The organism is Saliphagus sp. GCM10025334, assembly GCF_042663485.1.
In the GTDB taxonomy this organism is placed as follows: domain Archaea; phylum Halobacteriota; class Halobacteria; order Halobacteriales; family Natrialbaceae; genus Natronosalvus.
Map to the genome: position 1 here is coordinate 1,190,102 of NZ_JBHTAF010000001.1, position 57,128 is coordinate 1,247,229.

Here is a 57,128-nt window from a genome sequence, read left to right on the forward strand (position 1 = left end):
GAAACGGAGGCAACGGTCGCGGGCGCACTGGCAATACGGTGGTCGATCCGATCAGCGTGGCCGATGTTCGTAACGGGGCGCTTTTCGAGGGGAACAGTGATACCCTCGCCTACGACAATCTCGTCGTCATCCACACGGACGGGAAGGGCGACGAAGCGTACGTGGACGCCTTGGATCGGTTCGTCGATGCGGGCGGAAACGTGGTGTTGACGGACACCGGCGTCGAGCTGCTTTCGTCAATGGACAACGACCTCGTCTCTGAGTTTTCTGCCGCGGCGATCACCGAACAGGAGGTGTACGTCGCACAACTCACGGAGAAGAATCTCGAGCACCCGCTGCTCTCCGGGACGCGCGAGATCCAGCGAGAACTGTGGAAGCCCTCACCGCTCGGGTATCCAGGTGACTTCTCGGGCGCCTCTCCGATGACTGTCATCGATCCGGAGGCGTTCGAAAGCGCCAGCGGGACCGTTGCAGGGTACTGTCACGAGAACGTGTTCGCCCCGGTCCCGGACGACCCGCCGGCCGTGGTCGGATCTATCACGAACGGCCGTGAAGTAGGTGCCGTCCACGTGATCGGGAGCCTCCTGCCGCCAGCTACCCAGACGCAGCTACACCCGTTCGGGATGGAGGACTACACCGCCTCCTTCTTCGGGCAAACGCTGTTGATGAACGCGCTCGGCCACCGGCAGCGCCGACTCGTGAACGGGGAGGAAGTGCCGACCAGCGACGACTAGGCGTCGTTCCTCCTTTTCTTCGTCGCCGTGGCCGAAAAGTGGCTACCACCGGAAATCGTACACTGACTGAAGAGCTGGGGTACCTCCTCACAGGACGGGCACATCGCGAGGACGGTTCCGAGATCCAGCGTTATCGAAACATTCCCCGCGCCTGCATCGGTTCTTCTTGCTGGTCCTGACCCTGGGGCTGCATCTGCTGGGCGAGTTGTTGTTTCTGGCGCTGAATCTCCTCGGCTTGCTCGCGAAGTTCGTCGGTGTCGACGTCGAACTCGACGAGCGGCTCGAGCGCGTTCTCGATGACGGACCGCGCCGCGGCCGGGTCGGGGACTCGCGGATCCGCACGGACGAGCAGAAGTGCTGCCGGCACGTCCGCCTGGTGACACCCGGAGACGAGTGCGCCGGTCACGCCGCCGACGGCCCCGGAGTCCGCCGCGAGTTCGACGCCCGCTTCCTCGAGTTCGTCCCGCAAGGATTCGGTCGTCGCGGCGCCGATGACCTCCCCCCGTTGCTCTTCGGACTGGGCGGGCGCCCCGGCGAGGAAGATCGCCCGGCTAAAGTCGTCGGCCAGTTCGTCCAGCACGCACCGGCTCAGGTCGGCGAACGCGTCTTCCGGGATCGGCACGTCGCTCTGGAGGGTGAGGACGTCGGGATCCGTCCCGCCGTATACGCGAACAGTGTCCTGGACGAGTCCGTCCGCGAACGAGGCGACGGGCGGAAACGAACCGGACCGGATCGCTCCGTACTGTTCGAGTCCTAGCTGGTCGGTGAGTTGATCGACCGCGATCGAAGCGACCAGCCCGTGTCCTGGCAGTCCCTCAATCAGGGTCGGTTGCGCCGCGTCGGGGTCGGACGACCGGTGGAATTCGACTCCGTCAGGGGTTGGCGTCATACCTGGTGGACTATACCAGCCCGTCACATATGCGTGGGGGGACGAGACAGGCCACTCGACGAGTCTCCAGAAGGTCGATCCAGCAGTGCCCCATAGGGTTCGAAAACGGCGAGAACGCGTTCGGCGCCTCACTTCCGTCCGTTTCGGTCGGCTAGGGCCAGCGCCCCGTACAGCCCGATGAAGTCCCCGAGGGGCGTCACCTCGAGCGCGGGTCGATCCACGAACAGATAGTCGTCGAGGTGAGTCTCGATGGTCTCGAGGAGGACGTCGGCATTGTTCAGCGCGACGCCGCCACCCACGGTCACCAGCCCCGGATCGTGGGCGTTACAGATCCCGCCCAGGCCCGCGGCGTTCAGCCGGCCGATTCGCTCGAGGAAGTCCTCGGCAACCTGGTCGCCGGCGTCGACGGCCTCGAACACCGCCTCGGCGGTCACGGTCTCGTGATCGAGCGTCGTCTCCCGGGACTCCTCCGCGAGCAGGGAGCGAACGTACTGTTCGATTCCTCGTCCGGAGCAGTAGGCCTCCCACGCCCCGCGCACGCCGCAGCTCTCGAGGTCCCCGTCTGCGACGATCGGTAGCAGGCCGACCTCGCCGGCGTGACCGTGTTCGCCCCGGAGCAGGTGCCCGCGCTCGACGACACCACCGCCGATTCCGGTTCCGAAGGTGACGTGGGCGACCGTGCGGTAGTCCCCGTCTGCGCCGGCGCCGAAGGCGTATTCCCCGAGTGCTGAGGCGGTACAGTCGTTCGCGACCGCCGTCGGAAGGCCGAACGACGCCTCGATTCGCTCGGCGAGTCGGACCTGCGGAACGGTCTCCCCGCCAGGCGTGTCGAACGAAAAGACCGTGCCCGCGTCGTCGACGAGGCCGGCCGTGGCGATGCCGACCGCGTCGAGGTCGCCGTCCACCTTTGCGGCCAGGCGCTCGAGTGCCTCGAGCGTCTGGGTCTCGAGTTCGTACGGTCGTGTCGGTTCGGTCGTGACTTCCTCCAGGAATCCTTCAGACGGCGATCCGAGAACGGAGCGAAAATTCGTACTGCCAATGCCAAAGACGGCTATCCGATCCATTGGACTCGAAAAATCGGTAAGGGGGTAAAGGTATGCTGATACTAAGCGGGTGTGAGCGTCGAGAACATCGTTCCCCAAACCACCGGCGTAGGCGTCGAATTGAGGAATTTCACGCCTAATTGACCTCATTAGTGACTCGTTAGTGAGACAGTTCCCGTCGGGACTCGAGTTTACGAGTCTCGAGGCGGTTCTGCCAGGTACCTCAGGTAGAAAGCACGAAAGCGACCGAAGCGCCAGAGTCAGCGAGAGAGATTTGTTCACTCGAGCCCGGATCGATTCCCTGCTCGATCGTTCTAACAGGCTATTACCCCGTTCGTTCCGCAAAACTAGCGAGAAGCTGTAGATCCTTCCGAACGCAGGAACGAACAGCGTAACCGACCATAGCGATCCGTAAACCACCGATGACTCCACGTTACGGCGCTCGTACTTACGGCCGACGGCCGCACAGTCACGTCTCGAGATGGCCCCCGCGATCGTTCACTTCCTCGTCGGTGCCTCGCTCGTCCTCCTCGTGGCAGCGCCACTGGCGGCCCGGTACGACATCGACGGACGGTGGCCACTGTGGCTGGTCGTGATCGGCGGCATCTGGGGTCTGGGTCCGGACATCTACCACGTTACGCCGGTGCACCAGGCTCAGCTCGAGGCCTTCCACAATACCGCGTGGGCCGACCTGTTCGCGTTTCACCACACCCTCGACCGGCCGTTCGTCCGCGCACGGTACGATGCCAGCGTATTCGGCGCCATCGCGCTCTTCCTGGGTGCGGTGAGTGTGTACACAATCGCGGACGTGCTGGATCCGTGGCGGGAGACGGGAACTGGCGAGCCAGCACGGCCGACGCTGGCGTCTCCGTCGTTGCTGTTTCTCAGCGCGGCGATCCTCGGTGGGCTCGTGAGCCTGCTCGTGTACGCGGCGTTCGCCTGATCGGTGGCCCCTCGCACAACAGTAACGCACGTCCGTTTCAGGCACTCAGGAGACGCCGATCCCCCGGTCACCTCGAGGGCGTGGTGCTCGAACGCGTCGTACGAGTCACGCCGGTCTGATTCGAGTGTGTCGAACGCGAAATACGAGATTAGGGAAGATAGTCGATTGGTTGCCCGTGGTTAGGGGGTCAAAGCTAAGACATCTTGTTCGAAACTACTACGATAGATATGGCAATAGATGACACGTTACGACCGAGTCGTCGGAAGGTGCTTACGTACACTGGAGCTGCAGGGGTGGCAGCTGTCGCCGGGTGCATCAGTACGACGGACGAGGAGGGCAATGGAAACGGGAACGGAAACGGCAATGGGAACGGCGACGACGATGGAAACGGCAACGGAAACGGCAACGGCAACGGGGACGCCAACGGAGACGTCTACGAGATCGGAATGGTCGACTCCCTGACCGGCTCGCTGGCCGACTTCGGCGAACGAAACCAGCGCGCGAAGGACCTGGCGCTCGAGCACGTCAACGAGGTGGGAGTCGGTGGCGGCGAACTCGAGATCATCGTCGAGGACTCAGAAAGCGAGAGTCAGGCCGGCGTCTCGGCCGCCCAGAAACTGGTCAACCAGGACAACGTGCCGTTTCTCATCGGCGCGGTCGGATCGGGCGTCTCGCTGTCGATTTACGAGAGCGTGATCCAGGACACGGAGGTCGTCCAGTTGAGCCAGAACTCGACGGGACTCGGACTGACGGATTTCCCCGGACTGCTCCGAATGTCCCCGAGCGGGCGAACACAATCGATCGCCCTCGCGGACATCATCGCGGAGGACGGCTACGACGAAGTCGCAGTCACGTACATCAACGACGAGTTCGGCGAAAGTCTCTACGACGCGTTCGAGGAGGCCTACGAGGGCGAGATCGCCTACGATAGCGCCCACAACGCCGAGGAAGCGTCGTACTCGAGTCTGGTTTCGGAGATGAACAGCTCCGAGGCCGAGGCGTGGCTCTGTATCACCTACCAGCAGGAGTTCGCGACGATGGTGACCGATATGTTCGAGAGCGGGTACGAACCACAGCTCTACGGTGCCGACTCGAACCGCGGGGACACCGTCATCGAAAACACGCCGGAAGGCAGCATGGACGGGATGAAACTCGTCGAGCCGGCAGCCCCGGAAGACCAGGACAACTACCAGGACTTCGCGGCGGCCTTCGAGGAGGAGTACGACGAGGCCCCCACGGCCTGGTCGGCCTTCGCCTACGATTGCGTGGTGACGGCCGCGCTCTCGATCGCGGCTGCCGACGACTTCTCCGGCGAGGCGCTCGGCGAGGTCGTCCGCGACGTCACGCGTCCCGAGGGCGAGGAGGTGTTCACCTACGAGGACGCTCACGCGATCCTGGCCGACGGCGGGTCGGCGTCTGACATCGACTATCAGGGGGTCAGCGGACCGATCGATTTTGACGAGAACGGCGACCCGCGGGGCAGTCTCGTCGTCTTCGAAGTCCAGGACCACGACTACGAGGCGATCGAGTTCCGGCAGTCGTAGTCCCATCCAATGTCTGTCATCGAATTTGCGGCCAACGGCGTCGTCTACAGCAGCATCATCGTTCTCGGGAGCATCGGCCTCGCGATCATCTACTCCATCGCCGGCTTCGCCAACTTCGCCCACGGCGATACCATGACGGTCGGCGGGTACGCGGCGTTCGTCGCCTTCGGCGCGATCGGTGGCCTCGGCGCAACCGTCCTCGCGCTGCCAGTCGGCTTTTTCGTCGCCTTGCTAGTCGGCATTGCAGTTGCCGCCGCCGTCGCTATTATCACCGAGAAAATCGTCTACGAGCCCCTGGACATCGGCTCCATCGGCCTCCTCATCACCTCGATCGGGGTTGCGTTCGTCTACCGGGCGCTGATCCAACTCGGCTTCGGTGCCGGTCGGAACCAGTTCGACATTCCCGCCCAGCGGCCGATCGAGGAGCTGATCGCCTACGGCGTCCGGGTCACCCCCCACGACCTCGCCATCGTCATTTCCGCGCTCGTTCTCGTCGTCGGCGTTCACGTCCTGCTCCAGTACACCGATCTCGGGCGCAAGATGCGGGCGATGGCCGACAACCCCGACCTCGCTCGAGCCAGCGGCATCCGAACCCACCGGATCAAGCTGTGGTCGTGGGTCCTCGGCGCGGGACTGGCGGGGGCGGGCGGCGCGTTCCTGGGGCTCTACAACGCCCTGACGCCGCGGGTGGGATTTAGCGTCCTGCTGGTTATCTTCGCCGCGGTGATCCTCGGCGGGATCGGCTCGGTGTACGGCGCGATGCTCGGGGGCTTTCTCATCGGCATGGTCGTCGAGATGACACCGCTGCTCTCTCGCGTAGGCATCCCGATTGGTGTCGACTACGGCCCCGCGGTCGCGTTCGTGATCATGGTCGTCGTCTTGCTCGTTCGTCCGACCGGCATCGCCGGCGACGGAACCGCGGGCGGGGAGGGGATCTGACGTGACCGATCGATTCGATTTCGGGGCTTACTGGTCGAATCTGACGAACGCGGAAAAGCGTCTCACTATGGCGCTGAGCGTCCTCGTCTTTGGGTTGGTGATCGCACTTCTCACCGGCGCTCTCGGCGCCTCGTACTTTCTGTTCCTGTTCGGACTGGGCGGGATGTATGCGTTGCTCTCGCTGGGACTCAACAGCCAGTGGGGGTTCACCGGTCTGATCAACTTCAGCGTCGCCGCCTTCTTCGGCATCGGCGCCTACGGCGCGGCGCTGATGACCGGGAGCAACTCGCCGATCGCCGGCGGGTTCAATCCGATTTTCGGGCTCGCTATCGGGCTAGTGCTGGCCGCGATTGTCGCCGTTGCCATCGGCATCCCGACGCTTCGTCTACGGGCCGATTACCTCGCTATCGCCACACTCGGACTGGCGGAAGTGCTCCGGCTGGTCTTGCAGAACGAACGCCAGTGGACCAACGGCAGTGCCGGGATTCGCGGCATTCCCAGTTTCTTCGACGGGTGGCCGCTCCTCGGCGAGTTCCCGCAGTGGATGCCCGGTCTCGAGATCGCCATCGTCCCGGGATCGCCTGTAATCCTCGGGACGCCGTTCTGGCGCCAGTTGCTCAACGTGACGCTGTTGCTGGGGTTTCTGGGCGCGGCGTTTTTGATCCTCCGGCGGGCCCAGCGCTCGCCGTGGGGGCGACTGCAGCGCACGATTCGGGCCGACGAGGACCTGGCGAAGGCACTCGGGAAGAACACGTACAGCTACAAGATGCAGGCGTTCGTGCTGGGCAGTCTCATCATGGCGCTTGCGGGCGTCTTCTACGCTCACCTCAACCTCTTCGTCAACCCGGGCGACCTCGATCCGATCACGACGTTCTACGTCTGGGTCGCGGTTATTCTCGGCGGCAGCGGCTCGAATCGCGGGGCCTTGCTCGGCGGGTTCGTCGTCGTCGCCATCCGGGAAGGGGCCCGGTTCGCGAACGACATTTCCTGGCTGCCCCTCGACGCGGCACCGTTGCGGCTGCTGATGATCGGCCTCTTGATCATCCTGATCATGCGATTCCGGCCACAGGGAATTCTCCCGCCGCAGCGAGAGTTGATCTGGCCGAGCGCAATCGGTCGCGAGGCACCGTCCCGACCCGATCGCGGCGTGCCACAGTCCAACGGCGGTGAAATCGATGAGTGAATCCACAGCCAACGCTCGAACGAACGCCCACATGGCGAAAAACGACGTTCTCCTCCGCGTCGAGGACCTCCAGAAGTCCTTCGGCGCGTTGCAGGTGACCGACCACGCGAGCTTCGCGGTCGAACGCGGCTCGATCACCGGCCTCATCGGGCCGAACGGGGCCGGCAAGTCGACCATCTTCAATCTCATCTCGGGCTTTTACGAGCCCGAGGGGGGGACGGTCACCGTCGACGGTACCGACGTCACTGGGTTAGAACCCTACGAGGTCGCCACCCACGGCCTCATCCGGACGTTCCAGACTCCCCGCAAGGTCGAGGGGATGACCGTCCGCGAGGCGATGCTCGTCGGGCCCCAGAACCAGCCCGGCGAGTCGTTCTTCGAGCTGTTCACCGCCCCCTCGAGGGTCGGCGAGGCTGAACGTGAGAACATCGAGCGCGTCGAGCGGATCCTCGAGGAGTTCGAGATCGATCATCTCGCGACCCAGCCCGCGACGGACCTCTCGGGCGGACAGATGAAACTGGTCGAACTGGCTCGGGCGATGCTCGCCGAGCCCGAAATATTGCTGCTCGACGAGCCGGTCGCCGGAGTGAACCCGACGCTGGCGAACAAGCTAGCCGTCCAGATCGAGCGGCTCAACGACCAGGGAATCACGTTCTTGATCATCGAACACGACATGGAGTTCATCATGAACCTCGCAGATCCGATCATCGTCCTGGATCAGGGGAGCGTCCTCACGGAAGGCCGACCCGACGAGATTCGCGCGAACGACCGCGTCATCGACGCCTATCTCGGTGGTGGCGCGTGAGCGCGACTCGAGACCTCGAGGATGGGACGATCGCGGCCGAAAACGCCGTCCTCAGCCTCGAGGGGGTCGACAGCGGCTACGGCGAAGTGCAGGTACTCGACGACTGCTCATTGCACCTCGATTCGGGCGAGATCGTCTGCCTGATCGGCCCGAACGGGGCCGGGAAATCGACCGTCCTCAAGACGGCCTTCGGGATGCTGACGCCGTGGACGGGCACCGTCCGCTATCACGGCGAGGACATCGGCGGCATGGCTCCAGAAGATATCGTCCGGGAGGGAATCGGCTACGTTCCCCAGACCGAGAACGTCTTCGGCTCGCTCACCATCGCCGAGAACCTCCGGATGGGGGGCGTCGCTCGAAACGACGACCTCGGGCCGGTACTCGGGGAGTTGTACGAGCGATTCCCGCTTCTGGAGGAAAAGCGCACGCAGAAAGCCCGGAACCTCTCGGGCGGCCAGCGCCAGATCCTCGCGCTCGCTCGAGCGCTGGTGATGGAGCCCGACGTTCTCCTCATCGACGAGCCCTCGGCCGGACTCGCGCCGAACACGGCCGACGACGTGTTCGCCGAGGTCCAGACCGTCAACGAGATGGACACGTCGATCCTGATGGTCGAACAGAACGCCAAGAAGGGACTGGGTATTTCCGACCGCGGCTACGTCCTCGACCAGGGTAGCGTCCGGTTCGAGGGCCGCGCCGACGCGCTGCTCGAGGACGACGAGGTCGGTAGGCTCTACCTGGGCGGCTAATCTCCTCGATTCCCCGCTACGCTGGGCGGCTGACCACATCGATTGGCCCCGCACCTACAATCGCAGGCGCTCACACTGCGTTTCTCACCCGTTAGATCAGCCGTAGCTCTCGAGTTCATCGAGACTGGTGATCTTCGATCCGAAACAGGAGACCTGGATGACGTAAGCCGGTACGTTGCTGTTCAGTCGTCGTCCATCGGCATCGTCATCGGTTCGACGCGCTCGCCGCGTGGGCCCTCAAGGTCCACGCCCGGAAGCAGGTCCCGGAGGTACAGCCCCGTGTAGGAGTTCTCGCTTCTGGCGACTGCCTCGGGGGTGCCGGTGGCGACGACCTCGCCGCCGTTCTCGCCGCCCTCGGGGCCGAGGTCGATGATGTGGTCGGCGTTCTTCACGAGGTCGAGTTCGTGCTCGATGACGACGACGGTGTTGTCGTTGTCAGTCAGGCGGTGGAGCACGTCGATGAGTTTGCGCTCGTCTTCCGAGTGCAGTCCCGTCGTGGGCTCGTCGAGCAGGTAGAGCGTGTTGCCCGTGTCCCGCTTGCCGAGTTCCTCGGCGAGCTTGATCCGCTGGGCCTCCCCGCCCGAAAGCGTGGTCGAGGGCTGGCCCAGTTTCATGTAATCGAGACCGACGTCTTTCAGGAGCTGGAGGCGACGGCGAAGCTGGCTCGAGGACTCGAAGAAGTCGTAGGCCTCCTCGACGGACATCTCGAGGACGTCCGCGATGGTCTTGTCCTTGTAGGTGACGTCGAGGGTGGCGTCGTTGTATCGGGCGCCGCCGCAAGCCTCGCAGGGGACGTAGACGTCCGAGAGGAAGTTCATCTCGATTTTGACGGTGCCCTGCCCGCCACACTCCGCACAGCGGCCCTCCTTGACGTTGAAGGAGAACCGGCCCTTCTCATAGCCGCGCTGTTTGGCGAGTTTGGTCTGGGCGAATAGCTCCCGGATGTAGTCGAAGACGCCGGTGTACGTCGCCGGGTTCGAACGCGGGGTGCGCCCGATGGGCGACTGGTCGATCAGTCGAACGGTCTCGACGTCCTCGATCCCCTCGATGGCATCGTGATCGCCCGGAATCACGGAAGTGTTGTCGTTCATCTCCCGTGCCAGCGCCTTGTATAGCACCTTGTGCATCAGGGTCGACTTGCCCGAACCCGAGACGCCCGTGATCGCCGTGAAACACCCCATTGGGATGTCCACGTCGACGTCGTCCAGGTTGTGCTGGCGGGCCCCGCGAATCGTCAGCGCGCCCTGTGGCTCGCGGCGCTCCTCGGGGACGGGAATGCCCTTCCGCCCGGAGAGATAGTCGCCCGTGATCGACTCCTCGCAGGCCTTCACTTCCTCGAGCGGTCCGTTGACGACGACTTCGCCGCCGCGTTTCCCGGGCCCAGGACCCATGTCGATGACCTGGTCGGCCCGACGCATCGTCTCCTCGTCGTGTTCGACGACGAGCAGCGTGTTGCCGATGTCTCGAAGCTCACAGAGGGTGTCGAGTAAGCGGTCGTTGTCGCGCTGGTGGAGCCCGATGGAGGGCTCGTCCAGCACGTAGAGGACGCCGACGAGGCCGGAGCCGACCTGGGTCGCCAGGCGAATGCGCTGGCTCTCGCCACCCGAAAGCGTCGAGGCCTCTCGGTCGAGCGTGAGGTACTCGAGGCCGACCTCGCACATGAAGCCCAGGCGGGCGCGAATTTCCTTGAGAATTTCCTCGGCGATGGTGAGGTCGCGACCCGATAACTCGGCCTCGAGCCCCTCGAAGTGCTCGAGGGCGTCGCCGATGGACAGGCGGTTGACCTCGTCGATCGAGGTCCCGCCGACGCGAACGTGGCGGGACTGCTCTTTTAGCCGAGACCCGTCGCAGGCCGGACACTCCGTGACGGCCATGTACTTCTCGATGTGATCGCGCGTGCCGTCGGAGTCGGTCTCGAGGTAGCGTCGGTCGAGGTTCGGGATGACGCCCTCGAAGCGCTTGGTCTTGCGGCGGATGCCGTTTTTGGTGCGGCGCTTGAAGACGACCTGGCGGTCGGTGCCGTAGAGGAATTGCTCTTGAATACTCGCATCGAGTTCTTCCCACGGCGTCTCGAGGCTCACGTCGAAGTGCTCGGCTACCGCATCGAGTCGCGTCTGGTAGTACGAGCGGTTGTAGCTCCAGGGTTCGAAGACGTGTTTGAGCGACTTCGAGGGGTCCTGGATCACCAGATCCTCGTCGACCTCCTTGGTCTTGCCCAGCCCCTCACACTCGGGACAGGCGCCGTGCGGGCTGTTGAACGAGAAGCTTCGGGTCTCGATTTCGCTGAACTGGAAGTCACTGTTCGGATTGCCCAGCGCCGTCGAGAACTCGACGGTCAGGCGGTCGTCGTCCTCACCAGCCAGGTCGCCCGTCGAGCGGGTGTTCGACCCCAGCTCGATCTCGTCACTTGGATCAGGGATGATGAGCTTGAGGACGCCGTCGGCCTCCTCGAGGGCCGTCTCGACGCTGTCGGTGATCCGGGGACGGGCCTCCTCGCTGATCTTCACGCGGTCGACGATTACGTCGATCGTGTGGTCGTAGTTCTTGTCGAGGTCGGGTTTCTCGGTCGCGAGGTCGACCTCCTCGCCGTCGACTTCGACTCGGGAGTACCCCTCGGTCAGGAGTTCCTCGAACAGGTCCTCGAAGGCCCCCTTCTGGTCGCGAACGATCGGGGCGGCAATCTTCGCGCGGGTGCCCTCGGGCAGGGCCATCACCTGCTTGACCATGTCCTGGGCGCTCTGGGTGCCGACCTCCTCGCCTGTGATCGGGTCGTACTGGGTACCGACGCGGGCGTAGAGCAAGCGGAGGTAGTCGTGCAACTCGGTGACGGTTCCGACGGTCGACCGGGGATTGTTCGCCGCGTTCTTCTGATCGATGGAGATGGCGGGCGAGAGCCCTTCGACGGTCTCGACCTGGGGTTTGTCCATCTGCCCCAGGAAATTGCGGGCGTACGCCGAGAGACTCTCGATGTAGCGGCGCTGGCCTTCGGCGTAGACTGTGTCGAACGCGAGGGAGGACTTTCCGGACCCGGAGAGCCCGGTAACGACGGTGAACGATTCGCGCGGAATCGAGACGTCGACGTCCTTGAGGTTGTGTTCCTGTGCCCCACGGACGTCGATCTGGTCCTTGCTCATCGCTGACCTCGTCTCGATCGTTCTCGCGGTCGTTCGGCGGCTCGATTCATGTACCATAGCCAGTAGCCGAAGCGACTTAACGAGACTGATAGCGGCTCATCGAGTGGTGTGATATCAGGGAACGCGGATCGCCGGAGCGGTCGACGATGCCGATTCGAGAGCGAACTCCGTAATCGGACGGTACGGTGAGCGTACACCCGCCTGGGAGGCAGATGCAAGCAACGCGTTCCTTTGAGTGAGTGTCGAACACCCTGTATGGTCGTTGCCACAGCCATCGTCTTCCTCGTCAGCCTGCTGCTCGGTGCGGTGGGCATCTACGTCGGGGCACGGATCATCGTCGGCGCGAAGAACTTCGATCACGCGATCGTCACCGCGTTGCTCGGCGCAATCGTCTGGACCGTCGCCGGGGCGCTCGTCGGGTGGATCCCGCTCGTGGGGCCGCTCGTCGCGCTCGTCGCCTACGTCGGCGTGATCAACTGGCGCTACTCGGCGGAGTGGACCGGCGCCGCGATGATCGCCCTCCTCGCGTGGCTCACCGTGTTTGCCGCGCTGTACGCACTCAGTCTGGCCGGCGTGACGGGGGTCGAGGCCACCGGCGTTCCCAACCTGTAACGTGTAGCGCCGGTATCGTCGGCCTCTCGCACGCCAATACGAAGCGCCCAGCGACAGAAAGTTCGAAACGCTTTCCCCAGTAGCTGTCTCGAGTCCGGTAGAGATGCTATGCCCCAGAGTTTCATCGCGGAGCTGGTCGTCTCCCACCCCGACCTCCCGTTGATGCCGACGCTGAACGATCGCCCGAACGTGACGGTCGAGTTGGAAGCGCAACCCCTGATCACCGTGGACGCAGACGAGGGGCCCGCCCTCTTTTTCTCCGTCGAAGGGACCGAGTTTCCGGCGTTCGAATCGGCGCTCGAGGCTGATCACACGGTCGTCGACTGGGAGGCCGTTACGGAATCCGCAGACCGTCGTCTCTACCAGATCACCCTCCGTTCGACCGCCAAATTCGTCACCCCCGAGACGGCCGCTCTGAGGGTTCACATTCTTTCCGTCCAAAGTGTCGACCAGGGGTGGCTGTTTCGCTTGCAGGCCGCCGATAAGGAGAGTCTCGGCGCCTACTGGCAGTATTGCCGTGACGAAGGGGTGCAGTTCGACCTCAAACGGATCTACAGCACCGATCCGCGGGCGCCACTCGGCGAGGGTCGGGGTCTCGAGGCCGACCTCACCGAACGACAACTGGAGGTCGCCCGAACTGCGGCGCGAATGGGGTATTACCGATCAGACGGAGCGAGTGCCGAAGCGGTCGCCGCGGAGTTGGGAATCTCTCGTTCGACGCTCTCCACGCACCTCCGGCGGATCATCGCCAAACTATTCGAACGGCAGTTCGGCGAATGACGCACGATACGGGTTAGCGTGCCTCTCGGGCACGTTTTCCGACACCATATAAAAGGGAGAACAATACGACGGCAGACTTGAGGCGCTGCGTCGGAAAACGATGGTAATGCCAGACGGAATCACGACAGTTGCCGACGAATTCTCCCCGACGAAACCGAGCCTCGCGATTGCCGCGCGGATCGCCGCCCGCGAGGGGACGAGTCCGGAATCCCTCTCCCCGCCGCTGTACTCCGTTATCGATCCGGAGGCGCTCGATTCGCTGTTCGACGCTTCGGCCAGCGGACGGCCGGACCCTCGAGGCCAAGTCACGTTCACGTACTGTGGGTACGAGGTCTGCGTCGACAGCGGTGGAGAAATCACCGTCTCGGATGCACCGCGCGCCAGTTCGAGTGGCAGTGAACGAAGCGACGGAAGTCAATCTCAGCACGCGGACTGACAGCATCCCACGACGAAAGCTGTGAGCGTCCGCTCGCTGCTCCGAAGAGTCCGTACTGGCGACTCGAGAATCAACCCAAACGAGCGCGTTCGGATCAGGAAGCGCGATTCCAGGACGAATTGTTTTCACTCCACTGGCCGCTCCTCACCCGAAATCCGACACCCGACCCGACGTCACGTAGAAGGGCACCGTCTCCGTCCGTTCGTAGGTGCCCGTTTGCATCTGCTCGATCACGTCCCGGCCCATCTCGCGCCAGGCCCGGCGCAGGTCGTCGTACCCCTCGCCGGTGAGGTCGCTCTCGAGCATCGTCGCCCGGTCGTCGGCCAGACCGGCCCCCGTCGCCTTCCGGCGGGCGACCGTCAGCGCGTGCTCGTCGTAGGGCGGGTCGATCGAACGGACGTGGTCGTAGCGCGCGGTGGTGACGTCCTCGAGACCGACGGACTCGAACACCTCTCGAGCGTCCGCCCCGAGGGTCACGTCCGTCTCGATGCCACCGAGGTAGGCCCGGCGAGCGCGGCGCTCGAGGGGAGCCTCTCGCGGGACCGTCGACTCGACGGTGACGGCCCCGTTGTCGGGTTCGACGGCGGCGACGCCCGCGCTCGAGACGCGGGCGAACTCCCGGACGGCCGCGGACGGGTCGGGCAAGTTGATCAGGAGAGCCTGGCAGAGCACGAGGTCGAAGCTGTCGTCGGCGAATGGGAGGCGGGTGGCGTCGCCCTGGACGACGGGGAGCCTGGCCCTCGCCTGCTCGGGACCCGACGAATCGCGAGCGAACTCGAGGAGCGATCGGTCGACGTCACACCCGACGACCTCCCCCGGGACCTCCTCGGCGAGGACGCGAGTGAGTTCGCCCGAGCCACAGCCCACGTCGAGGACGCGCTCGCGGGAAGCGAGGTCGAGACTCGAGAGGGCCTCGCGGGAGTCGGCCCACATGCCCTCGCGGGTCCGGCGGAGGTAGGCTTCGGAGAACGCGCGCACGCCTCGGGGTTGCGGGTGGTGGGTAAAAAGGCGTCTGGATTGTGGCGGGTGTCTCGAGGGTACGCAGCCGCTGCCGTGTCGAGTCAGTACTCGGGCAGCTTCGAACGACGTCGAGCAACCTCGAACGGCCTCGACCGACGGGGCGACGCCGATAGCCACAACCCAGCGGTACTGTCTGACTAGTACACTCACAAGAGGTACAACGCGCCCCACCGTACCGTAACTCGAGACCGATGCTCGAGACGCTCGGGATGGTACTGTTCGTGCTGGTGGTAGGGATCGTGCTGTTTCTCCCGTCGATCGCCATCCGCTGGTGGCAGTCGCGAGAACGAGACGACGACCGGGAAGAGTGAGAGAGACGCTGACGCGGCGTCTTGACCGGTCGAGCATACCTCGATGATCGATGATCGGGCCCGCCGTTCGACTCCAGCGCGCACGGGAACCGATCAGGCCTCGTCGGCGGTGTATCGAAACGCCCGAAGCACGTTGCGTCCGTCCTCGGTGAGGGTAACGTACTTCTCGCGACCGACCTTCTCGACCTCGAGGAACCCCTTCTCCAGCAAGGGATTCACGGCATGTCGATCCAGCAGTCGATAGTATCCCTTCCGCGTCGTCGCCTCGGACCGCGCGACGAACGGGAACGCCGCTTCGAGGGCGAAGTCGATCAGATCTGTCTTGCTTACCCCGCGATAGCGCCCGCTGGCCGTCTCCGACGTCTCCGCCTCGACGTGTGCCAGAAACGCAACGTGGACGTCCGACGGGCGTTCGATGGGGTACCTCGGCAGTTCGAAGATTTCTGCCACCTCGTCGTGAAGCGGTTCGTCGGGAATCCGCGACGCCTCTGGGCCGTACGATGGCCGGGCGTATATCGGTCGCGCGCCGGTCGCCATGCAGGCGATCATGCCCGCGATGGCAGTGATCTTGCTCCCGGCGGAGAGGTTGACGAAGACGTCGTCTTCGGCGTAGTCCGCGATCGCCTCCGAGATGGTCCCGAGCGTGTCGTACAAGTCGAAGATGTCGCACGATCGGCGGTCGACCGCGATGCGCTCGTTTTCCTCGAGTTCCTCGAGGAGTGCTCGAACGAATGGAATCTCCCGGTCGCCGCCACGGTACTCGATCGGGACGACGCGATCCGCCTTCCACCGCAGGATCGGTTCCTTCACTCGAGCGTACTCGAAGCCGAGCGGGACGACGTGAACGCGGTCGGTCACCGGCGAGTCGCGACTCATACGTGACCGTGTGCAGCGGATAGTAAAAGAAATCCGTTACCGTCGGTACTACCACTACGGCCGCCCGGCGACCTGCACGAGCAACGCGCCTACCATCACGAGGGCCATGCCGAGACCGTCCGTGAGCGTGAGCGATTCGCCGAGAAAGATCCAGCCGAGGAGCGCCACCTGCACGAGCATCGTGTTGTTGATGATGCTCGATTCTGTCGCGGTGAGCGTCTGTAACGTCCGGTTCCAGAGGGTGAACGCAAACGCCGTGTTGACGACTGCGAGCCAGAAGACGATGGCCCAGCTCCGGGCGCTCAGTGACGGGAGACCCTGCACGGCGGTACCCGTCCCGAGGAGAATCGTCGATCCCACTCCCATGCTGACCGTCGTTACGCCGAGCGCCGACAGCGTTCCGTCGCGGTTCGCGTACCGGCCGAGGATCGACGCGAGGGCGTTCGAGAGCAGTCCGACGGTCATGATACCGAGGCCGACCAGCGCGAGGACGCCGAGATCGAACGGGTAGAAGTAGACCCCGACGCCGACGAACAGGACCGCCATCCACAGCCACTGTCGTCGCGAGGCGCGCTCGCCGAGCAGCGGGACGCTACACAGGGCGACCACCGCGGGCGTGAACGTCAGGAGGAGGCTGACGGTCGCCGCTCGCAGATACTGGAGCGCGAGGAACTGCGCCCCTTGCGTGATCGTGTACATGAACAGACCGAGGACGAGCAGCAAGGCGAGTTCTCGCCGCTCGAGCCGTCGGACGGATCGGTGCCCGCCCTCGCGGAGAAAGAGCGGAACCAGAACGACCGTCGCCACGCCGTAGCGCAACCCCGCGAACGTCACCGCCGGAATCTCCTCGAGGCCGGCTTTGATGAGGACGTACGAGGACGACCAGAGGATGGTCACGAACAGCGCCTCGAGGACGGCTCGCGTGCGTTTCGAGCCGGATAGATCGAGAGATCCCTCCGTCGAATCCGCGTGGGTTTGCATCGAATGGAGGACGGCGGGCGACGATGGTAACAGTGTATCCGTTACTATCGTTACCGTCCGTTACCGTCGGCTGCCGCTGACGAGCCACAGAGCACGTCGGGGAAACGTGTAGAAGATAGGGAACTGCCTCTCGCAGCGTTCAGTAACTGCTCGTGTTCTCCCCGTTTCTGGCTCGGTTGATGGATGCGGTCTTCCTCCGCCTCAATGCAACAGCCGCTGTTACTCACGTTCTTCGTCCGGCGCCACCGCTTCGCCGTCATCCATCGGCCACTCGAGTTCGACTTCGAACTCGGCCTCGTCGTCGGTGACCTCGTACTCGACTTCCAGTTCGAAGCGTTCTGGAACGTCCACTGTGAAGCTGTTCTCCCCCTCGATGTCGATCGTCCCGTTCTCGACGCCGTCAGCGACTTCTCGCAGGATCGCCGCGCCATCCGTTCGGCTCATCACCCGCTCGCCTTCGCGTTCCGTTTCGTCGACTTCCGATTCTGCTTCGGCCTCATCTTCGTGTTCGTCGTCTGCCATACAGAAAGCACCACGGCTGCTGGTAAAATAGACGTGCTTTCAACGTCACTTCTCTGCCTCGAGGGTTCTGTCGAACAGAGGCGATACCGAGACTCCAAAACGAGTGTCGAGGCCGGGACTACTCCTCGCGCAGCTCTTTGACCTTCGCGATGTTCCAGGCGAAGCCCTTCCCGTCCTCGGTGGGCGTCTCGAGCGCGAACGGCAGGTCACGGAGGTCGGGATGGTTCACGATCGCGCGCATTCCGTCTTCGCCGATGTAGCCCTCGCCGATGAGCGCGTGTTCGTCCTTGTGGGTGCCCACGTCGTGTTTCGAGTCGTTGAGGTGGATGTACTCGAGGTGCTCGAGGCCGACCACGTCGTCGAATCGCTCGACGGTCTCGTCGACCGCTTCGGGCGTCGTGAGGTCGTTGCCTGCGACGAGGGTGTGGGCGGTGTCGATGCAGATACCGATGTCCTCGTCGGTGCGGTCGATGATTCCCGCGAGGTGCTCGAACTCCCCGCCCAGCTTGGTCCCGCTGCCGGCGTCGGATTCGATCAGGATGGTCACGTCCTCGGGCACCTCGAGCTCGTCGATGACGCTCGCGGCGTTGTCGAGGCCGCCCTCGACGCCCGCGCCGGTGTGGGCCCCGAGGTGAACGTTCACGTACGGGACGCCCAGCTGGTCGGCGGCGTCGAGTTCGGCCTGCATGCTCGCCATCGACTTCTCCCGGAGGCCCTCCTTGGGGGTACAGAGGTTGACCAGATAGGCCGAGTGGATCACCCACGGGCCCTCGAGCAACTCGTCGGTCTCCTCGCGGAAGCCGGCGGCGGCCTCCTCGCTGATCTCGGGCTGGGCCCAGACCTGCGGGGAGGTGGTGAAGATCTGTCCGCAGTTACCGCCGAATGCGAGCTGTCGGTGAACGGCGTTGCGGACGTCGCTGTACGGTGGCGTCTCCTCGTCAGAGGAGACGCGCGATCCGGAGATTGACACGTGTGCGCCGACGTGCATGGACATATCGAAAAGTCTGTATCCGGGGATCAAAGGTACTTCGAACCCGGCCAGGGAGACGAGCCGTTCCGGCGAGTTTCGAACGCACTCGTCAGACTGGTAGACTCGCCTTCGGGCGCCATGCCTCGTCCGTCCGCGCGCCCGTCTCCGCAAGCGCGTCGAACACCGTCTCGACGTCCGCCTCGGTCGTCCGGTGGCTGCAGATCGACATGCGGAGCGCCCGTCGACCGCGGATGGTTGTCGTCGTGAGGAACGCGAGGCCGCTCCGGACGACCTCGTCAGTGATCGCCTGGTTGAGTTCGTCCAGGTACTGGTCAACCCGCGCCAGTGGCACGTCCGGTGGGTCGGCCAGCGCGACCTGGAGGTCGTCGGGCACGTACCTGAACGAGTAGATGAACAGGTTCGGCTCCTGGACGGCAACGAAGTCCTCGTGATCGCGGACGAGCGTATCGAGGTGTTCGGCACAGCGAACGCTCGTTCGAAGTAGCTCCCGGTAACCCTCCAATCCGTAGTACTTCATGGACATCCAGAGCTTCAACGCGCGGAAGCCGCGGGACAGTTGCGGGCCAAACTCGTAGAAGTCGAACTCCTGGGGCGTCTCCGCGACCGATCCCCGGAGATACGACGCGTCCATCGCGAACGTCTTCGCGAGGCACTCCTGGTCGCGAACGAGCACTGCGCCACACTCGTAGGGAACGAACAGCCACTTGTGCGGGTCGAGCGTCACGGAATCGGCGCGCTCCATGCCGTCGTATCGCGACTCGAGTTCGGGAACCATCGCCCCCACCGCACCACACGCGCCGTCAACGTGAAACCAGAGTTCGTGTTCGGCACAGATGTCGGCGATGTCCCCAAGGGGGTCGATGGCACTCACGTTGATCGATCCGGCCTGGCCGACGACGCAGAAGGGCTCGGCCCCCGCTTCTCGATCGGTCTCGAGCAGCCGTTCGAGGGCGTCCACGTCCATCGTGAAGTCGTCGCGACTCGCCACCCGCCGTACGGCGTCGCGGCCGAGGTTGAGCATGTCTGCGGCCCGAACGACGCTCGAGTGACCCTCGTGGTCGGCGACGTAGAGCGTGTATCGCGGGCGGTCCCCCTGTAGCCCGGCCTCCGTCGTTTCGAACGCCGTGTGATCGCGCAGTGCGGTCATGAGGGCGGTGAAGTTGGCCATCGTCCCGCCGCTGGTGAGGAGGCCACCGGTGTCGGACGCGTAACCGATCGCCTCGGCCAGCCAGCGGACGCACCGCCGTTCGATCTCGGTTCCGGACGGTGCCGGATGCCACCCGCCGACGTTCATGTTGACCGTCGCCGCGATGGCATCGGCCAGCGGGGCGAGCGGCGTTCCGGACCCCATCACGAAGCCGAAGTACCGCGGCGAGGGGTTGTGGGTCGCGTACGGGATGACCGACTCCTCGACGGCGTCGAGGATACGTTCCGGATCCTCACCGCGCTCGGGAAGGGGTTCGTCGAACGCCGCGACGACGTCCTCGGGATCGGCCTGGACGTAGACGGGGCGGTCGTCGATGCGCTCGTAGTAGTCAGCGATCAGGTCGACGGTCCGGTAACCGATCGCCCGGAACTCGTCGGGGTCGAGGTCGCCCACCGGCCGATCCTGGGTAGCCATGACTGTGCAACTACACGTGGTAGGTTAACACTTGCCAAGGTCAGGGCACCTGCGACGCTCGAGTGGCCCTGGTGAACGACACGCTCAGTCGTTCAGTCGGTTGCGGCGCGCTCGAGCGACAGAACAAGATCTTCGCCCTCGCGTTCGAAGGTCGTTCCGTACTCGCTAGAAAGCGAGCGCATCCGCTCTCGACTCCACGCGGCCGCGTCGGGAGAAGCCGCGTGAACCGCACCATCGTCGATTTCGGTCGGGCGCAACCGGAGGTCCGAGATTCGTCCGTGGTCGCCGACTTCGAGTTCGAACAGGAAGCTTCGGTCGTTGCGGAGGCGTCGGTCGACCGCGTAGTCGTCGACGAAGTCACCGGTATCGTACAGGATCGGTTTTCCGTCGTGTACCTCGATGCCGTGAAAGACGTGGGCGCTGTGGCCGTGGACGACGTCGACGCCCTCATCGATGAGCCAGCGTCCGAACGTCCGGAACTCGTCGGGCGGGCGCTCGACCATGTTTGGGCCCCAGTGGAGCGACGCGATCACGAGATCCGGATCCGGTTCTCGAGCATGGGTGAGGGCTTCCCGGACGGTTTCGCGCGTCTCGTCCTCGTCGACGTCGATCCTGATGAACGCCGTGCCGGGCGTCGTATCGGTCGCGGCGTACTCGGGAACGTTGTCAGTGAACGCGACGAGGGCGATCACGAGGTCACCGACCGCGACGACCGCGGGGTCCAGCGCCTCCTCGGGCGTTCGTCCCGTGCCGGTGCGAGCGATGCCCACCGCGTCGAGCGCGTCGAGCGTATCGCGCAGTGCCTCCTCCTCGAAGTCGAGCACGTGGTTGTTCGCGAGCGCACAGACGTCGACGCCGGCGCGCTCGAGCGCGGGTATCGCCCACGCCGGGTCTGCTCGAAAGTGAAACGCCCGGTAGGTTCGGCGCCAGGGTTCTCCGCGCGTCGACAGGCAGCACTCGAGGTTGATGCACAACCCGTCGCAGGAACGAAGTCGGTCCAGCAGATCGCCCCACACCGCCTCGGGCGGTCGATGACGCTGGCGGGTATTTACGAGTCGGCCGAGCATCACGTCGCCGGTCAGGCCGATCCGGTACGCCATCGGGGAAACGTTCGACTCGAGAGAGCAAAATGCCCCGCCATCGCTCGACGCCGCTGGGGGAGCCGCACTGCTCGAGGTCGAAGCGCGTTCGACGAGCACGACCCGGACTCGAGTCGAGAGACCGACGTCAACGAGGGATAGCAGCGTCGTCGATCAGTAACACCGAGAGAGCGCCGCCAGTTGAGGAGGGGGTCGGGTGCGACGAGGTCGCCGGTAGCCACGCTGCCAGGGTCAGCCTTCGAAGCTACTGACGTGCTCGGGCTCGATCGAAATGATGACGCGTTCGGACTGGATCGGATTCGGGTACTCGTCCTCGCCCATGTAGCGCTGGGCCAGTTCGTCGATGTGTTCGCGCGCGCCGTCCGTCGTGACCTCGTCGACCTCGCCCGTCACCGACAGCATCCGGTAGGGGTTGTCCGGGTCGGTCATGCTGATCGCGATCCGCGAATCGTTCTGGGCGTTCTTCGTCTTCCGCCGGTCGCGTTCGGTGTTCACCAGCAGGCGATCCGCGTCGGCGTCGTAGTCGACCCACACCGGCGTGACGTGGGGTGCCCCGTCCGGGAGCAGGGTGGCGACGTGGGCGAACGTTTGTTTCTCGAACAGATCCTGGAAGTCGGTCGGGATCGATGCCATAACGGGCGTTCGATACCACAGAACTAAGATGTAAACCCCACTTACGCAAATCTCCCTCGATCACTCGAGGCGCGCCCGTTCGACCAGTTCTACGGGATGGGGCGGTCGATTGGCCTCGCCTGCGAGCACCTGCGCGAGTTGGCTCCGGCAAGAGATGCCGGTGGCCGTCACGCGGTCGCCCGGACTCGCCTCGACCTGATCGGCGAGCAGGGTCCCGATGGCCAGCGACAGGTCGTAGTGTTCGGCCTCGTAGCCGAACGAGCCAGCCATCCCGCAACACGTCGAGTCCAGCGGGTCGACGGCGTAGCCGGCCCGCCGGAGGACGCCCACGGCGTGGTGCTCGGTGCCCTGGGCTTTCTGGTTGCAGTGACCGTGGTAGGTCAGCGACTCGCTCGGTGCGTCGAACTCGAGTTCTCGATCGAGGCCCAACCGGTCGACGTACTCCAGGACGCCGAACGACGCACTCGAGACGGCCTCGAGCGCCTTCGAGTCCACGTCCGCGCCGCCAGCGAGCAGGTCGCGGTACTCGTCCTGGAACATCACCCCGTCGGAGGGCTCGGCGAAGACGACCGACCAGCCGCGGTCGGCGTAGGGAGCCAGCGCGCGGACGTTGCGTTTCGCCCGGTCGCGCGCCTCGTCGAGCAGCCCCATCGAGTACGCTGCCCGGCCGCTAGGTGCGAGGTCGGTCGGAACGCGAACGTGAACGCCGGCGGCCTCGAGCAGACGAACCGCGGCTTTCCCGGGACCGAGGTCGCTGTAGGTGGTGAAGGTGTCGGGGAACAGGACGACGGCGGCCTCGGCGTCCGATTCCGCGACGGCGGGACCACCGCGTTCGTCCCACCAGTCGTGGAACGTCTCCCGTTCGAACGATGGGAGGTGACGGCCGCGGGCGATTCCCAGGGTTCGCTCCATCGTGGGTCGAACGCCCGGCAGGTCGGGCACGCGGTTCGAGACGGGCGCGACGGCGCTCGCGAGGGCCGCCAGTCGATCGATATTCGTGAACAGCTTCGTCCGGAGGCTCGCACCTTGATCCTGGTGGTACTGGTGTTTGACCGCTGCCTTGAGCTTCGCCAGGTCGACGCCCGTCGGGCAGTCGCTCGAGCACCCCTTGCAGCCGACGCAGAGGTCGAGGACCTCGGACTGGAAGCGCTCGGAGTGGAGCTCCTCGGGCGGGAGTTCTCCCGAAATGGCCGCTCGGAGCAGGTTCGCCCGTCCGCGCGTCGTCTGGATCTCCTCGCCGGAGGCGCGGTAGGTCGGGCACATCACGTCGCTATCGGTCTGGCGGCAGGTGCCACAGCCGTTACACAGTTCGACAAGGTGGAAGAAGCCGCCCTCGTCGTCGAACGAGAGCGTCGACCGCGGCTCGAGCGAACGGTAGGCGGGCCCGTACCGCAGGTTCTCGCGCATGTCGGCGCCCACCCCTCGTTCGCTGTCGGGACCGACGTCGTCGGGCCCGTCGCGGTAGACGACGTTGCCGGGGTGGAGACGCCACTCGGGATCGAAGGCCGTCTTGAGTTCCTTGAACGCCGCCCACAGGTCGTCGCCGTACATCTTGGGGGTAAACGCTGTCCGGGCCATCCCGTCGCCGTGTTCCCCGGAGAAGGCGCCGTCGTGCTCGAGCACGAGATCGGTCACGTCCTCGGTGATGGCCTGCATCGTCTCGACACCTGCCTCGTCCTTGAGGTTCAGGATGGGTCGAATGTGGAGGGTGCCGGCGCCCGCGTGGGCGAAGTACGCCGCCGATGTGCCGTGGTCGCGTAGGATCTCCTCGAACCGGCGGACGTAGGTGGCCAGTTCGGCCGGCGGCACGGAGGCGTCCTCGATGAACGGATAGGGCTTCGGGTCGCCGTCCATGCTCATCAGCAGTGGGATCGCCGCCTTCCGGAGCTTCCAGAGGTCGCCCTGGGCGTCGTCGGTGTAGGCCTCGACGACGTCGAAGGCGTCACCGTCGTCGACGAACTCGGCGGTGGTCTCCGCGATGGCCACCTCGAAGTTGTCGACCAGTTCGGAGTCGAACTCGAGCATGAGCGCGGCCGCGGCCTCCTCGGGGATTGCCTCGGCGTAATCGGCGTACCCCTCCGACTCGCGAGCGAGACGGAACACCTCGTCGTCCATCAACTCGACGGCGCTGACGTCGTGAGCGAGCGCGCGCGGGACGGCGGCGAGGGCGTCGATCAGGTCCGAGAACGAGTACACGACCAGCGCCGTCTCCTCGGGCACGGTTACGAGCGAGAGGGTCGCCTTGACGACGATTCCAAGGGTACCTTCGGCACCCACCAGCAGTTTCGAGAGGTTGATCGCCCGCTCGCCGTCGTCGGTCTCGTAGATCACCTTCTGGAGGTTGTAGCCGCTGACCGATCGCTTGAGGTCCGGGTAGCGCGCTTCGATTTCGGCCTCGTGGTCCTCGACCAGGCCGCGAACCGTCTCGTAGATGCGGGCTTCCCGGTCGTCTTTCGCGACGATTTCGTCCCACTCGGGCCCATCCAGGACGACTTCCCGCGCGTGGAGCAGCGAGCCGTCGGCGAGGACGACCTCGCACGCCTCGACGTAGGCGTCGGTGATCCCGTAGCGAACCGAGTGCGCCCCCGTCGAGTTGTTGCCGATGCCGCCGCCGACCGTCGCCCGATTCGACGAGGCCGGGTCAGGTGCGAACTTGAGCCCGTGGGGCTCGAGGCGGGCGTCGAGGTGGTCCTGGACGACCCCGGGCTGGACGACCGCCCGGCGGTCGTCGGGGTCGACCTCGAGCACGTCGTCCATGTGCGTGGTGAAATCGAGGACGACGCAACCCGGACCGACGGCCTGGCCGGCCAGCGACGACCCGGCCCCGCGAGGGAGAATCGGCGCGTCGAATTCGGCCGCCGTTCGAACGGCCGCGCGCACGTCGTCGACGTCCGTGGGGTGAACGACGCCGGCTGGGCGGGCCTGGTAGATGCTCCCGTCCGTGGCGTACAGGACCTGTGCATACTCGTCGAAGGCGACCTCGCCTTCGAGGCGCGTCTCGATCGCCTGGGCGAGAGCGGCGTACTCCTCGACGGGTGGGCGGTCCCCGCCGGTCGACTCGAGGTGGGATCCGGCGTCGCCTGCCACGGGCGGAACGTCCTCAACTGCCATGCCCCCTCGTACACGGAGGGCGGTAAAATATGCTGTGCTAGTTAGTATCTCACGAAGAGGACGCAGCGGATCGGCACCGACGCCTTCCGGATCGACCAGCAGACATACGTCGCTCGCCTCGAGAGTCACCCGTATGCGACTCGCGAGACTGTCGACCCCCGACGGGCCCGTCTCGGGCCAGCTCGAGGTCGGGACCGCAACCCCCGAAGACGGCTACGACGGCGCCGTCCTCCGCGCCGACGACGGCACCTACGAGGTCGGCCGGGACGGCCGCCTGCTCCCACCGTGTGACCCCTCGGCGCTGTACTGCGTCGGGAGAAACTACGCCGACACGCTCGAGCAGATGAACTACGAGCGCCCGGACGAACCGGACTTCTTCATCAAGCCTCCCGCCTCCGTGCTCGGACACGGGCAGCCGATTCGGTATCCGGAGTTCACCGACGAACTGACCTACGCGGGCGAGCTGGCGGCGGTGATCGACCGGCGCTGTCGGGACCTCGAGCCCGAACAGGTCCCCGAGGTCGTCCGCGGCTACACGATCATGAACGACGTCGACGCCCTCGACCAGCAGGGCCGAACCGCCCGCAAAGCCTTCGACGGGTCGGCGCCGCTGGGCCCGTGGCTCGTGACCGACGTCGACCCGACGCGCCTCGAGATGCGGACGGACGTCGCCGGGGAGCGTCGCCAGGAGGCGAGTACCGAGTTAATGCTGTTCGACCCCTTCGAGGTCGTCGCCTTCCTCTCCGAGCGGTTCACCCTCCGACCCGGTGACGTGGTCGCCTTCGGCAGCCCGGCGAATCCAGGATTGCTCGAGCCGGGCGATACCGTCGAGATTACTTACAAGGGTGTGGGAACGCTCCGGAACGTCGTCGACTCGAGCGACTCGCCGTAGTAGGCCGATCGCTCGCGAACGACTACCAGCGACATCGACGCGAGGTAGCGAGGGGGCGCCCGCTCGCTCGCGTTCGGTGCGCCGATGGGATAGACAATCACTGGCGAGCGAGAGTGTCCAGATCGAAATCATTAGCCAAAAAGGAAACTCGTCAAATATTGTGGGTCGGGCAGACGACCGACCCCAAATAATGGGGGTCATCCGCTCACAACGTCGGAGACGGCCGTAACGACTGTTTGGCGCCAGCCTCGGGCACGGGAGACAGGTCGTGGTGCAGTCGCTCGGGCGACCGGCGGACGACGACCAGCGACTGACGAACGACGAATCGAACAGAATCAGAAAAGCGACCTCGCAAACGGCAGGGTTCCAGACGACTGGGTTCCAGACGTCCGGTGGCCCAGATGTCGAACGTTTAGATGTAGTCGATCGACGGCGGCAACTCGAGTTTCATGCCCTTACGCTCGCGGATCTCCATGATCGTTTCGCGCTGGAGCGAGTCGGCCATGACGTCGAAACCGGCGTTCTCGGTGTTCCAGGCCGCACGACCCTCGGTGGCCGAGCGGATGTCGCTCGAGAAGCCGATCATCTCCTCGACCGGCGCCACGCCTTCGACGACCATGAGGTCGCCCTCCTGGTACATGTCGTCGACCTGGCCACGACGTCCCTGGATCTCGCCGGAGGCAGCACCCATGTGCTCGTTGGGCACGTCGATCCGGACGTCTTGCATCGGCTCGAGCAGCTTGATGTGGCCGTCGATCAGCGACTTGTGGACGGCCTCCCGCGTCGCCGGGATGACCTGCGCCGGACCGCGGTGGATGGTGTCCTCGTGGAGCTTCGCGTCGTGTAGCCGGATCAGCGTCCCCTGGACCGGCTCGGCGGCCAGCGGCCCGTTGTCGAGGGCCTCCTCGAGCCCCTCGATGACGAGTTCCATCGTCTCGTTCAGGTGCTGGATACCCTTCGTGTCGTCGATGAGGATGTTCGTCCCGTGGATGTGCTCGACGTTCTGGGAGGTGTCCTTGTCGAGGCCGGCCTCCTGGAGCGCCTCGCGGCGCTCGAGTTCGGGCATATCCATCGACGCTTCGCCGAGCTGGATCGTCTCGATCAGGTCCTGGGTCAGCGGCTCGGCCGAGATGTAAAAGCGGTTGTGGCGGTTGGGCGAGATGCCCTCGACCGTGTCGCTCGATCGCTGGACGGCCTCGCGGTAGACGACGATCGGTTCACCGGTGTTGACCGGAATTCCCTGGTTGGCCTCGATACGCTGGGTGATGACCTCGAGGTGAAGTTCACCCTGCCCGGAGATCAGGTGCTCACCGGTGTCCTCGTTGATCGTGATCTGGATCGTGGGGTCTTCCTTCGAGACCTGTCGAAGCGTCTCGATGAGCTTCGGCAGGTCGTCCATCGTCTTCGCCTCGACCGCCTTCGTGATGACGGGCTCGGAGATGTGCTCGATGGACTCGAACGGCGTCATCTCGATGCTCGAGACGGTCGAGCCGGCGATGGCGTCGCGCAGGCCAGTGACCGCGGCGATGTTCCCTGCAGGGACGTTCTCGACTTCCTCACGCTCGCCGCCCATGTAGATGCCGACGGACTGGACGCGGTTCTTGCCCGCGGTGCCCGACACGTACAGCTCCTGGCCCTTCTCGAGGGTGCCCGAGAAGACGCGGCCCGAAGCGATTTCGCCGGCATGGGGGTCCATGGAGATGTCGGTGACCATGAAGACGACCTCGCCGGACTCGTCGACGAAACGCATCGTCTCGGCGAGTTCAGACTCGCTGTCGCCACGCCAGATCCGTGGGATACGACGGGGCTGGGCGTCGACCGGGTTCGGGAAGTGCTCACAGACCATGTCCAGCACGACGTCCGAGAGCGGCGTCCGCTCGTGGAGTTCCTGGCGCTTGTCGTTGCGCTCGAGTTCCATGATGTCGCCGAAGTCCATGCCGGTGCGCTGCATCGACGGCATCGAGACGCCCCACTTGTAGAGGGCAGAACCGAAGCCGACGGTGCCGTCTTCGACGGAGACGGACCAGTCGTCGACGTCGTCCATCTCCTCGGTCATGCCGCGGATGAGGTCGTTGACGTCCTGGATGACCGAGAGGAGACGCTCTTGCATCTCCTGTGGGCCTTCCTGTAGTTCGGAGATCAGGCGGTCGACCTTGTTGATGAACAGCGCGGGCTTGACGCCCTCGCGAAGGGCCTGCCGCAGGACCGTTTCGGTCTGGGGCATGGCACCCTCGACGGCGTCGACGACGACGAGCGCACCGTCGACGGCGCGCATCGCCCGGGTGACGTCGCCACCGAAGTCGACGTGGCCCGGCGTGTCGATGAGGTTGATGAGGTGGTTGGTTCCGTCGTACTCGTGGGTCATCGAGACGTTCGCCGCGTCGATGGTGATCCCACGTTCCTGCTCGTCTTCTTCCGTGTCCATCGCGAGTTGCTGGCCAGCGGTCTCATCGGAGATCATACCGGCGCCCGCGAGGAGGTTGTCAGAGAGGGTCGTTTTTCCGTGGTCGACGTGAGCGGCGATGGCGATGTTCCGGATGTTCTCCGGTTCGTCCATCAGCCGTTCACACTCTTGGACGATCTTTTTGCGTCGGCCCATATATCCACCTGTACCGGTAGCGGGGTCAAAAGGGTGCTGTTTCGTCTCGGCGAGAACGGGCCCGAAACGCGCCTCGAGACTCGAATTGACCAATTTGAGTGAGAGAATAGCACGCACCCAACGACCGGTGCTCGAGCCTCAGCCGACGAACACCGGCGTAAGAGCCATAGGCGCCCGACCCCTGTTACGGACACACATGGATTTGCGCATACAGGGACCGGGACCCGCCGCCCCGTTTCTCAGCGCCCAGGACCTGTTCGAAACCGAGTGCGACCTCTCACTCCCCGTCTACGTCCACCTTCGTGACGACCCCGACGAGCGAACCTGGGCCGCCCACCACGACGACCGGCACGTGCTCAACATCTCGAGGCAGGCTGCGTCCTCGGCGATGGCACGCGAGCTCGCGCTCCACGAGTTCGCCCACATGGCCCGCCACGAGCAGGACCACCCCTCACACGTCCAGTCGACGGCGGAGGTCCTCTACCTCGCGCTGGCCGGACAACGCGTCGAGCAGTACAAGCTCTCACACTGCTACCAGATCGCCAACCACATGAAAGACATCTACGCCGACGACATCACGCTCTCTGTCGGCCCCGGCGAAAAGTTGCTGGCGTTCCTCGAGTCCTCGCTCGCGACCGCCCTCCGTGATCGGCCGGAGACGCCCCCCGGACCGAGTCCGGGCGTCGAACGACTCTCACCTGCCGCCGATCCCGATATCACCGCCGTCAACGCGGCTTTCGCGCTCGCACTCGCCGAGCGACACGACCTGCTCGAGGCCGACCATCGCCTGTACGACCTCGCCCATGCAGCGGCGATGGACGCCCCACAGATCGATTTCGAGGCGTTCCGGCGGCGGTTTCGGGAACTCAGCCAGGATCCCGACCCGAGTGCCTATCGACAGGTGCTCGTCGAGACCACCCGGTCGTACGTCGGCGAGGGGACTCGAGCGGCGGATTAAACGACTGGCGACCACGCCAATTAGCCGTCCCTCCCGCTCGAAGTTGGCCGTCCTTCTCGCTCGAGGTGTGTCGTCTCGACCCAAACGTTTAATGTTCGATACTTCATACGTGTGGAACATACTACTGATGCTTTCGGGGAAGGATTGTCGTGATGGGACGACAGAGCGTGCATTTGCCGACGAACTATCCCGGTTGAAACGACGTGGGGCGAGCGTCCTCGTGACCGGTGTCGTCGAGGCCGACCAGCGGCAGGTAATCGCCCGCCGGTTGCTCGGGACGGCCCCCGAGGAAGACCGAAAGCGCATCGTGATTTCGACGCCTGGGACGGAGTTCGACATCGAGCGCCTGGTCGACGACGCAGGTTCCGGGACCGCCGAAATCGTTAGTTACCAGGGGACGGCCCGTAGCGTCTCGGCGGGGACGGCGGAAACGGCGGAGACGACGGGAATCGCGACTCCGTCAGCACCACCGACACCAGGCACCGAAGTACCGACGACGACCGCCGAAACCCTCGGTGACGTCGGCATCGCCGTCTCGAGCGCCATCGAACGATTCGAACGCGATGGCGACAGCGACCTCGAACCCGGCATGCTTCGCGTCGGCGTCGACTCGCTCGTGCCGTTCCTCGAGGAGTACGGCAAGGAAGCCGTGTTCCAGTGTCTGCACTTACTCAACGGACGGACTCGAGCGGCCGGCGGCATCGCCCACTACCAGCTCCCCATCGAACGCGATGCGGGCACCGTTTCGGTCCTCACCCCCCTGTTCGATGTCGTGGTCGAACTTCGAGAACGGAACGGCGTCGCCCAGGAGCGATGGTTGCTCACAGAGAGCAATCTCTCCACCGGGTGGGTACCGATAACCCAGTGAGTGGGGCGCATCGAGGCGCCGGTCAGGTGTCCCAGCCTGGACGGTGTCGACTTCAGAGACTACTGAGATGAAGCCGACATTCGAAGCAGTCGATGGCGGGCTCGAGATTATCGATCGGATAGAGCGACATCGCTACCGGTTGACGACTCACGAGACGGTGTCGCCGGAGCCGATCAGCGACGACTGTTTGCAGTATCCGGTCGATTCGGCCGTCGAAATCGAAGTCGAGAGTGTCACACTACCGACGAACGATCTCGTGTACGTCCGCGACGAAACGGGCGCGATGGTCCACGAGGTTCGTCCGGGTGAACAGCAATTACTTCCAGAAGGGGCATACACTCTCGATCTCTCGACACCGTTCAAGATCTATCTTCATTTTAAAAGTTCGATGCACATCTACGCAGATAGTCAACAAACACACATCACTCTTGACGATGCAACCCGAGTGATCGTTGGCACCCGTTCCTCACATACGCGCCCTGCAGGAACGATTACCACGACAGAGGAGCCAGCAGACGTCATGGAAGCAGTTACGGCCTTCGGGTCAGCGTTAAAAACCACCACTCCCGAACGGTCCTATCCAACGCTCAGAGGACATCCACCAGCGCTCGAACTCGGAGAGACGTTATCGATTCCGAACGGGTTTGACCGGCCGGAAACAGGAATACAGGTCGAAGTTCCGCCGAGTCTCGAGAACGTATACGTTGTAGCCCCACTCGCGTACTATCTCGGCGCAGAGGTCATCTCCGGAGAGACATCAAGGGTAACGACCGATGCCGGGCTATCCTATTCGCTGACCAGTGACGGTGGTTTTGAAGAAACCGTCGAACGGTTACTCAAGCAGATCTTCTTCCTCGACTGTATCGTCCGTACCGAAGGGATGACCCCCGTACCGTTACATGAACGACAGGTGATCGAGCCATCCCTTCCGTTCGATTTAGAGCAGGTGTACGAACAACCCCTCCCCAAACAGCTCGAGAAATATCTCTCGACGCCATTTTCGACAATCGAACCAGTCATCCCCGAGTGGCGTCTCGAAGCCCATGTAAAACCGACGTCAGAGAGCATAACGTTTCTACCCTTTATCGCGAACGATCTCGCAATCGTCCAGATACAGCAAACCGACCGCGCTTCGCCAGAAGCCCCGGTGCAACGTGAAGCGATTCAAGAATTCACACGGGGAGTGAGTACTTCTCGAGGTGCGGAGAAACCCGACATCCATAGTCAGGTTCATGACATACCAACAATCGAACAGCATTGGGAAACCGATGACTCGACGACTTTGATAAGTACAACACCCCTGTCCGCCTTTACTCACAGTATCGGTCGAGAGCCGCGAGAGGATCCAATCGAGATTAAAGTCGTCTGTAATGACTCGGAGATGAAAGATGAACTCGAGACTGTGAACGGGATTTACGGTAATCGCGACGAACTCCCGTTCAACGTGGCCGAGTACTATTCTCTGACGAGAGACGAGTTCAGAGAAGTATTGGCCAAAGAGAGCGATTTTGTACACTACATCGGCCATATCGATCGAGAGGGGTTCCAGTGCTCGGACGGCAAATTATCGGGAACGACACTCGAGAAAGTCGGCGCAAAAGCGTTCTTGCTCAACGCGTGTCAGTCACGTGACCAGGGACTTCATCTGGTCGAAGCCGGAAGTTCTGGAGGAATTGTCACACTCGGTGACGTAATCAACAGCGGCGCGATTCGCATGGGCAGTATGATTGCCCGAGTGCTAAATCGAGGCTACCCGCTCTATGCTGCACTCGACGTGGCGCGAAGGAAGACTCTCGTAGGACAACAGTACCGAATGGTCGGAAACGGATTAATCTCTATAGCGCAGTCGGAGACTGGCGCTCCAACTATTGGAAGAATTACTCAAGAAGACTCGAAGATAATGATTGCACTCGATACGTACGAGACGACCGAGTTACCAAAAGGTACGATAGTTGTTCCATATCTCGACTCAAACGACTCTTATTTTCTCACTGCAGCAACTGCAGGACCGTTCCCAGTAACAAAGCAGGAGCTCAAGCGTTTTCTTCAGTTAGAAGACATTCCAATTCTATACGAAGGTGAAATTCAGTGGAGTGAAACGTTCTCCATTGACGATTAAGGGCCAGTGTAAGCGCCGTTGTTGCCCGCCGCAACCGTTCCCGCCTGGGACAACAACAGCATGGCCGTGAACAGGACGCCGAGCATTCGTGGGTGGTTCTTCAGGTAGTCGCTAAGTTCCGTCATGGTACATCCAATCCATGGTACCGACACGTAATGAATTTATTTTAATAAATCAGACACAGAATCCATGTGAAAACCTGATAGTATAAATATTTAAACAGCCAGAGAGAATAGAAAAAGAGGACGGCGTCGGGTTCGAGCGAAAAACTACCGTAAAAATTCGTTACTCTCCGAGCAACCGACGAAGTGCCCGGTCGAACCCCTCGCGCGAGAACTCCGCTCTGACCGAATCCGCCCGCTCTCGCCACTCGCGCAAGTCAGCCACTACCTGTTCGTATCGCTCCTCGACATCGACACCCGCTTCGCGTTCGTTCTCGAGTAATGCCCGCTCTGTCGCGAGTCGAAAGTACTCGCTCATCGCCTCCTCGTAGGCGTGCTGGAGAACCAGTCGATCGATCGTCGACCGCAGTTTCTCGGCCGAGACGGGCGTCACCAGATACTCGTCGGCGCCACGGTCGATGGGGTCGTCCGTCGGGACATCGCTCGCAACCGCGAGAATAGGCGTCGACGGGGCGCTCTGGCTGAGGGCATCGAGAACCCCTCTGGGGTCCGGACTCTCGAGTTCCCAGTCGACGAGGATGACGTCGTCGCCCGCCTCGAGCTGGTCGAGGATCGATCGGTCGAAGTCGATGCAGCGAACGTCGTACACCGCGGAGAGGGCCTCAGCATCCGATACCACCCGAGAAACGTCGTGGTGAACGGCGAAGACGCGAGGTGACGTAATAGACAACACAGTTAGTACGTAGAATCCACGCGCGGGGCCTATAAATCTGACTCGGCTCGCCTGCAAGTGCAAGCAAACCGGTCGGAGAAGGTTGGTAACCGTCGAAGTTGGTTCGAACGGCGTACGCTGTACGGACCAGTAGCGTCACTCTCGAGGCCGCATTCGCGATCACACTCGAGAATGATGGTAACAAACGTCGAGCGCGCTCGAGGGATGCTGGCTCGATGTGAGAGGTAACTCGAACTCGATAATCAGTAGTCGGTAGGCAAGGTCACCAGTCGGTAGCCGAAATCGGATCGAAATTGGGAAAAGCGAAACTGAAAACGAGACGCAGGTTATCTCGCAGCGGCTGCGACGCGTTCTTTCTCCTCTTTCTGGTTGATTGCGTACGTCTGGACGTCGTAGTTCGACGCGCCGATGAGCTGGCTGGCGAGCGCTTCCGAAGCCGACGTTGGCGACTTGAACGAGGCACTGTGAGCGCCCTCGGCGATGAACTTCAGGGCCTGGTCGACGCGGCGCTGGGGCGCGACGTCGACGGCTTTGGGGACCGAGATACCACCGTACTTCAGACGGACAGTCTCTTCGCGCGGTGCCGCGTTCTCGACAGCGGTGACGAGGACCTGGACGGGGTTTTCCTCGGTGCGGTCGTTGACGATTTCGAACGCGTCGCGAACGATCTTCAGCGTCTGCTGTTTCTTGCCCGTGTTCTCCTCGGTCTGCATCAGGCGGTTGGCCAGTCGCTCGACGACGGAGAGTTCGGACTTCTTGAACTGCTTGCTCGCGTGGCGGCCGGCCGTGTGCGCGATGGGCGTCACCGAGAGGTAGCGCTCGGTCGAGGGGTCCTCGTAAGCGATTTCGGAGACGTCCCACGTGCCAAAGAGCTTGGCCGTGAGGTCGCTGCCACCGGCCGGGGCGTCGGGTTCGGGTTGTTCCTGCTCGCTCATGTTATCGCACCGGTTTCTCCGCGTTCCCGCGAACCAGTTCGAGCATGGCGACGCCGTTGACCTTGTCGACCTTGTAGTTGACGCCGGAGAGGTCACCCATGGCACGACCCTTCGCACCACCGATACCGGCGATGGTGACCTCGTCGTGTTCGTCGATGAACGAGATCGCACCGTCGCCGGGACAGAACGCCGTGACCTGCTTGCCGTTCTTGATTAGCTGGACACGGACACACTTTCGGATGGCCGAGTTGGGCTGTTTCGCTTCGATGCCGACCTTTTCGAGGACGATACCGCGGGCCTGAGGCGCACCCTCGAGCGGGTCCGATTTCTCGCGCAGGCCGCGTGCTCGGCGCGCGTAGTCAGAGTCGGACCACCGCTGGTTCTGGCGGTCCTTCTTGAGTTTGCGCGCGGCGTATTTGCCGTTTGCCATGGCGATGGCTATCCGACGAAGGCACTTAAGCATCCCCTTTTGCTTCCGGGAGAAACGCCTCGAGAGCGCTTTATCGAACCTCCTCGAGAGATCTGAGGGCGTTTCGTGGTTTCGAGTTACGGCCACAGCGCGGCCTATCGCCACTCGGCGGCGCGGAGAATTCCGTACGCCGTTCTCGAGAGTTGTTCAGGCGTCGTCGCCGACGCGGGTTCGTCCGAGTAGCAGCGACGAGACGGCCAGAAGGGCGAGGGACGCGCCGGAGGCGGTCATCCCCGGTGTCTCGTCGTCCAGTTGGCGGGCTGCGTCGGATTCGTCCCCGTCGCCGTCGGTGTTTTCGGTCGTCTCGCTTTCGTTCGACTCGCTTTCGTTCGATTCGCTCTCGTTCGCCTCGTCTCCGCTTTCGCGCGCTTCCTCGTCTTCCGCTCCCACTTTCCCCGTCGCGTTGGCGTGCCCGGAGTGTGAAACCTCGAGTTCGTAGTCGACTTCAGACGTGCCGACGTTGTACACCTGCAGCAGATGAGTGTCGCTTGATTCGACGTCCGACAGGTCGAGGGAAACGGTGCCGTCTCCGTGTTCGCCGGTGGCGAGTTCCTCGGTCGCCGAGTCGAAGAGGGTTACCTCGAGGTCGGCCGCGTCGTCGGACGTGATCGTCACCGAGAGGTCGTCGCCCGCGTTCAGATTGATCATGGAAATGTCGAAATCCATCCCGTCGACCGTTCCTTCGAACGATCCGTTCTCGAGGACGGCCGGAGTCGGTTCGTAAAGGACGCTGAGGTCGGTTTCGGTCGCCGTCTCGCCGCGGTTTTCGACCGCGACCGTGTACGTTCCATCGGTGGGTGCGCCGACCACGTTGACGGTCCGGTAGTCTCCGTCTCGGACGTCAGTCCCTACGGCAGACCCAGACGGGTCGGTAACCATCACCTCGAGGTCGGTGCCGGAAAGCACACTCACGGTGAAGAGGTCACCGGTTTCCAGTTCGGCGTCGTAGGTGACCGTCTCGCCCTTCTCGAGTTCGAGACCCGGGAAATAGCCGTCCTCGAGCGGATCCGGAATCTGGGCTCTGGTCGGATCGGATTCGAACTCGTCGTAGTAGACGTCAAGGATGAATGTGGCCGCCGTCTCGCCTCGGTTTTCGATCTCGACCGTGTATGTCCCGTCGGTAGGTGTGCTGGTGAGGTCCGCCGCGTAGAAGTCGTCGTGCGGGAACGATTCGCCGACTGCCGATCCGCTCGGGTCACGGATCGTCACGGCAATGTCGGCGTCCGAATCGAAGTCCGCCATAATCGAGAAGAAATCGTTCTCGGTGAGTTCGGCCTCGTAAGTGACCGACTGGCCCGCCTCGAGTTCCTGCCCCCCGTAGGTCCCTTCCTCGAGTGGGTCAGGCACGTCGTCGGTCGACGGCTCAGAGTCAGTCTCGGAGCCCCCGTCGTGGTAGACGTCGAGGATAAACGTCACCGCCGCGGTGCCTTCGTTCGCGATTTCGACGATATAGGTTCCGTCCTCGTCCACCGACAGAAGTTCGGCGACTTCGTACTCCCTGTCACTGAACGTTTCGCCGACTACCGTCCCGCTCGGGTCACGAATCGTTACTCGGAGATCCGTCCCGGATTCAAATAGTGCAACAGCCGCGAAGTACTCGCCTTCGGAGAGTTCCGCGTCGTAGGTGACCGACTGGCCTGCCTCAAGTTCCTGTCCCTCGTAGGTCCCTGCCGCGATGGGGTTCGGAACCTGATCACCCGAGGTCGAGTCGGCGACAGCAGTCGTTCCGACGGGCGAAGCGCTGACTGCGACCCCGCTCGTCGTCGCGAGAAGCAACACTGTGACGATAGCTACGATCGCAAAAGATCGACCATTTTTCTTGAAGTTCTGTAATCCAGACATTCTTTCTCGAGCAAAAGACCCGACCGGACGTATTTTACTGTTGTGCCCGATTTGCCCGCGAAATCGTCCTGGTGGCGAGTTTCTTCGGGTGCGTACGAACCAACTACACCGCCATCACTCGAGATCGAGCGAACCGTCCGCGGGAACGACCGCCGATCGGTCGAGTTCGGTGACCGAGGCTCGCCCCGAGAGTCCAAGCGTCAGGTCGAAGTCCGCCAGAAAGTTCCGGCAGACTTCCCGAACCCCGTCTTCGCCGTCGATCGCGAGGCCGTACACGTAGGGCCGTCCGAGCAGGACCATCTCGGCACCGAGGGCCAGTGCTGTGACGGCGTCCGCGCCGCGACGGATGCCGCTGTCGAAGAGTACCGGGGCGTCGCCGTACCCTCTGTCCGCCAGTCGGTCGACCACTCGAGGGAGCGCCTCGATCGCGGGGAGCGCATTGTCGACCTGGCGGCCGCCGTGGTTCGAGACGATTACGCCGTCAGCGCCGGACTCGAGCGCCAGCGTGGCGTCTTCAGGGTGAACGATTCCCTTGACGAGAATCGGCAGGTCGGTGACACCGGCGAGCCACTCGAGGTCGTCCCACGTGAGCGAGGCGTCGCCGAAGACGTCCACGAACGTCATGACCGCAGCGTCGGGATTCTCCTCGGGCGGATCGGCGAGCAGGTCCCGAAAGGCGGGATCAGAGAAGTAGTTCGCGACGCCCTCGCCGTCGAGGAACGGGAGGTACGCCTGCTCGACGTCGCGCTCGCGCCAGCTAATGATCGGCGTGTCGACGGTAACGATGAGTACCTCGTAGCCGGCGGTTTCCGCACGCGAGACGAAGCTCTCGGTGAGGTCGCGATCCGAACTCCAGTACAGCTGGAACCACGCTGGTGAGTCCCCGACCGCGTCGGCGACGTCCTCGAGCGTCTCCGAGGCGGCGGTACTCTGGACGAACGGCAAGCCGAGACCAGCGGCCGCCCGCGCCGATCCAAGTTCCGCCTCCTCGTGAAGGATCGACTGCACCCCGATCGGCGCCAGCGCGACCGGCGCGGGGTAGGTCTCGCCGAACAGGTCGGCCGAGAGATCCCGCGTAGCGACGTCCCTGAGCATCCGCGGGACGATCCGCCACTGCTCGAACGCCGTCCGGTTCGCTGCCTTCGTTCGCTCGGCACCGGCGCTTCCCGCGACGTAGCCGAACGCCTCCGGATCGAGAGCCGCCTCCGCGGCCGCCTCGAGCGCCTCGTAGGACGGCGGCAGCGATGGCGGCTGTCCGGCGAGCATTCCCTGGGTGTAGACCTCGGTCAATCGTTCCCGACCGTACGTTGGCCCGTCGTCGGTCATGCCCATCGATCTGTCACGAACGACCGTATACGTTCGGGGAATCTCGAGGAACGTCGATATCAAGGCATCCTCGAGGTGAGGAGAAACGTAGCACCATCACGCGGACGCTCAGGCTAACTGCACGTCGTCGATCCCGAAGTGACGCTCAGCGAGCGTCCGCGCGTCCTCGATTCGTCGGCCGTCGGTGCCGATGGCAACCCCGCGGTCGTCCTCGGCAACTTCGACGTAGGCGACCGTCGTCTCGTTCTCGCTGATCGTGACGTTGCGGACCGCCGCGGGCGCCAGCGCATTCGCCACGAACGCCTCGGGGTCGCTCGAGCCCTCGACCAGCCGCACGGATCGCCCCGTCTGGCACTCGAATTGCTGGACGTGCTGGCCGCGGGCGCCGACTGCCTGCCCCATCGTCCCCGGGGGGACGACGATCACCAGGCGGTCCTCGAAGACGAGACAGTCTTGGCCGGAGATTCCGGAGACGTCCTCGAATCGGGCGATGAACTGGCGTGCGTCGTCCTCGAGTGAAATGGTCATCTGAAAAACGAGGGAGCGAGTTGGTCAGTGAGTGTCGGTCAGTGAGCTAGCGAGTTCGTGAGCCAACGAATCAGTCCGCCCGGTTCGGCGACGACCCCATCCGCAGGTCGACGTCGCCGGTACCGAGTTTGATCGGCTTGCCGACGATGACGTTCTCGGTGACGCCGTCGAGTTCGTCGATCTCGCCGTGGATGGCGGCGTTGAGCAGGTGGTTGACCGTCACCTCGAACGCCGCGCGGGCGAGCACGGAGTCCTTCGAGCCCGAAATCCCGTGGCGGCCGATGGATTCGATGGTCCCCTCGTTGGTCATCATGTCCGCGACGAGCATCAGGTGGCGAACGTTCACGTCGTCGAGCCCCTGTTCGGCCAGCGTGTTGTTCGTCTCCTCGATGATCGCCTCCCGGGCGGCCTCGATGCCGAGGTTGCGATGGATCTCGTGGATGTTGTTACAGGTCGTCCGCGAAGCGTCGACGCCCTCGATCGAGAGTACGTCGCCGAAGGCCGACCCCTCGGTGTAGAGAACGAACTCCTCGCGCTCCTCGACGCCGTCGTCGGTTTCGACCTCGAGGTCCTCCCGGCGGATGACGACCCGCGAGATGTCCTCGATGCCCTTGAACGTGATGTCCCGAAGCTCCTCGACCAGCTGGAGGAGGTCCCGATAGGACGGCTCCTCGGGGCCGAACTCGATCTGGGTGCCCTGCTGGGTCGTCTGCACGCCCAAGGAGTCCTCGATGATCTCGGCGACCTCCTCGGCCGTGATGAGTCGCTCCTCGAGCGTATCCTGGTTCAGGTCGATCTGGACGCGCATGTCGGCGACGTTCGTCGACACGTCGCCCAGCGCGAGGATCTTCGTCGCCTCGATGTTCCAGACGACCTCGTGGGCCTTCTCGCGTTCGGTCGCGTACTCGTCCTCGAGGTGGACCTGCATCGTCGGCGTGTCCGGTGTTTTCCGGGCGTCGACGAGTTCGATCAGACGGGGCAGTCCCTGGGTGACGTCGATCTCGGCGACCCCCGCGTAGTGGAACGTGTTCATCGTCAGCTGCGTCCCGGGCTCCCCGATGGACTGGGCGCTGACGGTCCCGACGGGGTCGAGCGGATCGACGCGCGTCTCGACGTACTCGGTCTCGACGGCGCTGACGATATCCTGGGCCTGCTCGATCGTCACGTCTCCCTTGTCCTCGAGCACCGTGTAGACGCGATCCTTGAGCCGTCGCGGGAGTTCGCTATCCTCGACGATGACGACGGCATCGTCGTCGACGTCGTAGTCCTGGACGAAGACGTTCTCGGTCTTAGTCATCCGAGCTCACCCCCTCTGGCTCGACAACTCGACGGCTGTCGGCGTGTTCCGAGAGGTTCGTCTCGATCCGCTTCCCGGAGAGGAACGCCTCGCGCTCGGCCTCGGAGTCGAACTCCTCTTCGAGCACCGTCTCGGCGATACCCTCGACGTCGACGTCGTGGTCGTCGTCGTAGGCCACCTGCACTGGCGAGGTGCCGTCCTCGCCGAACTCGAACTGCACGATGGTGTCGCCCGTATCCCGGACGGTGCCGTCGTACTGCGCCTCGAGCTCCGAGAGCGCGTTGATCAGCCGACGCTGGAGGTAGCCGGACTTCGAGGTCCGGACTGCCGTGTCGACCAGTCCCTCGCGGCCGCCCATCGCGTGGAAGAAGAACTCCCGCGGGTCCAGGCCGACCGTGTAGGAACTCTCGACGAAACCGTGAGCCTCCGCGGAGAGGTCGTTTTGCTGGTAGTGGCTCAGGGTGCGGTTCTCGTAGCCGCGGTTGATCCGCTCGCCACGAACTGCCTGCTGGCCGACACAGCCGGCCATCTGGGTCAAGTTGAGCATCGACCCACGCGCTCCGGACTCGGCCATGACGACCGCGGGGTTGTCGCCCTCGAAGTGCTCCTCGGCGATGTTCCCCGCGTTGTCACGCGCCCGCGAGAGCGTCTGCATGATCTTCATCTCGAGCGTCTCGTCGAGCGTCCGCCCGGGCAGGCTCTCGAGTTCGCCGCGCTCGTATGCCTCGATGAGTTCCGCGACGCGGTCGTAGGCCTCCTCGATCGTCTCGTCGATGCGCGCTTCGGCCTCGGCCGGAATCGTCTCGTCGTCGATCCCGATCGAGAACCCGAAGTGCATGATCGCCCGCATCGCGAGCGTCGAGAGTTCGTTGATGAACATGCGCGAGCGAGTGTTCCCGTACTGCTTCGTGATCGCGTCGACGATCTCGCCGCCGAACTCGCCGACCTCGTCCTCGGCGATCGTTCCGGAGACGAGCTGGCCGTCCTCGATGACGACGTCGTCGCCGACCGTCCCCGTGAACTCGAGGTTCATGTCGTCGGGCAGGAGTTCAGAGAAGACATCCCGGCCGGTCCAGAACGGCTCGCCCTCGTCGTCGATGCCGCTGGGTTCGGGCAGTTCGTCGATCCGGGTCGCCCGGAGCAAGTCGAGCGCCTGCGTCTCGTTGAACCGGGGGTTGTCCTTCGTCAGCAGGTACGTCCCGGAGATGTGGTCCTGGATCGCCCCGATGATGTTCTTCCCGAAGCGGGGACTCAGGATCTGCTCTTGCACGCGCATGAGGACGCGCGCCTCCGCGCGGGCCTCCTCGTTCTGGAGGGCGTGCATGTTCATCTCGTCGCCGTCGAAGTCGGCGTTGTACGGCGGGCAAACGACGGTGTTGAGCCGGAAGGTCTTGTACGGCATGACCACGACCTCGTGGGCCATGATCGACATCCGGTGGAGCGACGGCTGGCGGTTGAAGATGACGATGTCGCCGTCGATCAGGTGCCGGTTGACCTCCCAGCCCGGACCGATCGTCTGGGAACTCTCGAGTTCACCTTCTTCGGACAGCCCCGCGAGCGCCTCGCAGTTCTTCTCGGTCACCTTGAGCCGGCGGCCGTCCGGTCGTCGCACGTAGTTCGCGCCGGGGTGGCTGTTCGGCCCGTTGGCGACGTAGCGTCGAGCCTCCTCGAGGTTACGCTCGGTGACGAGCATCGTCTGGGTCATCTCCGTCGCCACGCGGTCGGGGACGCCGACCTCGTTGAGGCTCAGGGTGGGGTCGGGGGAGATGACGGTCCGGGCCGAGAAGTTGACACGCTTCCCGGACAGCGAACCGCGGAACCGGCCCTCTTTCCCCTTCAGCCGCTGGGAGAGGGTCTTCAGGGGCCGTCCGGAGCGGTGTCGCGCCGGCGGCGTTCCCGAGATCTCGTTGTCCATGAACGTCGTGACGTGGTACTGGAGCAGTTCCCACAGGTCCTCAATGATCAGCTGGGGCGCACCAGCCTCGCGGTTCTCCATGAACCGCTGGTTGATCCGGATGATGTCGACCAGTTTGTGGGTGAGGTCGTCCTCGCTGCGCTGGCCGTTGTCCAGTGTAATCGACGGACGAGCGGTGACCGGCGGCACCGGCAGCACCGTCAGGATCATCCACTCGGGTCGGGACCGTTCGGCGTCGATGCCGAGTACCTCGAGGTCCTCGTCCGGGATCGCCTCGAACCAGTCGCGGATGTCCGAGGGCATCAACTTGTTCGTATCCTCCTCGGTCAGGTCGATGTCGAGAGCCTTCTCGATCGCCTTGCGCTGATCCTCGCGCGGGCGGAACGAACCCGAGAGGATCTCGTTGATCCGGGTGAGTTCGATGTCGGTCTTGTCCGCGAGTTCGTCGGGCGTCGTTCGGTCGATGCCCTCCTCTTCGTTGCCCTGCATCGCACCGGCGATGCGTTGGGAGTACTCGCTCGTGAGAACCTGCTGGACTTCGTAGTACGTGGTCGGCTTCTCGTGGTCGATGTCGTACTGGATTTCGGCACAGAACGGACACCGATCCTTCTTTCGTGCCTGCCGAATCGCCGCCTTCGTCACGTCGTTCAGGTCGTGACCCAGCTTTCGGTACTCCGTGATCTGGTCGCGAAACTCCTGGCGCTCGTCCTCGGTGAGCAGGAGCTTCGAACACTCACGGCAGGTTCCCCGGAGCAGTCGCCGGATGAGTTTGGTGAAACCGACGTGGATCACCGGCGCCGCGAGTTCGATGTGGCCGAAGTGGCCGTTACACGACCCCGAGTGCTTCCCGCAGGTCTTGCACTCGAGTCCGGGGTCGATGACGCCCAGTCTGGGGTCCATCAGCCCCATGTCGATGGGGAAGCCGTCGTCGTCGTAGGTGTCGGCGGTGATGATCTTCGTCGCGCTCATCTCCCGGTACTCTTCGGGCTCCATGAGCCCGAAGTTGATCGATCCGATGTCTTTGGGTGTGCTGTGTTGCATGTGTTAGACGGCGTCCTCCAGTTCGAGTCGCGGGGCGATGCCGAGGGCTTTCATCTCGTCGAGCAGCAGTTTGAACGCGTAGCTCATCTCGATCTCGTGGATGTCGGTTTCCTCGTCGCAGTTCGGGCAGTACACCCGGCGTTGCTCGACGTTCTCGACCGCGCTCATTCCGCAGTTGCCACAGATGTGGATGAATTCGCGGTCAGACTCGTCCAGCAGGCGTTCCTTGAGCGTCATGGCCGCGCCGTGGCCGATGAACACGTCGCGCTCCATCTCCCCGATACGCAGCCCACCCTCGCGGGCGCGCCCTTCGGTGGGCTGACGGGTGAGCACCTGCACCGGCCCGCGCGAACGGGCGTGCAGTTTGTTCGAGACCATGTGGTAGAGTTTCTGGTAGAAAATGACGCCCACGAAGATTTCGGCCTCGATCTTCTCGCCGGTCACGCCCGAGTACATGACCTCCTTGCCCGCGGAGTTGAAGCCGGCCTCCTCGAGTCCGCCGCGAAGTTGGTCCTCGTCCTCGCCGAGGAACGGCGTGCCGTCGACGCGACGACCTTCCATCGCGCCGAGTTTGCCGCCGATCATCTCGAGGATGTGCCCGACGGTCATCCGCGAGGGCAGGGCGTGGGGGTTGACGACCAGGTCGGGAACGACGCCCTCCTCGGTGAAGGGCATGTCCTCCTGGGGCGCCAGGTGACCGACGACCCCCTTCTGGCCGTGGCGGCTGGCGAACTTGTCTCCGAGTTCGGGGATTCGTTCGTCACGCACCGAGACCTTCGACAGTTTCGAGCCGTCCTCGCCCTCCATCAGGGTGACGGTGTCGACGACGCCGGATTCGCCCGAACGCATCGTCACAGAGGTCTCCCGGCGCTTCTGTGGCGAGAGCCCGCCCATGTCGTCGGGTTCCTCGAGGAACCGCGGTGGGCTCGTTTTGCCGAGCAAGACGGAGTTCTCGTCGACGTTCGTCTCGGGGTTGACGAGGCCGTCCTCGTCCAGGTGGGTGTAGGCCTCCTCACCGCGAGCGCCGCGGACGTCCTGACTCGGAATCTCGAAGCGGTCTTCCTGGCCGCCGGGGTACCGGCGTTCCTCGCCCTCGTAGGTCCGGAAGAAGTGCGAGCGAGCGAGCGCCCGTTCCACGGAGGCCTTGTTCATGACGAGCGCGTCCTCGATGTTGAACCCCTCGTAGCTCATGACGGCGACGACGAAGTTCTGGGCGGCAGGGCGCTCGTCGAATCCGATCTGTTCGGTCGTCTGGGTCTTGACCATCGACAGCTGTGGGTAGTGCAGCAGGTGCTGGCGCGTGTCCGGCCGGATCCGGTAGTTCGCGCTAGGCAGGCCCAACGACTGCTTGACCATCCCCGCTCCCATCGTAATGCGCGGACTCGCGTTGTGCTCGGGGTACGGAATCATCCCCGCACCGATCCCGAAGATTAGCGAGGGATCGATCTCGAGGTGGGTGTGATCGTCGTTCAGGTCGTCCTCGTCGACGGCGACGTAGATGTCCTCTTCCTCCTCGGCGTCGATGAACTCGATGTAGCCGTGGTCGACGAGGTCCTCGAACTCGAGGTCGCCGTCGCGAAGGGCCTCGATTTCGGCGTCCGTGATGCGGGGTTCGCCGTCCTCGACGACCAACAGGGGACGGCGAGCGCGGCCCGCGTCGGCGTTGACGATGACCTCGCGCGTGCGCTCTTTCACCGAGACGTTGACCATCTCGCTGACGTCGCCGATGCGTCGCGCTTCGCGAATCTGTTCGGCCAGTTTCTCCGGGTCCGGATGCGTACCCACCAGCGACCCGTTGACGTACACCTTGGCTTCTCGTTGTTGGCTACTCATGTGTTAGTCGTCCGCACTCGTTGTCGTTCGTTCGACGCCCTCGATGCCGGGAATGCCCTCGACACCCATCGACGCCAGTTCGCGTTTCAGGTCCTGTTCGTCCTCGACGTGCTGGGAGAGCTCCATCGCCTGCGCGAAGTTCTTCACCAGCCCACAGTTCGGCCCCTCCGGCGTCTCGGAGGGACAGATGCGACCCCACTGGGTCGCGTGCAGGTCCCGCGCCTCGAAGTGTGGCTGTGAGCGCGAGAGCGGGCTCCGCAGCCGGCGCAGGTGGCTCAGGACGCCCATGAAGTCCGTTCGGTCGACCAATTGTGAGACGCCGGAGCGTCCGCCGACCCAGTTCCCCGTCGCGATGGGGTGCTCGAGTCGCTCGGTCAAGACGTCAGAGCGCACGACGGTGTTGACCGACAGGTTCCGGTTTCGCATGTTCGCGCGCTCGAGCTGGTACTTCACGTCGCGTGCCAGCTTGTTCAGCGCCGTCCGGAACAGGTCCCGCATCAGGTCGCCGCTGACCTTCAACCGCTTGTTCGCGTAGTGGTCCTTGTCGTCGGATTCGCGCCGGTTGAGCGCGAGTTCGAAACATGCCTCGGCCATCCGACAGAGGTAGTGGGCCTTGTTGATTCGCACGTCCTCCTCCTCGACACCTTCCTCGTGGAGGTGGGGCAGAAGGTAGCGGTCGATCACGTAGTTCGCCCGCTTGAGCTGGTAGTTCTTGCCCTGGCCGGAGGCGACACGCTTGCCCAGCGCCTCGATAGCCTCCTCTTTCGTCTGTACCTCCGCCTCCTCGAGGTTCTCGAGCATGTACTTGACGACCTCGGGGTCGTTCGAGACCTTGTGGACGATCTCCTCGTCGGACTCGAGACCCAGCGCGCGTACGAGGGTGACGAAGTTGATCGAGCCCGATACCGAGGGGAACGAGACCTCGAGCAGGCCGTTCCGGGTCCGCTCACACAGCACCAGGGCGCGGTAGCCACGGCGCTGACTGAAGGTTTTGGCGACCTGAATCTCGTCGCCGTACTTCGTGTCGTACTCGGCGAGAATCTTGTTCGGCGCGAGGTCCTCGCTGGTCATCAGCACCCGCTCGGAGCCGTTGACGATGAAGTAGCCGCCGGGGTCGGCAGGGTCCTCGCCAATTTCGATGAGTTCCTGGTCGGAAAAGCCGGCGATGTTACACTTCTCGGAGCCTACCATGATCGGCATCCGGCCGATCTTCGTCTCCGTCGAGTCGACGACGCGCTCGTCGCCCTCCTCACCCTTGACGATGCTCATCTCCATGAAGACGGGTGCGGAGTAGGTGATGTTGCGCAGGCGGGCCTCTTGCGGGTAGAGCAACTCCTCGGACCCGTCGGCCTCGCGAACTCGGGGTGTGACGACGCGCACGTCCCCGAGATCGACGCGGACGGGCTCCTCGCCCTCCTTGTCGCCGATGTCCGTGTCGATGGTCGCCTTCTCGTCGACGACCTCCTGCATCCCTCGCGTGAGGAAGGAGTTGAACGAGCGGTAGTGGTGCTCGGCCAGTCGTTCTTTCGAAAAATACTCCCGCGAGATGTCCCGTCTGAGTGTTCGATCCAGTTCCATTTATTCCACCACGAGTCGATAGACGACGGCCTGGTCCGTCGTTCGCGAGTTTCGCACGATCTTGATGACGTCCCCAACCTCGGCTTCGTCGGGCAGCGCCTTGTCCGTGCGTTTGATCTTCGGCAAGTCTGTACGGTCGATGTCGTACTCGTCGAGCACGTCCTCGAGTACCTCCTCGTCGAGGATGGTGTGCTCTGGCACGAGTTCGTGTTGGCTTACGTCTACCATGTGTTGTTGGTCCGGCCTACCGGGGGAGAAGCGGCTATCACGAGATACTACAGGGACGTATTGCCGGAAGGCATTTAACGGTTACTAAGTTGGCCCACAGGCACGGCTAGCCGGCCCGCCGGCCGTCACCCGTCGCCGGCGGCGTCACATACCAGTACGTACCACACGTATCGATTAAATCCTTTGCGGAGAATTGACAATCGATCGATACCAAATCTGGCCACCGTTGAATCGGTAGTGTGGCTCGAGGTCAGTCGACTCGAGAAGAAGTCTCCGACTACACGAACGGAAATCGTGTTGCGTCCCGCCCTACCAAACCGTCACCGATTGGAAAGCCTTAATACTGCGACCGGGAAACGAAGAGTTGCAGGGTGCCCGGGTGGTGTAGTGGCCCATCATACAACCCTGTCACGGTTGTGACGCGGGTTCAAATCCCGCCTCGGGCGCTTTCTCATACTTCAAATTCGTAAGCGGCTAGTTCGTCACGTTATGAACGGCAACGTGGCGATTGAGCGAGTTCCATACCCGTTCCCAGAATCTCGCATTTATCAACGAAAGCGAAGCAATCGTTTCTATGGGCAATTCGAAGAACGTTGGAGACGAGACGGAGGCAGCCATCTTGGCTCACCTCGTTGCTCGCGGCCTCAGCGTATCGATTCCTTTCGGAGACAACGACCCGTACGACCTCATCATCGATGCGGGAGAAGCCTGCCATCGCGTTCAATGTAAAACCGCGTGGAAAAACAAAGAGCACACAATCAGATTCAATACCCACTCCCAGACGACTCGAGACGGTGACTACCACGAGCAGACCTACGATGGAAAGATCGATGCCTTTCTCGTTCGCTATCCGCCGACGGAGACGTTGTACTGGGTTGATATCGAAGATGCGACGGTGCAGGAAATGGAACTTCGGTTCGAATCGAAAATGGCCCACCCATCGATAAACTGGGCAGAAGAGTACGAACTGGACGAGCAAATCCCGCTATTGACGCCGTGAGTTAGGTGAAACGTTCATCGAATACTAATTATTTAGTACGCACCGGTTTATCTTCCGGTGATGAGCGACGTCGTCCCCCGAGTCACTGTAGACTCCACTCTCGAGGCTGACGCTGTGGAGCTGTCGCCTCGAGACCCGGACCCGGAGCGTGGTCCAACGTGACCGAAACCATGCGCGTTCTGGTCGTCGACAACGACGCCAGGTTCGCCGAGTTGACGACGACGATGCTCGAGCGTGAGCGTGAGCGCGAGCGCGAGGACATCTCGGCGACGACCGTCTCGAGCGCGGATGCGGCCCTCGGCGTCCTCGAGGCCGAACCCATCGAGTGTATCGTGAGCGACTACGACATGCCTGGGATGAACGGACTCGAGTTGCTCGAGGCCGTCCGGGAACGCGATCCGGAGTTGCCCTTCATCCTGTTCACCGGGAAGGGCTCCGAGGAGATCGCGAGCGAAGCGATCGCCGCCGGGGTGACCCAGTACTTGCAGAAACAGCCCGGAAGCGACCGGTTCACCCTGCTGGCGAATCAGATCGCGAACGCCGTCTCACAGTACCGGACGGAGACCGAACTCAGGGAGAACGAACGGCGATACGAACGGACGCTGACGGCGCTCCACGACACCACGCGCGACCTGATGCGAGCGGGGACGAAGGACGAGATTTACGAGGCCGCCGTCGAAACCGCGGGCGCGATCCTCGAGGTGCCGATCGTCTCCGCGTATCGATTCGAACCCGTCGAGGGAGCGCTCGCACACGCGGCGTCGACGGCCGAGACGCGCCAGCGGCTGACGCCGGCGGAAACGATCGGGCGTGGCGACGGGCTGATCTGGGAGGCGTTCTCGGAGGGTGAACCGCAGTACTACTCCAACGTTCGGGCGGCAGGGGTAACGGACGTCGCGGACTCGGTGAGCCGGAGCAAACTCGTCGTTCCGCTCGGGACGCACGGGATCGTCGTCGCGGGAAGCGAGCGTCCCGATCGGTTCGACGAATCGATGCGGGAGTTGCTCTACATTCTGGGGGCCAACACCGAGGCCGCCCTGGACCGGGCCGAACGCGAGCAGTTACTGCGCGAACACGACCGCACGCTCACCGAGCAAAACGAGGAACTGACCCGGTTGAACCACACGAACGAGATCGTTCGGGCGATCAACCGTGGAATCGCCAAGGCCTCGACCCGCGAGGAGATCGAGCGGACGGTCTGTCAGCGCCTCGCCGAAACCGATCGCTACCTCTGTGCGTGGATCACCGCGGGCCAGGAGACGCCGTCGCCGACCGTCTGGGAAGGAATCGACGTCACCTACGTCGACCGCGTTCGCGAGGACGGGCCTGCGGCGCCCGAAGCGGCCCTGATCGAACGCGCGCTCGAGACCGAATCGGTGCAGGTCGTCGAGAACGTGCTCGACGACGAGGCGTGGGCCGACCGGCGAAAGGCCGCGCTCACCTACGGCTACCAGACGGTGCTCGCCGTGCCGCTGGTCGACGCCGAACGGCGGTACGGCGCCATCGTAGTCCACGCCCCACAGGCCGACGCGATCAGCGAGAGCGAGCGCGAGGTCCTGGGCGAACTTGGCGAGACGATCGGCCACGCGATACGATCGGTCGAGCGCACCCGGGCGATGCTCACCGACAGCCGACTCGAGATCGAACTCGAGTGCCAGGACCCGCAATTGCTGTTCAATCGGCTCGGAACGATCGCCCTCGGGACGATTACCCTGGAAGGCATCATCGATCGGGCCCAGGAGACCGTCCTGTTCGTCTCGATCGAAGAACCGCCGGTCGATGAGATCCTCGACCTGGCGGAGCGATGGGCGGTGGTCGACTCCCTCTCGGTCGTCTCCGACGGCGAGGAGTCGACGTTATTCGAGGTGACGATCACGCCGACGCCGTTCGTCGAGATACTGCGAGAGTACGACGCCCACGTGACGTCAACCACGACGAGCGACGACGTAACGACCATCGCGCTGTCGGTCCCGAGCCAGATCGACACGCGGGCACTAGTCGAATCGATACGAGACCACTATCCGGAAACTGAGCTGGCGGCTCGCCGGGAGACGACGTCGAGCGTCTCGAGTACCCGGTTCGACGCGCGACTCGAGGAGTCGCTGACGGCCAAACAGTTCGAGGCGCTGCAAGCGGCCCACTACAGCGGCTTTTTCGAGTGGCCGCGCGAGAGTACGGGCGAGGATCTCGCCGCAGCCCTCGACGTGACGCCGCCGACCTACCACTATCACCTGCGAGCGGCCCAGCGAAAGTTGGTCTCGCTGGCGTTCGGACCCGAATCTAATTAATTAGTGCTCCGTTTTCGAACCCTCCAAACAGATAGAAGCTATTTTTAATGGCCCCGCGTCCATACCATTAGTTGGCGATCTGAGACAGACTGTCGCCACCCCCCCCCCCCCTTAACCCCCCACCCCACTTTTCAGACCCCTGAGTGTCGACTCGATTGTCAGCCGTGAGTTTATATACTAACGAGCGGCCAGACCGGCCATGCGACCACCGCATCGGTTCGGCGCGGACGACAGGGCGATCGAAGGACTCCCCATCAGGTTGATCATCGCGCTCGTCGTCGGCGTCGCGAGCCTGGCGATCATGATGAGCATGCTCGGTGGCATCGGCACGCTGGCCGAGACGGAAACGGACGTCGAGATCGACCCCGTGACGGTCGACGCCGGTCGAACGACGAGCGTCGACCTCACCGTTCTCGGAGACGACGGCAACACCGTCGAAGGCGCGACCGTCATCGTCATGAGCGACGACGCCTGGCTGGACTCGGCCGTCAAGGGCGAGACCGGAAGCGACGGCACGGTTACCCTGCGACTCGACCCGACGCTCAGACAGGGCCAGCGAACCGGGACGCTCCAGGTCGACGTCGTCCCGCCGACGAACACCGACTACGTCGACGACCAGTCGAACACCGAAATCGTCGTTATCGAGAACTGAGCCTACCCCTCCCACTCGATCCACTCACGCTCCCAGCCGGTTCGAGACTGGGCACGGCGCGTGGCGTGTTCGACGTCCTCTCGAGCCGTCCGGTTGCGCTCGACGGCCCCGACCTGCTCGCCGTCGACGAGCAGCGGTTCGAACGAGACGGCGCCGAATCGCTCGGTCGTACCGTCGGGACGACGCGCCTCGAGGTGCTGGGGCTGAGCGCCCCGCGGATACACGAGCCGGCCGCCCTCGCGACACTGCTCGAGCAAGTCCCTGGGCGGCGAAACGGTCGCCGCCTCGAGTAAAATCCGATCGAACGGCGCGTACGCCGGCAACCCGCGGGCCCCGTCTCGACAGTCGACGAGGACGCCGCCGTAGCCTGCTCGCTCGAGGTTCTCGCGAGCCTCGTACACCATCGGGCGCGCGATGTCGACGGCGTGGACGTTGGTCTCGCCGACGAGTTCCGCGAGAACGGCGGCGGTGTAGCCGACGCCGGCGCCGACCACGAGGACGGAGTCGCCGCGTCGGGGGGCGAGCGCCTCGAGGAGTCGTGCGACCGTGCTGGGTGCCAGTACGCGCGTTCCGTGACACTCGTGGGCTCGATCGGCGTAGGCCGCCGACTCGTCCTCGACGAACTCGTGGCGCGGGACGTCGCGCATGGCGACAGCGAGCGATTCGTCCGCGAGGACGCCTTTCGACTCGTGGACGAGGCCGTCGACCATGTCCTCGCGCAGTACCGCCGGGTCCATAGAGACGGTATCGCCGCGACGGTAATCAACGACTCGCTTGCTGTGAGCAACTCGTCGTCACGTCAGGCGACCGGGTGCCGTCCAGCGAGCACCGCGTACGCCGTTCCGGGTACCGACTCGACGGTCCACCGCTCGAGGCCCGCTCGCTCGAACCACTCGCGATACCGATCGGTCGCGTAGACGCGCCCCGCCGTCGTCTCGAGCAGCATATCCACGGCGGCCCGCGTCGCTGCCGACCCCTCGAGTCGTTCCGCGACGACGAGCCAACCCCCCGGTCCGAGGCCGTCCACTGCGGCATCGACGAAGGTTTCGTTCGCCGCTGGACCGAGGCGCGACAGCTGATCGATGGCGACGATCAGGTCGAACCGGTCCGCGGTGGCCCCCTCGAGCGTTTCCGACAACCCATCGGGGATGCTTCCCTCGAGCACGTCCACCGGTTCGCGGGCGAGAATAGCTCGCGAGTCGTCGACGGCTTCCGGGCCGTCGTACAGCGTGACGTCGACCCCGCGGCGCACGAACTCGACGGCACGGGTCCCCGGCGCACCACCGACCTCTAGGACGCGTCGGGCCTCGGGAGCGACGCGAATCGCCGCGGTGACGAGCGCACGGGTCGTCGCCTCGTCCGCGGTCGCTGCCCTGCCGAGACGGTTTCGCCGCTCGGTGTCCGTCTCGGTCGGCCGGTCGTCGGTCAGGAGCCAGTCGGTCTCGAGGCCGCGGTCCAGCCGATCCAGGGCTGCAGGAAGCGACCCGATGGACCGGACGTCCGTCTTCGCCAGGAAGCCGAGCGAGCGATTCGTGGGTTCGTACGCGCCTCCGACGTCCTCGAGGAATCCCTCGGCCTCGAGGACGTCGACGAGCGTCTCGGCCGCGCGTTCGCTCAGGTCGGTTTCGCTCGCCAGGTCGGTCGGCGTGTCCGCGGTGGTCATCAGCGCCTCGAGCGCGCCGGTCTCGCGGGCGGCGCGCAGGAGCAAGCAGAGTTCGAGCGATGGCGTTGCGCGTGGCTGTGACATGTCGTCTCTGGTCGTCGATGGTGCGCCGGGTCGAAAAAGCACGCGTACTCGTTCGCCGGTCGCCGTTTCTCTCAGCCACGCATTCGAACGAACCGCACCGCCCCGCGGTCCTCGCGCTCGAGGGAGCCGTCCTCGCGCTTTCGAGCGAACGTCAGCGTCTGGGAGCCCAGCCCGCCCTCGAGCGGCGCGAGGAGTCGACCGCCCGGACGGACCTGCTCGACGACCGGGTCGGGGAACGCGGAAGCCGCGCAGGTCAGGTAGGCCGCGTCGTAGGGTGCGTGCTCGGGCCATCCGTCGCGCCCGTCGCCGGTCCGGACGTCGACGTCTCCGTAGCCGAGGTCGGCGAGGCGACCTCGCGCGTCGTCGGCGAGTTCGGGATCGTACTCGACGCTGTAGACGTTGTCGGCGCCGACCAGTTCGGCGGTGATCGCAGCGTGGTAGCCACACCCCGTGCCGATCTCGAGGACGGCGTCGTCGGATTCGAGGGCGAGTTCGTCGGCCATGACGGCGACCATGTGCGGGGCGCTGATCGTCTGGCCGTTGCCGATGGGGAGGGGACGATCGACGTATGCGTTCGTCTGCCGGTCGTCGGGGACGAACGCGTGCCGGGGGACGGCCTCGAGCGCCGACTTGACGCGGTCGTCGATTTCGTTTCGGGCGGCGACGGTCTCGGCGAGTCGTTCGCGTTCGTCGCGTCGGTCTCGGGAGGTGTCGTGCGTCATGGCCTCGTTCTCGATATGAGTCGGAGTCGTTATCGCGAGTTGAGCGTGCGCAGGAGCGGGAAACTCGTTACCAGGCCGACCAGGCCGTGCTCGTCTCGTCGTAGGCGTAGACCCGCTTGACGTCCTTCGCGAAGGCCATGTCGCCGGGCTCCTCGAAGCGGTCCCGGTGGTAGCCCTCGGCGTCGCCGCGGACGACGAACGCGTCGATCTCGAACTCGTCGTCGCCGAAGGAGTCGGTCTCCCCGACGGTGAACTCGTAGTCCCCGGGAACGTAGACGGTGAGACTCCGGCTATCCTCTCGCCGGCCGTCCTGGGGGTGGATCGTGACGTTGACCGAGACGTTGTCGACCTCGCGGGTCCAGACGGTCACGGCCTCGTCGGCGGGTGCCGACTCGACGCGTTTGTCCCTCTCGAGTTCGACGCTCGTGACCCGGACGGTCGCGAGCACGTCATCGGTCTCGAGGAGGAACTCGTCGCCCACCTCGACGGTCTCGTCCTCGGGCGTGGTCACGTTCGCGGTGAAGGACTCGCCGTCCTGGGAGACGACGACGTCGAGGGTCACCTCGCGGTCGGGTTCGGGCTGGATCTTGTGGACGTGGCCGCACTCGCCACAGCGGACGGTGAGGCTGCCGCCGCCGGGCGAGAGCACCTCGTGGACCGTCTCGAGGTCGGGCGAACACGACGGACAGGGCGTCGGGATGCGGTCCTGGTCCTGGGCGTGGGTATCGCTCATAGCACGCCCCTACAGGCTCCGGGCGTAAAAGACGATTGAAGCGGGTCCGGCGCTCGAGGAGGGTTCCCCACACACTGCATGGCCACGGACCACCCGCCGTGGCGCGCGCCGAGCCGTGGCGAACCGTCAGTGAGCCGTGGGTCGACTCATGCAAGGGATTCGCGAGCCAGCGGCGAGCGAAGCGGCTGGGGAGGGCGAGGCGGCTAGAGAGGGTGAGGCCTGCGTTCGTGGTTGCTCTCGAGCGAGACCGGGGCTCGAGGGGCGAGTTACCTGGGAAGACAAGCCCTCGAGACGGCAGAATCGACAGTCGACGACTCGAAGACGGCGTGATGACAGGCGTCTCGAGACGAAAACGCCGAGAACATCCACGGAGACGCCCCAAAACGACTACTCGCCCGTCGGCAGCGCCACTTCCTCGCCGTCGGCGTACACCGTCGGCTCGCGGAGAATCCCGTCGAGGTGAATCGGTGCCTCCACGTCGCCGCCGATCCCCGCATCGTCGCCGATCGCGATGTGGACCGTCCCGGCCGCCTTCTCGTCCAGCAGGACGCTTCCGACCAGCGTCGTCACCGCGACGTTCGTCCCGATACCCAGTTCCGCCAGGTTGTACGCCGCGTCGCCGACCTCCTCGGCCGCCGTCTCGACCGTCTCGCGGATCTCCGAATCCGAAATCCGGGTGACGAGGCCGTCTTCGACCTCGAACTCGAGCGTCTGACCTGGCTCGAGCAACCCGTGGGGCATCATGGTCCCGTCGACGACGAAGGTCCCGTCGGCGGTTTCGGGGCTGACGAACACCTCGCCGGCGGGGAGATTCGACATTCGGCCGGGTTCGTGGACGATGCCGGTGTCCGAGAGGAACTGCCGGTCGCCGATGCCGAACGTGACGTCGGTGCCGATTGACGTCGTCACGCGAACCTCGTCGGCACCATCGACCTGCTCGCGAACGTCCGCACAGTGGGCCGCGATCGTCTCGTAGTCGGCGTCCAGGCCGGTGGTGAAGACGTCCTCGGTGATTCCCGGGAGGGTCGCGACGCGAGCGCCGGCCTCGTTGGCCTCCGTTCGTGCCCGAGTGTGGCTCAGGCTCTTGCTCGTCGGCGCGAGGACGACGTCCGCGTCGGCCATCGCGGCCGCTACGGGCGCTGGTGGCTCGCCGCCGTGGGTCTCCCCCGGCGGATAGCGCACGATCACCGCGTCGTCGGTGATCTCGCTCGCCACCTCGTAGAGGGCCGCCCCGATCTGGACCCGCTTGTCGTCGGTAACGACGACGCACGATTCGTCGGGCTCGAGAGCCAGGCACTGTCGAACGGCGGTCTCAGCAGGTGATCGAAGATCCGTCATGGATACAGATCGACGGACGGTTCGGAAAGGTGTTCCGGACGGCAAAAATTACAGGGCATCGACGTGTTCGGAATACCGACGACCACGGCGTTCGATCATCCGTGAGAGTGCCTCGAGCGCGTCGAGCGCGGGGCACTCGGGCGCAACCGCGCGAAGCGGGCGCCCCAACGACTGCGCCTCGGTGATCGCCGGTCGCGTCTCGATCCGCACTACCGGGGCGCCGAAGTGGCGCTCGACGGAATCGAGCAGGCGTTCGTCCCGGCGAGAGCGCGATCGGTTGACCACGACCGCCGCGATCGGCGTCTCGAGCGCCAGGGCGAGCTGGTGGGTTCGATACGCGTCGTGGATGGCGACCTTAGATGGCGTCGTGACGAGCATCGCCGCGTCCGCGCTCGCGAGTTGTACTCCCACGTCGCGGGCCAGTCCGGCCGGGCAGTCGACGACGACGCGGCCGAAGCGTCGGTCGAGTGCGTCCACGACGCGTGGGAGTTCGGCGAGGTCCGACGCTCGAGCGCCCTCGAGGGTGCGACCGCAGGGGAGGATCCGGACGGGCCCGGTCGAATCGACGGCGTCCAGGGGCGTCGCCCGGCCGACGAGAACGTCGTGGAGGTCCGGACCGCGTCCGGATCCCGTCGGGAGGTCGGCGGCGGCGAGGTCCGCGTCGACGACGACCGCTCCGAGTTCGGCGCCGAGGTTCAACGCCATCGTCGACTTGCCGACGCCGCCTTTTCCGCCGGCGACGGCGACGATCATCGTTCCAGGGGATCTCGAGGGAGGTGGGTAACTCGAGAGGGGCAGGGTATTCGAGATGAGTTGGTGTCTCCAGCGGAGTTGATGACTCGAGAACGGTCCGCGGACTCGGGGGGAGCACCAGTATCGTGGCCGGGTTCGGGATCACGATCCAAATCTCGCGCGGCATCGGAATCCCAACTGGAGCCACCGTCCAGAACCGCACCGACCGGCGCCCACGGCGCGAGCGACGCCAGGACGTCGTCCGGTCGGACCGGTCCGTTCTCGCCGTCCGCCCGTTCGGCCGATACGAGTTCGACTGGCGACTCGAGTGTCGCCTCGAGGTCGGTTCGAACGTCGGTGGGACCGGTGGTTCGACCATCGGTTCGAGCGTCAGTGATATCGGCGGATCCGTCGGACGCCAGCGTCCGCTCGACCGTCGTCGCATCGTCGACCGCCTCGGACACCGGCGTCGCGAATCCGAACCCCCGGCGACGGCCGGGCTCGAGACGGGCCGTCCACTCGTCGTTCGACCACCTGGCCGTCGTCCCCTCACCGTTTCGCGGCGCCCACGTCGGTCCGGGCACGGCACTTCGCACGCGGACGCGCTGGGGCGTCGTGTACGTGTTCCACACCGTCGCGCAGACGAACGCCACCCCGGAGACGGTCGTCGCCGTCGCCTCAACCTCGACCATGGTCGTTCCTGTCGCCCACTGGTATTTAAACTCGAGCACGGTAGCTTCCCGACGATACGGCGGCTTCCCGACGGCACGGCGCTCGAGACTGGGGTCGACGATGGATCGGCGAACGGTAAGGCTGGCGAGTGCGAGGCAGCGAACTCGAGGCGACTGCGACCGAGATCCGAACGATCAAATCCGTGAGTCCACTGGGGACGGGCATGGAGGTTCTGCTCCGGTTGCTGGCGTTGCTCGCCGTCGTGCTCGCCGGGGCCGGACTCCGATCGGCCGGGATCCTCGACGCGACGCGGACGACGCGGCTGAACGCCGCCACCTACTACGTCGCGCTGCCGGCCCTGATCTTCGTCGCCACCTACGACCAGGCGATCGCGTCGCTGCTCTCGCCGGCCCTCTTCGTCGGCATCGTCGCCGTCCTGGCGACCACGGCGGCGCTGGCGTGGGCCGTCCACCGCAATCGCGACTCGAGCGCCCGGCGGAGCGTCGCCGTCGTCCAGTCGTACCACTCGAACCTGGGCTACCTGGGGATTCCACTCGTGGCGGCGACTTTCGATGCGAGCGTAACCGCGATCGCGAGCGTGATCCTCGGCATCGCGACGCTGCTTCAGGCGCCCCTGACGATCACGATTCTCGTGGCGTTCAACGGGGCCGAAACGAGCGCGAGACGCCAGTTCGTTCGACTCCTCGGGAACCCCGTCCTGGTCGCACTGGTCGCCGGCATGGTCGTCGGCTCGCTGGGCCTCTCGGTGCCAGGGCCGTTCGTCACTGGCCTCGACGCACTCGCCACCCTGGCGCTTCCGCTCGCGCTCGTCTGCGTCGGCGCCTCCCTCGAGTTCGATCTTCCCGAACTCGATCCCGTCGCGACCGGTGCCGTGACCGCGATGAAGGTCGCGGTCATGCCCGCCGTCGCCTGGGTGGTCTTCTCCGCGCTGGCGGTCGACGGCGCGACGTTCACCGCCGCGGTCGTCATGCTGGCGATGCCGACGG

At 64.3% G+C, this 57,128-nt stretch carries 50 protein-coding genes and 1 tRNA gene (2 of these 51 running past the window's edge); 19 read left to right on the top strand and 32 right to left on the bottom strand.

Features of this window, described 5'->3' with window-relative positions:
- On the top strand, positions 1-734 hold the 3' end of the coding sequence (locus ACFQO4_RS05565; protein WP_500259956.1) for a M14 family zinc carboxypeptidase. Its footprint begins 2,062 nt before the window's first position; the window shows 734 of its 2,796 coding nt (coding positions 2,063-2,796); its start codon lies beyond the left edge, outside the window; the stop codon is at positions 732-734.
- Positions 735-864: 130 nt separating this feature from the next.
- Here ACFQO4_RS05565 and ACFQO4_RS05570 read toward each other — a convergent pair whose 3' ends face one another.
- Positions 865-1,623 (bottom strand): proteasome assembly chaperone family protein, encoded by a 759-nt coding sequence (locus ACFQO4_RS05570; protein WP_500259957.1) that lies wholly within the window; start codon positions 1,621-1,623, stop codon positions 865-867.
- A 128-nt stretch (positions 1,624-1,751) separates the two neighbouring features.
- The gene (locus ACFQO4_RS05575) at positions 1,752-2,687 is read right to left on the bottom strand and encodes an ROK family protein (RefSeq protein ID WP_500259958.1); all 936 of its coding nucleotides are present in this window, start codon (positions 2,685-2,687) and stop codon (positions 1,752-1,754) included.
- A 460-nt stretch (positions 2,688-3,147) separates the two neighbouring features.
- Here ACFQO4_RS05575 and ACFQO4_RS05580 point away from each other — a divergent pair, with 460 nt between their 5' ends.
- The 6 genes from ACFQO4_RS05580 to ACFQO4_RS05605 all read left to right on the top strand — a co-directional run bounded on the left by ACFQO4_RS05580 (position 3,148) and on the right by ACFQO4_RS05605 (position 8,826).
- Entirely contained in the window at positions 3,148-3,609 is a 462-nt protein-coding gene (locus ACFQO4_RS05580; RefSeq protein WP_500259959.1) for a hypothetical protein, read from the top strand.
- A gap of 227 nt (positions 3,610-3,836) precedes the next feature.
- On the top strand, positions 3,837-5,153 hold the full coding sequence (locus ACFQO4_RS05585) for an ABC transporter substrate-binding protein (RefSeq protein ID WP_500259960.1): 1,317 nt from the start codon (positions 3,837-3,839) through the stop codon (positions 5,151-5,153).
- A gap of 9 nt (positions 5,154-5,162) precedes the next feature.
- Positions 5,163-6,092, top strand: a complete 930-nt coding sequence (locus tag ACFQO4_RS05590; protein ID WP_500259961.1) for a branched-chain amino acid ABC transporter permease — start codon at positions 5,163-5,165, stop codon at positions 6,090-6,092.
- Positions 6,093-6,159: 67 nt separating this feature from the next.
- A complete protein-coding gene (locus ACFQO4_RS05595) occupies positions 6,160-7,275 on the top strand; it encodes a branched-chain amino acid ABC transporter permease (RefSeq protein WP_500260466.1) in 1,116 nt (371 codons plus the stop codon).
- Positions 7,268-8,080 (top strand): ABC transporter ATP-binding protein, encoded by an 813-nt coding sequence (locus ACFQO4_RS05600; RefSeq protein WP_500259962.1) that lies wholly within the window; start codon positions 7,268-7,270, stop codon positions 8,078-8,080. Before ACFQO4_RS05595 ends, ACFQO4_RS05600 begins: the two co-directional genes overlap by 8 nt.
- On the top strand, positions 8,077-8,826 hold the full coding sequence (locus ACFQO4_RS05605) for an ABC transporter ATP-binding protein (RefSeq protein ID WP_500259963.1): 750 nt from the start codon (positions 8,077-8,079) through the stop codon (positions 8,824-8,826). Before ACFQO4_RS05600 ends, ACFQO4_RS05605 begins: the two co-directional genes overlap by 4 nt.
- A gap of 182 nt (positions 8,827-9,008) precedes the next feature.
- Here ACFQO4_RS05605 and uvrA read toward each other — a convergent pair whose 3' ends face one another.
- Positions 9,009-11,960: an excinuclease ABC subunit UvrA gene (uvrA, locus tag ACFQO4_RS05610; RefSeq protein WP_500259964.1), complete on the bottom strand. Its 2,952-nt coding sequence runs from the start codon at positions 11,958-11,960 to the stop codon at positions 9,009-9,011.
- A gap of 255 nt (positions 11,961-12,215) precedes the next feature.
- Between uvrA and ACFQO4_RS05615 the strand changes: the two genes are divergently transcribed.
- From ACFQO4_RS05615 to ddfA, 3 genes are all read left to right on the top strand, one after another.
- Entirely contained in the window at positions 12,216-12,572 is a 357-nt protein-coding gene (locus ACFQO4_RS05615; RefSeq protein WP_500259965.1) for a hypothetical protein, read from the top strand.
- A gap of 108 nt (positions 12,573-12,680) precedes the next feature.
- Positions 12,681-13,352, top strand: coding sequence for a helix-turn-helix domain-containing protein (locus tag ACFQO4_RS05620; RefSeq protein WP_500259966.1), 672 nt, complete (start codon positions 12,681-12,683; stop codon positions 13,350-13,352).
- Positions 13,353-13,458: 106 nt separating this feature from the next.
- Positions 13,459-13,788, top strand: a complete 330-nt coding sequence (gene ddfA / locus ACFQO4_RS05625) for a DdfA family disk-determining factor (RefSeq protein ID WP_500259967.1) — start codon at positions 13,459-13,461, stop codon at positions 13,786-13,788.
- 144 nt (positions 13,789-13,932) lie between these two features.
- Here the strand turns inward: ddfA and ACFQO4_RS05630 are convergent, their stop codons facing one another.
- The 9 genes from ACFQO4_RS05630 to ACFQO4_RS05670 all read right to left on the bottom strand — a co-directional run bounded on the left by ACFQO4_RS05630 (position 13,933) and on the right by ACFQO4_RS05670 (position 24,954).
- Complete coding sequence (locus ACFQO4_RS05630; protein ID WP_500259968.1) at positions 13,933-14,766, bottom strand: class I SAM-dependent methyltransferase; 834 nt, start codon at positions 14,764-14,766, stop codon at positions 13,933-13,935.
- A 446-nt stretch (positions 14,767-15,212) separates the two neighbouring features.
- Positions 15,213-15,995, bottom strand: coding sequence for an HFX_2341 family transcriptional regulator domain-containing protein (locus ACFQO4_RS05635; protein ID WP_500259969.1), 783 nt, complete (start codon positions 15,993-15,995; stop codon positions 15,213-15,215).
- Between the two features lie 54 nt (positions 15,996-16,049).
- The gene (locus ACFQO4_RS05640) at positions 16,050-16,976 is read right to left on the bottom strand and encodes a DMT family transporter (protein WP_500259970.1); all 927 of its coding nucleotides are present in this window, start codon (positions 16,974-16,976) and stop codon (positions 16,050-16,052) included.
- Between the two features lie 219 nt (positions 16,977-17,195).
- Positions 17,196-17,498, bottom strand: a complete 303-nt coding sequence (locus tag ACFQO4_RS05645; RefSeq protein ID WP_500259971.1) for an amphi-Trp domain-containing protein — start codon at positions 17,496-17,498, stop codon at positions 17,196-17,198.
- 118 nt (positions 17,499-17,616) lie between these two features.
- Positions 17,617-18,486 carry a deoxyribonuclease IV gene (locus ACFQO4_RS05650; RefSeq protein ID WP_500260467.1) on the bottom strand — a complete coding sequence of 290 codons (870 nt, stop codon included), beginning with the start codon at positions 18,484-18,486 and terminating at the stop codon, positions 17,617-17,619.
- A gap of 91 nt (positions 18,487-18,577) precedes the next feature.
- Positions 18,578-20,110: a pyridoxal phosphate-dependent decarboxylase family protein gene (locus ACFQO4_RS05655; protein ID WP_500259972.1), complete on the bottom strand. Its 1,533-nt coding sequence runs from the start codon at positions 20,108-20,110 to the stop codon at positions 18,578-18,580.
- Positions 20,111-20,202: 92 nt separating this feature from the next.
- Entirely contained in the window at positions 20,203-21,210 is a 1,008-nt protein-coding gene (locus tag ACFQO4_RS05660) for a CapA family protein (RefSeq protein WP_500259973.1), read from the bottom strand.
- A gap of 231 nt (positions 21,211-21,441) precedes the next feature.
- Complete coding sequence (locus ACFQO4_RS05665; protein WP_500259974.1) at positions 21,442-21,843, bottom strand: PPOX class F420-dependent oxidoreductase; 402 nt, start codon at positions 21,841-21,843, stop codon at positions 21,442-21,444.
- 60 nt (positions 21,844-21,903) lie between these two features.
- Complete coding sequence (locus ACFQO4_RS05670) at positions 21,904-24,954, bottom strand: FAD-binding and (Fe-S)-binding domain-containing protein (RefSeq protein WP_500259975.1); 3,051 nt, start codon at positions 24,952-24,954, stop codon at positions 21,904-21,906.
- 133 nt (positions 24,955-25,087) lie between these two features.
- On the opposite strand from ACFQO4_RS05670, the gene ACFQO4_RS05675 reads away from it, so the two are divergent.
- The gene (locus tag ACFQO4_RS05675) at positions 25,088-25,846 is read left to right on the top strand and encodes a fumarylacetoacetate hydrolase family protein (RefSeq protein ID WP_500259976.1); all 759 of its coding nucleotides are present in this window, start codon (positions 25,088-25,090) and stop codon (positions 25,844-25,846) included.
- A gap of 412 nt (positions 25,847-26,258) precedes the next feature.
- Here ACFQO4_RS05675 and ACFQO4_RS05680 read toward each other — a convergent pair whose 3' ends face one another.
- Positions 26,259-28,445, bottom strand: a complete 2,187-nt coding sequence (locus ACFQO4_RS05680) for an elongation factor EF-2 (protein WP_500259977.1) — start codon at positions 28,443-28,445, stop codon at positions 26,259-26,261.
- A 196-nt stretch (positions 28,446-28,641) separates the two neighbouring features.
- On the opposite strand from ACFQO4_RS05680, the gene ACFQO4_RS05685 reads away from it, so the two are divergent.
- The 3 genes from ACFQO4_RS05685 (at position 28,642) to ACFQO4_RS05695 (ending at position 32,390) form a co-directional block, all read left to right on the top strand.
- Positions 28,642-29,403: a DUF5781 family protein gene (locus tag ACFQO4_RS05685; protein ID WP_500259978.1), complete on the top strand. Its 762-nt coding sequence runs from the start codon at positions 28,642-28,644 to the stop codon at positions 29,401-29,403.
- A 127-nt stretch (positions 29,404-29,530) separates the two neighbouring features.
- Complete coding sequence (locus tag ACFQO4_RS05690; protein WP_500259979.1) at positions 29,531-30,271, top strand: DUF7504 family protein; 741 nt, start codon at positions 29,531-29,533, stop codon at positions 30,269-30,271.
- 67 nt (positions 30,272-30,338) lie between these two features.
- Entirely contained in the window at positions 30,339-32,390 is a 2,052-nt protein-coding gene (locus ACFQO4_RS05695; RefSeq protein WP_500259980.1) for a CHAT domain-containing protein, read from the top strand.
- On the opposite strand, the gene ACFQO4_RS05700 is transcribed toward ACFQO4_RS05695, so the two are convergent.
- From ACFQO4_RS05700 to ACFQO4_RS05755, 12 genes are all read right to left on the bottom strand, one after another.
- Positions 32,387-32,515, bottom strand: a complete 129-nt coding sequence (locus tag ACFQO4_RS05700) for a DUF7503 family protein (RefSeq protein WP_500259981.1) — start codon at positions 32,513-32,515, stop codon at positions 32,387-32,389. The two genes, ACFQO4_RS05695 and ACFQO4_RS05700, sit on opposite strands and share 4 nt — an antisense overlap.
- 160 nt (positions 32,516-32,675) lie before the next feature.
- Positions 32,676-33,191, bottom strand: coding sequence for a HalX domain-containing protein (locus tag ACFQO4_RS05705; RefSeq protein ID WP_500259982.1), 516 nt, complete (start codon positions 33,189-33,191; stop codon positions 32,676-32,678).
- A gap of 380 nt (positions 33,192-33,571) precedes the next feature.
- Positions 33,572-34,180, bottom strand: coding sequence for a 30S ribosomal protein S7 (locus tag ACFQO4_RS05710; RefSeq protein WP_500259983.1), 609 nt, complete (start codon positions 34,178-34,180; stop codon positions 33,572-33,574).
- Between the two features lies 1 nt (position 34,181).
- Positions 34,182-34,610: a 30S ribosomal protein S12 gene (locus ACFQO4_RS05715; RefSeq protein ID WP_253432648.1), complete on the bottom strand. Its 429-nt coding sequence runs from the start codon at positions 34,608-34,610 to the stop codon at positions 34,182-34,184.
- Positions 34,611-34,796: 186 nt separating this feature from the next.
- The gene (locus ACFQO4_RS05720) at positions 34,797-36,491 is read right to left on the bottom strand and encodes a hypothetical protein (protein WP_500259984.1); all 1,695 of its coding nucleotides are present in this window, start codon (positions 36,489-36,491) and stop codon (positions 34,797-34,799) included.
- A gap of 114 nt (positions 36,492-36,605) precedes the next feature.
- Positions 36,606-37,817, bottom strand: a complete 1,212-nt coding sequence (locus ACFQO4_RS05725) for an alpha-hydroxy-acid oxidizing protein (protein ID WP_500259985.1) — start codon at positions 37,815-37,817, stop codon at positions 36,606-36,608.
- Between the two features lie 108 nt (positions 37,818-37,925).
- Complete coding sequence (locus ACFQO4_RS05730) at positions 37,926-38,345, bottom strand: NusA-like transcription termination signal-binding factor (RefSeq protein ID WP_500259986.1); 420 nt, start codon at positions 38,343-38,345, stop codon at positions 37,926-37,928.
- Positions 38,346-38,415: 70 nt separating this feature from the next.
- Entirely contained in the window at positions 38,416-39,642 is a 1,227-nt protein-coding gene (gene rpoA2 / locus ACFQO4_RS05735; protein WP_500259987.1) for a DNA-directed RNA polymerase subunit A'', read from the bottom strand.
- The gene (locus ACFQO4_RS05740) at positions 39,635-42,598 is read right to left on the bottom strand and encodes a DNA-directed RNA polymerase subunit A' (protein ID WP_500259988.1); all 2,964 of its coding nucleotides are present in this window, start codon (positions 42,596-42,598) and stop codon (positions 39,635-39,637) included. Before ACFQO4_RS05740 ends, rpoA2 begins: the two co-directional genes overlap by 8 nt.
- A 3-nt stretch (positions 42,599-42,601) precedes the next feature.
- The gene (rpoB, locus tag ACFQO4_RS05745; protein ID WP_254159408.1) at positions 42,602-44,431 is read right to left on the bottom strand and encodes a DNA-directed RNA polymerase subunit B; all 1,830 of its coding nucleotides are present in this window, start codon (positions 44,429-44,431) and stop codon (positions 42,602-42,604) included.
- Between the two features lie 3 nt (positions 44,432-44,434).
- Complete coding sequence (locus ACFQO4_RS05750; protein WP_253432635.1) at positions 44,435-46,009, bottom strand: DNA-directed RNA polymerase subunit B''; 1,575 nt, start codon at positions 46,007-46,009, stop codon at positions 44,435-44,437.
- Positions 46,010-46,237, bottom strand: coding sequence for a DNA-directed RNA polymerase subunit H (locus tag ACFQO4_RS05755; protein WP_254159406.1), 228 nt, complete (start codon positions 46,235-46,237; stop codon positions 46,010-46,012). It abuts the gene before it with no gap.
- Between the two features lie 373 nt (positions 46,238-46,610).
- On the opposite strand from ACFQO4_RS05755, the gene ACFQO4_RS05760 reads away from it, so the two are divergent.
- From ACFQO4_RS05760 to ACFQO4_RS05775, 4 genes are all read left to right on the top strand, one after another.
- A tRNA-Asp gene (locus tag ACFQO4_RS05760) sits at positions 46,611-46,683 on the top strand.
- 128 nt (positions 46,684-46,811) lie between these two features.
- A complete protein-coding gene (locus ACFQO4_RS05765) occupies positions 46,812-47,237 on the top strand; it encodes a group I intron-associated PD-(D/E)XK endonuclease (protein WP_500260468.1) in 426 nt (141 codons plus the stop codon).
- A gap of 158 nt (positions 47,238-47,395) precedes the next feature.
- Positions 47,396-49,525 carry a bacterio-opsin activator domain-containing protein gene (locus ACFQO4_RS05770; protein ID WP_500259989.1) on the top strand — a complete coding sequence of 710 codons (2,130 nt, stop codon included), beginning with the start codon at positions 47,396-47,398 and terminating at the stop codon, positions 49,523-49,525.
- A gap of 199 nt (positions 49,526-49,724) precedes the next feature.
- Positions 49,725-50,177, top strand: coding sequence for a DUF7382 domain-containing protein (locus ACFQO4_RS05775; RefSeq protein WP_253432625.1), 453 nt, complete (start codon positions 49,725-49,727; stop codon positions 50,175-50,177).
- Positions 50,178-50,179: 2 nt separating this feature from the next.
- Here ACFQO4_RS05775 and ACFQO4_RS05780 read toward each other — a convergent pair whose 3' ends face one another.
- From ACFQO4_RS05780 to ACFQO4_RS05810, 7 genes are all read right to left on the bottom strand, one after another.
- The gene (locus ACFQO4_RS05780) at positions 50,180-50,914 is read right to left on the bottom strand and encodes a protein-L-isoaspartate O-methyltransferase family protein (RefSeq protein WP_500259990.1); all 735 of its coding nucleotides are present in this window, start codon (positions 50,912-50,914) and stop codon (positions 50,180-50,182) included.
- A 62-nt stretch (positions 50,915-50,976) separates the two neighbouring features.
- Positions 50,977-51,924, bottom strand: a complete 948-nt coding sequence (locus ACFQO4_RS05785; RefSeq protein WP_500259991.1) for a class I SAM-dependent methyltransferase — start codon at positions 51,922-51,924, stop codon at positions 50,977-50,979.
- A 71-nt stretch (positions 51,925-51,995) separates the two neighbouring features.
- A complete protein-coding gene (locus ACFQO4_RS05790) occupies positions 51,996-52,646 on the bottom strand; it encodes a protein-L-isoaspartate(D-aspartate) O-methyltransferase (protein ID WP_500259992.1) in 651 nt (216 codons plus the stop codon).
- A gap of 67 nt (positions 52,647-52,713) precedes the next feature.
- Positions 52,714-53,379 carry an HVO_0476 family zinc finger protein gene (locus tag ACFQO4_RS05795; protein ID WP_500259993.1) on the bottom strand — a complete coding sequence of 222 codons (666 nt, stop codon included), beginning with the start codon at positions 53,377-53,379 and terminating at the stop codon, positions 52,714-52,716.
- Between the two features lie 387 nt (positions 53,380-53,766).
- On the bottom strand, positions 53,767-54,717 hold the full coding sequence (locus ACFQO4_RS05800) for an aminopeptidase (RefSeq protein ID WP_500259994.1): 951 nt from the start codon (positions 54,715-54,717) through the stop codon (positions 53,767-53,769).
- A 48-nt stretch (positions 54,718-54,765) separates the two neighbouring features.
- Positions 54,766-55,470: a MinD/ParA family ATP-binding protein gene (locus ACFQO4_RS05805; RefSeq protein ID WP_500259995.1), complete on the bottom strand. Its 705-nt coding sequence runs from the start codon at positions 55,468-55,470 to the stop codon at positions 54,766-54,768.
- On the bottom strand, positions 55,467-56,141 hold the full coding sequence (locus ACFQO4_RS05810) for a DUF7857 domain-containing protein (RefSeq protein WP_500259996.1): 675 nt from the start codon (positions 56,139-56,141) through the stop codon (positions 55,467-55,469). Before ACFQO4_RS05810 ends, ACFQO4_RS05805 begins: the two co-directional genes overlap by 4 nt.
- A 203-nt stretch (positions 56,142-56,344) precedes the next feature.
- Between ACFQO4_RS05810 and ACFQO4_RS05815 the strand changes: the two genes are divergently transcribed.
- Positions 56,345-57,128, top strand: partial view of an AEC family transporter gene (locus tag ACFQO4_RS05815; RefSeq protein WP_500260469.1) — the 5' portion only. The gene runs 131 nt beyond the window's last position; 784 of the gene's 915 nt are visible here — the first part of the coding sequence; it begins with the start codon at positions 56,345-56,347; its stop codon lies beyond the right edge, outside the window.

Coding starts and splice junctions, on each gene's coding strand:
- ACFQO4_RS05570 (WP_500259957.1), bottom strand. CDS start 1,623: ATGACGCCAACCCCTGACGGAGTCGAATTCCACCGGTCGTCCGACCCC.
- ACFQO4_RS05575 (WP_500259958.1), bottom strand. CDS start 2,687: ATGGATCGGATAGCCGTCTTTGGCATTGGCAGTACGAATTTTCGCTCC.
- ACFQO4_RS05580 (WP_500259959.1), top strand. CDS start 3,148: ATGGCCCCCGCGATCGTTCACTTCCTCGTCGGTGCCTCGCTCGTCCTC.
- ACFQO4_RS05585 (WP_500259960.1), top strand. CDS start 3,837: ATGGCAATAGATGACACGTTACGACCGAGTCGTCGGAAGGTGCTTACG.
- ACFQO4_RS05590 (WP_500259961.1), top strand. CDS start 5,163: ATGTCTGTCATCGAATTTGCGGCCAACGGCGTCGTCTACAGCAGCATC.
- ACFQO4_RS05595 (WP_500260466.1), top strand. CDS start 6,160: ATGGCGCTGAGCGTCCTCGTCTTTGGGTTGGTGATCGCACTTCTCACC.
- ACFQO4_RS05600 (WP_500259962.1), top strand. CDS start 7,268: ATGAGTGAATCCACAGCCAACGCTCGAACGAACGCCCACATGGCGAAA.
- uvrA (WP_500259964.1), bottom strand. CDS start 11,960: ATGAGCAAGGACCAGATCGACGTCCGTGGGGCACAGGAACACAACCTC.
- ACFQO4_RS05615 (WP_500259965.1), top strand. CDS start 12,216: ATGGTCGTTGCCACAGCCATCGTCTTCCTCGTCAGCCTGCTGCTCGGT.
- ACFQO4_RS05620 (WP_500259966.1), top strand. CDS start 12,681: ATGCCCCAGAGTTTCATCGCGGAGCTGGTCGTCTCCCACCCCGACCTC.
- ddfA (WP_500259967.1), top strand. CDS start 13,459: ATGCCAGACGGAATCACGACAGTTGCCGACGAATTCTCCCCGACGAAA.
- ACFQO4_RS05635 (WP_500259969.1), bottom strand. CDS start 15,995: ATGAGTCGCGACTCGCCGGTGACCGACCGCGTTCACGTCGTCCCGCTC.
- ACFQO4_RS05640 (WP_500259970.1), bottom strand. CDS start 16,976: ATGCAAACCCACGCGGATTCGACGGAGGGATCTCTCGATCTATCCGGC.
- ACFQO4_RS05645 (WP_500259971.1), bottom strand. CDS start 17,498: ATGGCAGACGACGAACACGAAGATGAGGCCGAAGCAGAATCGGAAGTC.
- ACFQO4_RS05650 (WP_500260467.1), bottom strand. CDS start 18,486: ATGCACGTCGGCGCACACGTGTCAATCTCCGGATCGCGCGTCTCCTCT.
- ACFQO4_RS05655 (WP_500259972.1), bottom strand. CDS start 20,110: ATGGCTACCCAGGATCGGCCGGTGGGCGACCTCGACCCCGACGAGTTC.
- ACFQO4_RS05660 (WP_500259973.1), bottom strand. CDS start 21,210: ATGGCGTACCGGATCGGCCTGACCGGCGACGTGATGCTCGGCCGACTC.
- ACFQO4_RS05665 (WP_500259974.1), bottom strand. CDS start 21,843: ATGGCATCGATCCCGACCGACTTCCAGGATCTGTTCGAGAAACAAACG.
- ACFQO4_RS05670 (WP_500259975.1), bottom strand. CDS start 24,954: ATGGCAGTTGAGGACGTTCCGCCCGTGGCAGGCGACGCCGGATCCCAC.
- ACFQO4_RS05675 (WP_500259976.1), top strand. CDS start 25,088: ATGCGACTCGCGAGACTGTCGACCCCCGACGGGCCCGTCTCGGGCCAG.
- ACFQO4_RS05680 (WP_500259977.1), bottom strand. CDS start 28,445: ATGGGCCGACGCAAAAAGATCGTCCAAGAGTGTGAACGGCTGATGGAC.
- ACFQO4_RS05685 (WP_500259978.1), top strand. CDS start 28,642: ATGGATTTGCGCATACAGGGACCGGGACCCGCCGCCCCGTTTCTCAGC.
- ACFQO4_RS05690 (WP_500259979.1), top strand. CDS start 29,531: ATGCTTTCGGGGAAGGATTGTCGTGATGGGACGACAGAGCGTGCATTT.
- ACFQO4_RS05695 (WP_500259980.1), top strand. CDS start 30,339: ATGAAGCCGACATTCGAAGCAGTCGATGGCGGGCTCGAGATTATCGAT.
- ACFQO4_RS05700 (WP_500259981.1), bottom strand. CDS start 32,515: ATGACGGAACTTAGCGACTACCTGAAGAACCACCCACGAATGCTCGGC.
- ACFQO4_RS05710 (WP_500259983.1), bottom strand. CDS start 34,180: ATGAGCGAGCAGGAACAACCCGAACCCGACGCCCCGGCCGGTGGCAGC.
- ACFQO4_RS05715 (WP_253432648.1), bottom strand. CDS start 34,610: ATGGCAAACGGCAAATACGCCGCGCGCAAACTCAAGAAGGACCGCCAG.
- ACFQO4_RS05720 (WP_500259984.1), bottom strand. CDS start 36,491: ATGTCTGGATTACAGAACTTCAAGAAAAATGGTCGATCTTTTGCGATC.
- ACFQO4_RS05725 (WP_500259985.1), bottom strand. CDS start 37,817: ATGACCGACGACGGGCCAACGTACGGTCGGGAACGATTGACCGAGGTC.
- ACFQO4_RS05730 (WP_500259986.1), bottom strand. CDS start 38,345: ATGACCATTTCACTCGAGGACGACGCACGCCAGTTCATCGCCCGATTC.
- rpoA2 (WP_500259987.1), bottom strand. CDS start 39,642: ATGACTAAGACCGAGAACGTCTTCGTCCAGGACTACGACGTCGACGAC.
- ACFQO4_RS05740 (WP_500259988.1), bottom strand. CDS start 42,598: ATGCAACACAGCACACCCAAAGACATCGGATCGATCAACTTCGGGCTC.
- rpoB (WP_254159408.1), bottom strand. CDS start 44,431: ATGAGTAGCCAACAACGAGAAGCCAAGGTGTACGTCAACGGGTCGCTG.
- ACFQO4_RS05750 (WP_253432635.1), bottom strand. CDS start 46,009: ATGGAACTGGATCGAACACTCAGACGGGACATCTCGCGGGAGTATTTT.
- ACFQO4_RS05755 (WP_254159406.1), bottom strand. CDS start 46,237: ATGGTAGACGTAAGCCAACACGAACTCGTGCCAGAGCACACCATCCTC.
- ACFQO4_RS05765 (WP_500260468.1), top strand. CDS start 46,812: ATGGGCAATTCGAAGAACGTTGGAGACGAGACGGAGGCAGCCATCTTG.
- ACFQO4_RS05775 (WP_253432625.1), top strand. CDS start 49,725: ATGCGACCACCGCATCGGTTCGGCGCGGACGACAGGGCGATCGAAGGA.
- ACFQO4_RS05780 (WP_500259990.1), bottom strand. CDS start 50,914: ATGGACCCGGCGGTACTGCGCGAGGACATGGTCGACGGCCTCGTCCAC.
- ACFQO4_RS05785 (WP_500259991.1), bottom strand. CDS start 51,924: ATGTCACAGCCACGCGCAACGCCATCGCTCGAACTCTGCTTGCTCCTG.
- ACFQO4_RS05790 (WP_500259992.1), bottom strand. CDS start 52,646: ATGACGCACGACACCTCCCGAGACCGACGCGACGAACGCGAACGACTC.
- ACFQO4_RS05795 (WP_500259993.1), bottom strand. CDS start 53,379: ATGAGCGATACCCACGCCCAGGACCAGGACCGCATCCCGACGCCCTGT.
- ACFQO4_RS05800 (WP_500259994.1), bottom strand. CDS start 54,717: ATGACGGATCTTCGATCACCTGCTGAGACCGCCGTTCGACAGTGCCTG.
- ACFQO4_RS05805 (WP_500259995.1), bottom strand. CDS start 55,470: ATGATCGTCGCCGTCGCCGGCGGAAAAGGCGGCGTCGGCAAGTCGACG.
- ACFQO4_RS05810 (WP_500259996.1), bottom strand. CDS start 56,141: ATGGTCGAGGTTGAGGCGACGGCGACGACCGTCTCCGGGGTGGCGTTC.